Source organism: Flavobacterium sp. Root186, assembly GCF_001428525.1.
Taxonomy (GTDB): domain Bacteria; phylum Bacteroidota; class Bacteroidia; order Flavobacteriales; family Flavobacteriaceae; genus Flavobacterium.
In genome coordinates this window covers 115,343-173,013 of sequence record NZ_LMHW01000016.1, presented here as the reverse complement: position 1 = coordinate 173,013, position 57,671 = coordinate 115,343, and the positions used below count along the sequence as shown (strand labels likewise).

Annotated in this window: 58 protein-coding genes and 3 tRNA genes (2 of these 61 running past the window's edge); 34 read left to right on the top strand and 27 right to left on the bottom strand. The window is 33.6% G+C overall.

Annotation, left to right across the window (positions count from 1 at the left end; translation table 11 throughout):
• Positions 1-2,550: the 5' portion of a SusC/RagA family TonB-linked outer membrane protein gene (locus tag ASD98_RS21450; protein WP_056208611.1), read on the bottom strand. The gene continues 606 nt to the left of window position 1, outside the view; the window shows 2,550 of its 3,156 coding nt (coding positions 1-2,550); its start codon is at positions 2,548-2,550; its stop codon lies beyond the left edge, outside the window.
• A gap of 237 nt (positions 2,551-2,787) precedes the next feature.
• Here ASD98_RS21450 and ASD98_RS21440 point away from each other — a divergent pair, with 237 nt between their 5' ends.
• Complete coding sequence (locus tag ASD98_RS21440; protein ID WP_056208606.1) at positions 2,788-3,555, top strand: nitrilase family protein; 768 nt, start codon at positions 2,788-2,790, stop codon at positions 3,553-3,555.
• Here ASD98_RS21440 and ASD98_RS21435 read toward each other — a convergent pair.
• Positions 3,552-5,240, bottom strand: a complete 1,689-nt coding sequence (locus ASD98_RS21435) for an Ig-like domain-containing protein (RefSeq protein ID WP_056208603.1) — start codon at positions 5,238-5,240, stop codon at positions 3,552-3,554. The two genes, ASD98_RS21440 and ASD98_RS21435, sit on opposite strands and share 4 nt — an antisense overlap.
• Positions 5,241-5,430: 190 nt before the next feature.
• Between ASD98_RS21435 and ASD98_RS21430 the strand changes: the two genes are divergently transcribed.
• The 5 genes from ASD98_RS21430 (at position 5,431) to ASD98_RS21410 (ending at position 9,952) form a co-directional block, all read left to right on the top strand.
• Positions 5,431-6,417 (top strand): hypothetical protein, encoded by a 987-nt coding sequence (locus tag ASD98_RS21430; RefSeq protein WP_242412150.1) that lies wholly within the window; start codon positions 5,431-5,433, stop codon positions 6,415-6,417.
• Positions 6,377-8,734 (top strand): hypothetical protein, encoded by a 2,358-nt coding sequence (locus tag ASD98_RS21425; RefSeq protein WP_056208597.1) that lies wholly within the window; start codon positions 6,377-6,379, stop codon positions 8,732-8,734. The genes ASD98_RS21430 and ASD98_RS21425 overlap by 41 nt, the downstream gene beginning before the upstream one ends.
• Positions 8,735-8,743: 9 nt before the next feature.
• Positions 8,744-9,148: a methylmalonyl-CoA epimerase gene (mce, locus tag ASD98_RS21420; protein ID WP_056208595.1), complete on the top strand. Its 405-nt coding sequence runs from the start codon at positions 8,744-8,746 to the stop codon at positions 9,146-9,148.
• A gap of 146 nt (positions 9,149-9,294) precedes the next feature.
• Positions 9,295-9,368: transfer RNA gene (locus tag ASD98_RS21415), tRNA-Ile, on the top strand.
• 143 nt (positions 9,369-9,511) lie between these two features.
• Positions 9,512-9,952 carry a very short patch repair endonuclease gene (locus ASD98_RS21410; RefSeq protein ID WP_056208974.1) on the top strand — a complete coding sequence of 147 codons (441 nt, stop codon included), beginning with the start codon at positions 9,512-9,514 and terminating at the stop codon, positions 9,950-9,952.
• Between the two features lie 4 nt (positions 9,953-9,956).
• Here the strand turns inward: ASD98_RS21410 and dcm are convergent, their stop codons facing one another.
• A complete protein-coding gene (gene dcm / locus ASD98_RS21405) occupies positions 9,957-10,946 on the bottom strand; it encodes a DNA (cytosine-5-)-methyltransferase (protein WP_056208591.1) in 990 nt (329 codons plus the stop codon).
• A 559-nt stretch (positions 10,947-11,505) separates the two neighbouring features.
• Here dcm and ASD98_RS21400 point away from each other — a divergent pair.
• The gene (locus ASD98_RS21400; RefSeq protein ID WP_056208589.1) at positions 11,506-11,751 is read left to right on the top strand and encodes a hypothetical protein; all 246 of its coding nucleotides are present in this window, start codon (positions 11,506-11,508) and stop codon (positions 11,749-11,751) included.
• A 33-nt stretch (positions 11,752-11,784) separates the two neighbouring features.
• On the opposite strand, the gene ASD98_RS21395 is transcribed toward ASD98_RS21400, so the two are convergent.
• On the bottom strand, positions 11,785-12,375 hold the full coding sequence (locus ASD98_RS21395; RefSeq protein WP_056208587.1) for a riboflavin synthase: 591 nt from the start codon (positions 12,373-12,375) through the stop codon (positions 11,785-11,787).
• 57 nt (positions 12,376-12,432) lie between these two features.
• Here ASD98_RS21395 and pdxA point away from each other — a divergent pair, with 57 nt between their 5' ends.
• From pdxA to ASD98_RS21335, 12 genes are all read left to right on the top strand, one after another.
• Positions 12,433-13,482 carry a 4-hydroxythreonine-4-phosphate dehydrogenase PdxA gene (gene pdxA / locus ASD98_RS21390; protein ID WP_056208585.1) on the top strand — a complete coding sequence of 350 codons (1,050 nt, stop codon included), beginning with the start codon at positions 12,433-12,435 and terminating at the stop codon, positions 13,480-13,482.
• A gap of 105 nt (positions 13,483-13,587) precedes the next feature.
• Positions 13,588-14,130, top strand: a complete 543-nt coding sequence (locus ASD98_RS21385; RefSeq protein ID WP_056208581.1) for a DUF177 domain-containing protein — start codon at positions 13,588-13,590, stop codon at positions 14,128-14,130.
• 9 nt (positions 14,131-14,139) lie between these two features.
• Positions 14,140-14,334: a 50S ribosomal protein L32 gene (gene rpmF / locus ASD98_RS21380; RefSeq protein ID WP_008465217.1), complete on the top strand. Its 195-nt coding sequence runs from the start codon at positions 14,140-14,142 to the stop codon at positions 14,332-14,334.
• A 172-nt stretch (positions 14,335-14,506) separates the two neighbouring features.
• On the top strand, positions 14,507-15,505 hold the full coding sequence (locus ASD98_RS21375) for a beta-ketoacyl-ACP synthase III (protein ID WP_056208579.1): 999 nt from the start codon (positions 14,507-14,509) through the stop codon (positions 15,503-15,505).
• Positions 15,506-15,528: 23 nt separating this feature from the next.
• On the top strand, positions 15,529-16,017 hold the full coding sequence (accB, locus tag ASD98_RS21370; RefSeq protein ID WP_056208577.1) for an acetyl-CoA carboxylase biotin carboxyl carrier protein: 489 nt from the start codon (positions 15,529-15,531) through the stop codon (positions 16,015-16,017).
• Between the two features lie 104 nt (positions 16,018-16,121).
• Entirely contained in the window at positions 16,122-17,471 is a 1,350-nt protein-coding gene (gene accC / locus ASD98_RS21365) for an acetyl-CoA carboxylase biotin carboxylase subunit (protein ID WP_056208576.1), read from the top strand.
• 633 nt (positions 17,472-18,104) lie between these two features.
• Positions 18,105-18,401 carry a hypothetical protein gene (locus ASD98_RS21360; protein WP_056208574.1) on the top strand — a complete coding sequence of 99 codons (297 nt, stop codon included), beginning with the start codon at positions 18,105-18,107 and terminating at the stop codon, positions 18,399-18,401.
• 69 nt (positions 18,402-18,470) lie between these two features.
• A complete protein-coding gene (locus ASD98_RS21355; RefSeq protein WP_053473301.1) occupies positions 18,471-18,767 on the top strand; it encodes a hypothetical protein in 297 nt (98 codons plus the stop codon).
• Positions 18,768-18,793: 26 nt separating this feature from the next.
• Positions 18,794-19,084 (top strand): hypothetical protein, encoded by a 291-nt coding sequence (locus ASD98_RS21350; protein WP_056208572.1) that lies wholly within the window; start codon positions 18,794-18,796, stop codon positions 19,082-19,084.
• 19 nt (positions 19,085-19,103) lie between these two features.
• Positions 19,104-19,400 carry a hypothetical protein gene (locus ASD98_RS21345; RefSeq protein WP_056208569.1) on the top strand — a complete coding sequence of 99 codons (297 nt, stop codon included), beginning with the start codon at positions 19,104-19,106 and terminating at the stop codon, positions 19,398-19,400.
• 16 nt (positions 19,401-19,416) lie between these two features.
• The gene (locus tag ASD98_RS21340) at positions 19,417-19,713 is read left to right on the top strand and encodes a hypothetical protein (protein WP_053473298.1); all 297 of its coding nucleotides are present in this window, start codon (positions 19,417-19,419) and stop codon (positions 19,711-19,713) included.
• Positions 19,714-19,842: 129 nt separating this feature from the next.
• Positions 19,843-21,195 (top strand): sigma-54 dependent transcriptional regulator, encoded by a 1,353-nt coding sequence (locus tag ASD98_RS21335; protein ID WP_056208566.1) that lies wholly within the window; start codon positions 19,843-19,845, stop codon positions 21,193-21,195.
• Here ASD98_RS21335 and ASD98_RS21330 read toward each other — a convergent pair.
• Both ASD98_RS21330 and ASD98_RS21325 read right to left on the bottom strand, forming a co-directional pair.
• The gene (locus ASD98_RS21330; RefSeq protein WP_242412149.1) at positions 21,192-23,699 is read right to left on the bottom strand and encodes an ATP-binding protein; all 2,508 of its coding nucleotides are present in this window, start codon (positions 23,697-23,699) and stop codon (positions 21,192-21,194) included. The two genes, ASD98_RS21335 and ASD98_RS21330, sit on opposite strands and share 4 nt — an antisense overlap.
• 113 nt (positions 23,700-23,812) lie before the next feature.
• Entirely contained in the window at positions 23,813-25,714 is a 1,902-nt protein-coding gene (locus ASD98_RS21325; protein ID WP_056208969.1) for a S9 family peptidase, read from the bottom strand.
• Positions 25,715-26,012: 298 nt separating this feature from the next.
• Between ASD98_RS21325 and ASD98_RS21320 the strand changes: the two genes are divergently transcribed.
• From ASD98_RS21320 to ASD98_RS21305, 4 genes are read left to right on the top strand one after another with little or no spacing between them, the layout of a single operon-like run.
• Positions 26,013-27,125 carry an FAD-binding oxidoreductase gene (locus ASD98_RS21320; protein ID WP_056208563.1) on the top strand — a complete coding sequence of 371 codons (1,113 nt, stop codon included), beginning with the start codon at positions 26,013-26,015 and terminating at the stop codon, positions 27,123-27,125.
• Positions 27,125-27,910, top strand: a complete 786-nt coding sequence (gene mtgA / locus ASD98_RS21315; protein ID WP_056208560.1) for a monofunctional biosynthetic peptidoglycan transglycosylase — start codon at positions 27,125-27,127, stop codon at positions 27,908-27,910. Before ASD98_RS21320 ends, mtgA begins: the two co-directional genes overlap by 1 nt.
• Positions 27,900-28,856 carry a lipid A deacylase LpxR family protein gene (locus tag ASD98_RS21310; protein WP_056208558.1) on the top strand — a complete coding sequence of 319 codons (957 nt, stop codon included), beginning with the start codon at positions 27,900-27,902 and terminating at the stop codon, positions 28,854-28,856. The genes mtgA and ASD98_RS21310 overlap by 11 nt, the downstream gene beginning before the upstream one ends.
• 21 nt (positions 28,857-28,877) lie before the next feature.
• Positions 28,878-29,264, top strand: a complete 387-nt coding sequence (locus ASD98_RS21305) for a superinfection immunity protein (protein WP_056208556.1) — start codon at positions 28,878-28,880, stop codon at positions 29,262-29,264.
• Between the two features lie 532 nt (positions 29,265-29,796).
• Here ASD98_RS21305 and ASD98_RS21300 read toward each other — a convergent pair.
• Genes ASD98_RS21300 through ASD98_RS21285 form a run of 4 tightly spaced genes read right to left on the bottom strand, consistent with a single transcriptional unit; the run spans position 29,797 to position 32,666 of the window.
• Positions 29,797-30,567, bottom strand: a complete 771-nt coding sequence (locus ASD98_RS21300) for a DUF2185 domain-containing protein (protein WP_056208553.1) — start codon at positions 30,565-30,567, stop codon at positions 29,797-29,799.
• A gap of 56 nt (positions 30,568-30,623) precedes the next feature.
• Entirely contained in the window at positions 30,624-31,193 is a 570-nt protein-coding gene (locus ASD98_RS21295; protein ID WP_056208551.1) for a hypothetical protein, read from the bottom strand.
• A gap of 50 nt (positions 31,194-31,243) precedes the next feature.
• Positions 31,244-31,612: a VOC family protein gene (locus ASD98_RS21290; protein WP_056208549.1), complete on the bottom strand. Its 369-nt coding sequence runs from the start codon at positions 31,610-31,612 to the stop codon at positions 31,244-31,246.
• Positions 31,613-31,637: 25 nt separating this feature from the next.
• A complete protein-coding gene (locus ASD98_RS21285) occupies positions 31,638-32,666 on the bottom strand; it encodes a hypothetical protein (RefSeq protein ID WP_056208546.1) in 1,029 nt (342 codons plus the stop codon).
• A gap of 227 nt (positions 32,667-32,893) precedes the next feature.
• On the opposite strand from ASD98_RS21285, the gene ASD98_RS24165 reads away from it, so the two are divergent.
• Positions 32,894-33,070 (top strand): hypothetical protein, encoded by a 177-nt coding sequence (locus ASD98_RS24165; RefSeq protein ID WP_199866316.1) that lies wholly within the window; start codon positions 32,894-32,896, stop codon positions 33,068-33,070.
• Between the two features lie 53 nt (positions 33,071-33,123).
• On the opposite strand, the gene ASD98_RS24065 is transcribed toward ASD98_RS24165, so the two are convergent.
• The 3 genes from ASD98_RS24065 to ASD98_RS21275 all read right to left on the bottom strand — a co-directional run bounded on the left by ASD98_RS24065 (position 33,124) and on the right by ASD98_RS21275 (position 33,569).
• Positions 33,124-33,200 (bottom strand) — tRNA-OTHER (locus tag ASD98_RS24065).
• Positions 33,174-33,422, bottom strand: coding sequence for a GIY-YIG nuclease family protein (locus tag ASD98_RS21280; protein ID WP_056208543.1), 249 nt, complete (start codon positions 33,420-33,422; stop codon positions 33,174-33,176). The genes ASD98_RS24065 and ASD98_RS21280 overlap by 27 nt, the downstream gene beginning before the upstream one ends.
• Positions 33,423-33,495: 73 nt before the next feature.
• Positions 33,496-33,569, bottom strand: a tRNA-Ala gene (locus tag ASD98_RS21275).
• A 187-nt stretch (positions 33,570-33,756) separates the two neighbouring features.
• Between ASD98_RS21275 and ASD98_RS21270 the strand changes: the two genes are divergently transcribed.
• From ASD98_RS21270 to ASD98_RS21260, 4 genes are all read left to right on the top strand, one after another.
• Positions 33,757-34,521, top strand: a complete 765-nt coding sequence (locus ASD98_RS21270) for an enoyl-CoA hydratase/isomerase family protein (RefSeq protein ID WP_056208539.1) — start codon at positions 33,757-33,759, stop codon at positions 34,519-34,521.
• 90 nt (positions 34,522-34,611) lie between these two features.
• Positions 34,612-34,788 carry a hypothetical protein gene (locus ASD98_RS24160; protein WP_199866315.1) on the top strand — a complete coding sequence of 59 codons (177 nt, stop codon included), beginning with the start codon at positions 34,612-34,614 and terminating at the stop codon, positions 34,786-34,788.
• A 32-nt stretch (positions 34,789-34,820) separates the two neighbouring features.
• A complete protein-coding gene (locus ASD98_RS21265) occupies positions 34,821-35,273 on the top strand; it encodes a 6-carboxytetrahydropterin synthase (RefSeq protein WP_053473283.1) in 453 nt (150 codons plus the stop codon).
• A gap of 85 nt (positions 35,274-35,358) precedes the next feature.
• Positions 35,359-36,102, top strand: a complete 744-nt coding sequence (locus ASD98_RS21260; protein WP_056208536.1) for a UDP-2,3-diacylglucosamine diphosphatase — start codon at positions 35,359-35,361, stop codon at positions 36,100-36,102.
• On the opposite strand, the gene ASD98_RS21255 is transcribed toward ASD98_RS21260, so the two are convergent.
• From ASD98_RS21255 to ASD98_RS21210, 10 genes are all read right to left on the bottom strand, one after another.
• On the bottom strand, positions 36,103-37,314 hold the full coding sequence (locus ASD98_RS21255; RefSeq protein WP_056208534.1) for a cytochrome c3 family protein: 1,212 nt from the start codon (positions 37,312-37,314) through the stop codon (positions 36,103-36,105).
• 82 nt (positions 37,315-37,396) lie between these two features.
• A complete protein-coding gene (locus ASD98_RS21250; protein ID WP_056208531.1) occupies positions 37,397-37,753 on the bottom strand; it encodes a hypothetical protein in 357 nt (118 codons plus the stop codon).
• 79 nt (positions 37,754-37,832) lie between these two features.
• A complete protein-coding gene (locus ASD98_RS21245; RefSeq protein ID WP_056208528.1) occupies positions 37,833-38,696 on the bottom strand; it encodes a carboxypeptidase-like regulatory domain-containing protein in 864 nt (287 codons plus the stop codon).
• Positions 38,697-38,778: 82 nt separating this feature from the next.
• Positions 38,779-39,660, bottom strand: coding sequence for an alpha/beta fold hydrolase (locus tag ASD98_RS21240; RefSeq protein WP_242412148.1), 882 nt, complete (start codon positions 39,658-39,660; stop codon positions 38,779-38,781).
• On the bottom strand, positions 39,660-40,940 hold the full coding sequence (locus ASD98_RS21235; RefSeq protein WP_056208525.1) for an MFS transporter: 1,281 nt from the start codon (positions 40,938-40,940) through the stop codon (positions 39,660-39,662). The genes ASD98_RS21240 and ASD98_RS21235 overlap by 1 nt, the downstream gene beginning before the upstream one ends.
• Positions 40,930-42,630, bottom strand: coding sequence for a single-stranded-DNA-specific exonuclease RecJ (recJ, locus tag ASD98_RS21230; RefSeq protein WP_056208523.1), 1,701 nt, complete (start codon positions 42,628-42,630; stop codon positions 40,930-40,932). Before recJ ends, ASD98_RS21235 begins: the two co-directional genes overlap by 11 nt.
• A 16-nt stretch (positions 42,631-42,646) precedes the next feature.
• Complete coding sequence (locus ASD98_RS21225) at positions 42,647-43,141, bottom strand: hypothetical protein (RefSeq protein ID WP_056208520.1); 495 nt, start codon at positions 43,139-43,141, stop codon at positions 42,647-42,649.
• A 19-nt stretch (positions 43,142-43,160) separates the two neighbouring features.
• Positions 43,161-43,505: a HopJ type III effector protein gene (locus ASD98_RS21220; RefSeq protein ID WP_056208517.1), complete on the bottom strand. Its 345-nt coding sequence runs from the start codon at positions 43,503-43,505 to the stop codon at positions 43,161-43,163.
• A 113-nt stretch (positions 43,506-43,618) separates the two neighbouring features.
• Positions 43,619-44,338: a 16S rRNA (cytidine(1402)-2'-O)-methyltransferase gene (gene rsmI / locus ASD98_RS21215; RefSeq protein ID WP_056208513.1), complete on the bottom strand. Its 720-nt coding sequence runs from the start codon at positions 44,336-44,338 to the stop codon at positions 43,619-43,621.
• A gap of 140 nt (positions 44,339-44,478) precedes the next feature.
• Positions 44,479-45,483, bottom strand: a complete 1,005-nt coding sequence (locus ASD98_RS21210) for a hypothetical protein (RefSeq protein ID WP_056208509.1) — start codon at positions 45,481-45,483, stop codon at positions 44,479-44,481.
• 235 nt (positions 45,484-45,718) lie between these two features.
• On the opposite strand from ASD98_RS21210, the gene ASD98_RS21205 reads away from it, so the two are divergent.
• Both ASD98_RS21205 and ASD98_RS21200 read left to right on the top strand, forming a co-directional pair.
• Positions 45,719-46,309 (top strand): thymidine kinase, encoded by a 591-nt coding sequence (locus tag ASD98_RS21205; RefSeq protein WP_056208967.1) that lies wholly within the window; start codon positions 45,719-45,721, stop codon positions 46,307-46,309.
• Between the two features lie 48 nt (positions 46,310-46,357).
• Entirely contained in the window at positions 46,358-46,777 is a 420-nt protein-coding gene (locus tag ASD98_RS21200; protein WP_056208505.1) for a hypothetical protein, read from the top strand.
• A 400-nt stretch (positions 46,778-47,177) separates the two neighbouring features.
• Here the strand turns inward: ASD98_RS21200 and rpoN are convergent, their stop codons facing one another.
• The 4 genes from rpoN to ASD98_RS21180 all read right to left on the bottom strand — a co-directional run bounded on the left by rpoN (position 47,178) and on the right by ASD98_RS21180 (position 53,488).
• Positions 47,178-48,638, bottom strand: coding sequence for an RNA polymerase factor sigma-54 (gene rpoN, locus ASD98_RS21195; RefSeq protein WP_056208502.1), 1,461 nt, complete (start codon positions 48,636-48,638; stop codon positions 47,178-47,180).
• A 138-nt stretch (positions 48,639-48,776) separates the two neighbouring features.
• Complete coding sequence (asnS, locus tag ASD98_RS21190; protein ID WP_056208499.1) at positions 48,777-50,222, bottom strand: asparagine--tRNA ligase; 1,446 nt, start codon at positions 50,220-50,222, stop codon at positions 48,777-48,779.
• A 332-nt stretch (positions 50,223-50,554) separates the two neighbouring features.
• Positions 50,555-51,091, bottom strand: coding sequence for an STM3941 family protein (locus tag ASD98_RS21185; RefSeq protein ID WP_056208496.1), 537 nt, complete (start codon positions 51,089-51,091; stop codon positions 50,555-50,557).
• 33 nt (positions 51,092-51,124) lie between these two features.
• Entirely contained in the window at positions 51,125-53,488 is a 2,364-nt protein-coding gene (locus ASD98_RS21180; RefSeq protein WP_056208493.1) for an RND family transporter, read from the bottom strand.
• Positions 53,489-53,669: 181 nt separating this feature from the next.
• On the opposite strand from ASD98_RS21180, the gene ASD98_RS21175 reads away from it, so the two are divergent.
• From ASD98_RS21175 to ASD98_RS21160, 4 genes are all read left to right on the top strand, one after another.
• On the top strand, positions 53,670-53,999 hold the full coding sequence (locus tag ASD98_RS21175) for a multidrug efflux SMR transporter (protein ID WP_056208490.1): 330 nt from the start codon (positions 53,670-53,672) through the stop codon (positions 53,997-53,999).
• A gap of 57 nt (positions 54,000-54,056) precedes the next feature.
• Positions 54,057-54,818: a sensor histidine kinase gene (locus ASD98_RS21170; RefSeq protein WP_056208487.1), complete on the top strand. Its 762-nt coding sequence runs from the start codon at positions 54,057-54,059 to the stop codon at positions 54,816-54,818.
• Positions 54,781-55,500, top strand: a complete 720-nt coding sequence (locus ASD98_RS21165) for a LytTR family DNA-binding domain-containing protein (protein ID WP_056208484.1) — start codon at positions 54,781-54,783, stop codon at positions 55,498-55,500. The genes ASD98_RS21170 and ASD98_RS21165 overlap by 38 nt, the downstream gene beginning before the upstream one ends.
• 225 nt (positions 55,501-55,725) lie before the next feature.
• A protein-coding gene (locus tag ASD98_RS21160; RefSeq protein ID WP_056208481.1) for a cation:proton antiporter crosses the window boundary here: on the top strand, positions 55,726-57,671 show its 5' portion. The gene runs 325 nt beyond the window's last position; 1,946 of the gene's 2,271 nt are visible here — the first part of the coding sequence; the start codon lies at positions 55,726-55,728; the stop codon falls past the right edge of the window.

The window sequence follows — 57,671 nt, the reverse complement described above, 5'->3', positions numbered from 1 at the left end:
AGCATCTTTACGAGGTTTGTAACCTTTTATGATACTGTATGGACGTCCAACATCACTTGTAATGGTTACGTATCCGTTTACGGAAGTTGCCATTGTAATCGAGTTTAGCTGATCTGTAAGTGCTTCCACTTTGTTTTCGTTGTAAGATCCGTTGAAACTTGCATCCCAAGAAAAGTTATCAGAATTGATAATTTTACCGCTTAATAAAAACTCAACCCCTCGGTTTCTCATTTTTCCTAAATTCAATAAAGCAGTATTTGCTCCAGAAGCTGTTGAAATTGTAGTTTCAACAATATCATTTGTAGTGGCGCGGTTGTACCACGCAAAATCAAGATTTAAACGATTATTAAAAAACCCTAAATCTGTTCCAATCTCAAATGTTGTTGAAGTTAACGGGCTTAAAGTTGCATTTGGAACTCTTGAACTGGTTGGACCTTGTACTTGCTGACCGTTATGTCCGCCCTGAATCATTGAATAGGATTGGTTCAATGCATAAGGATCTGGCGTTGCGCCTCCCACTTGTGCCCATGAACTTCTTAGTTTAGCAAACGAAACAAATTCCGGTAGTTTTATAATATCCGAAACAATTATACTCGTTCCAACAGAAGGATAAAATACCGTATTGTTTTCTTTTGAAAGAGTAGAAAACCAATCCTGACGACCTGTTACATTTAAAAACACAATATTTTTATAATCAAAATCGGCAGCACCGTAAACCGAGTTGGTTTTCGTTTTTCCGTAAGGATAACTATAAGCCAAAGTTGATAAATTGCTTAAAGCATAAAAATTGTCTAATACGAAATTTGAACCTTCAACTCTGGTTTCATCTCTCAAAGTCGTACGAGAGTTTACCCCAACTAAAGCATTTAAAGAGAAATCATTGTAGATGTTTTTCTTGGTATAATTAAGAATTGCTTCTGAATTTATATTGGATAATTTCATTTTTGAACCTTGCGCATATCCAACCGGATTGTTTAAAGTTGTTTTTGGAATGTATCCGAAGAAATCATAATCCGTATAATCTTGTCCAACTCTACCTTGAAGGAATAATTCAGGAGTGAAATTTACTTTTACGTTCAACATCCCGATGAAACGATTTTTGGTGTCTTTGTTTTTAATTTTATTGACAACAAAATAAGGGTTTGTTGCTACAGCAACAGGATTCCATGCTTCTTCAACTCCGTTTTCATCATAACCTGGGGCAAGATTTCTAATATCAACTGTGTTGCCAATCATGTAAGTCCCCCAGTTTGGATTTGCCTCCGCATCAGAAACCGTTACTCTGTTGTTTGATTTTTCTAAATTATATTGTGCTACGACATCAAATTTTAACCAATTCGTTAAGTTCACATTACTCGCAATGTTGATGCTTTTTCGGTTAAAATCAGAATTTGGAACTACACTTTGGTTGTCCATATTTGAGAACGAAAGACGGCCTGTAGCTTTTTCATTTCCTCCGGATAAAGCAAGAGAGTTGATGAATGTAGTTCCTGTTTCGTAGAAATTTTTAATGTTATTTTTTTGCGCAACATAAGGTCTTGCAACACCATCAAATTGAATTACGTTGCTTCCGTCAATTTTAGCACCCCACGACCAGCGTCCGTCTGCGACAGCTTCTGCCTGCGTGGTTGGTTTTTTCCCGTTTGCTCCAGAACCGTATTCGTATTGCCAGTCTGGTATAATCGAAGGTGTTTCAAATGTAAAAGAAGAATTATATTCAACTCCAATTCCTTTTTGGGCAGAACCTCTTTTCGTTTGAATCAAAATTACACCGTTTGCAGCATTCGCACCATAAAGTGCCGCTGCTGTTCCACCTTTTAAAACCGTAATGGTTTTAATATCATCGGCATTTATAACAGAAGTTCCGTCGCCACGATCCACATTTATTCTTGTCGAACCGGCGCCATTTCCAATTCCCGGTAAATTAAGCTGTGTATTGTCAATTGGTAAATCGTTAACCACATACATGGGCTGGTTGTTTCCGTTTAAGGAACCATTTCCTCTAATGATCACACGGCTTGAACCATTTGCGCCGGTTGCGGTACTGCTTACGTTTACACCCGCAATTTTCCCAACTAATGCATTTGCAATATTGGTTTCTTTTGCTTTTGTAAATTCAGTTCCTTTTAATTCAGTAACGGCGTAGGCAACAGATTTACTGCTTTTTTTAACTCCCAAAGCGGTAACTAAAACTTGTTCCAGCACATTTTCGGCAGGTTTTAATCTGATAGTTAAATCTGAAGTTTTGATTAAGGCAAACGATAAAGTTTCATATCCCATGTAACTTACAATAATATGGACTTCATTTTCCGGAACCTTTAATTTGAATTTTCCGTTTTCGTCAGATATCGTTGCTATTTTATTATTGCTTTCGGCATAAATTGTAGCTCCGGCAATTGGCATTCCATCATCCTGACCTAATATCTGGCCCGAAATTTCAACTTGATTGCTTTGTTGTTCAAAAAGATGCTTTTTTATTGCAATCTCTTTGGCGTTTGTGGAGAAGATGATTCCTCCAATAAACACTAATGAAATAAGCTTTGTTTTCATAATAGTTTGGTTTTCATGTTTTTCTTTTGGTTTTTTATTGGCAAATCAAATATATAGATTAATTTCAAACATTTGCATTTTTTTTGCAATAACTGCATTTTTTTTGCAATAAAATTTATTCAAGTATTTTTTAAATCTTAAAAACATTTGATTTTTAAAGGTGTTTTGAGAAAATTTTGCAAAAAGCGCTTCTTTATAAAAAAATAAATTTTGGCTGAAAATTCGTATTTTTGAAAAATGAAAATCGCACTTATTCAATCAGAACTGGTTTGGGAAGAGACTTCTGCAAACAGAAAAAACTTTGAATCGAAAATAAAACAGCTTGATCAAGAGGTCAATTTGATCGTTTTGCCTGAGATGTTTTCGACAGGATTTACGATGAATCCATCGGCAGTTGCCGAAACGATGGAAGGGGAAACAATTTTGTGGATGAAAGCTGTTGCGAAAGAAAAAAATAGTGCCGTGACAGGAAGTTTGGTTATTACCGAAAATGGCAATTATTATAATAGAATGTTTTTTGTTTTTCCGTCGGGAGAAATTCAATATTATGACAAACGACATTTATTTTCATTAGCCGGTGAAGACAAATTCTACACCGCCGGAACTCAAAAAGTAATTGTTGATTATCTGTGCTGGAAAATTTGCCTGCAGGTTTGCTATGATTTACGTTTTCCGGTTTTTGTGCACAATGTCGAAAATTACGATTTACTCTTATATGTGGCCAATTGGCCAAAAGTACGTACCAACGCCTGGGACGCTTTGCTTAAAGCGCGTGCAATTGAAAACCTAAGTTATGTAGTGGGTGTAAACCGAATTGGTCTTGATGCCAATAACTACGAACATACAGGACACTCGCAGGTTGTTGACTTTTTAGGCAATTACATTTTAGAACCACAAGAAACAGAAGGTGTTTTTGTGGTTGGTTTAGATAAAAATGAAATGCTGGAAACTCGAAAAAAACTTGACTTTTTAAGTGATAAAGATGTTTTTAAAGTTAAAATCTAGAAAGCTTTTCGCTGCTTTTCCTCTTTTTTCTTCTTTTTTTCGTCTTCTTTTTTCTCTATTTCAGGACTAAACGGAATACTTAAATCTACGCTTTGATCGACATCCCAATTGCTGCGGACATCGACTTCCTGCTGATAATAGAAAACTTCTTCGGCGTATCGTTTGTCGAGAAAACTTCCGGCATCGTACATTTTGTTTTTATTATCGTCGTAAATAATTCTAACCGTGAATTGCGTCGGCACTAGTAAGTTAAATTCAATTTTAGTACTTCCTTCAGAATATTCGCTGGCCAAAACTTCGTCACCTTTTTTGTTTGTTATTTCAACAATAATTGGGAAACGTTTTACATTTTTCAAATTTAAAACTAGATTTCCATAATCGGCAACTTCTTTTGTAGTCAGTTTATAAGATAGCGTGTCGTTTGTTTTTTCATAGAAATCAGTCAGCGCGCCCGGGAAAAACGTAAAATTGTATTTTTCTAAAGGTTCTTTTTTGAAATCGACATACAGCTTCTGGTTAAATTCGTCGTATTCTGTAGTAAAATCAACGGCTGTCGAGTCTTTGTTAACTAATTTAATTTTTGTTTTATCAAATTTAACCAAAGGTGTTTCGGTTTCTAAAGTAAATCTTTCTCTAAAATTAATTATGCCGTTTTGAACAGCTCTAATACTCATCGTATCCTTTTTCTGGTCTTTTACTTTAAAAGTAAATCTCTTTTTATACGTATCACGACTAACTTCTAAAGATAAAGAATCGGCTTTTAAAGGTTTATACCAAACCTGAAGCGAATCTTTTTTAGGAAACTGCGTTACAATGGTTTCAAGAATTTGCTCATTGTTTTTCAGTACAATTGTTGGTTTGTTGATTTTGAAATTTTGTTTTCCTTCATAAGGCAGAAGCAGTCTGTTTCCTGATGCCTGAATTGGTTTTACCGCTTTTAACGGAAGTGTTTCCTTAAATAATTCCAAATCAAAAACAGTGTCATTTGGCACCGTAATAAAATGTTTGACAAACCCAATTTTATCATCTTTAGGGTTGTATTTATTATTGCTTGATTTATCTTTTAAAGCCACCAAAAGATACTTTCCGGCCTTTAAGTTTTCAAATTGAAAAGTTCTTAAACTATCTAAAGTATTGGTAACATAACGCGGAAAATCTTTGTAAATAACAGAATCTTTGTATTTATCATTTGCCTCATATAACATTACAGAAACAAAATTATCTACCTTTTTTTCATACGCATCCTTAATACGTCCGCTAAGTTTCAGCGAATCGATATAAGGTCCAGTTGAAAAAACATATTTAAATTGGTTTATGGCATTTCCTTCATTATTATCGGCTATACTTTGTCCAAAATTAAAACTATAGGTTGTGTTGGGCTGTAAAGTGTCTTTAATTTTTATGTTTAAAAATTTACTAACACCAGTTGGGTAAATCAACGGCTCATTTTTCATTGGAGGCGAAATAATAAGCTGTTTGTTGAGGTTTTTCAGCTTAACATATTCATCAAAAACCAATGTGATTTCATCTCCTTTAAAATCAGTGCTGAAATTTTTAGGAACACTCGAAACCAAAACAGGAGCCAAAGTATCTTTTAATCCGCCAGTTATACTGCCTCTTTTGGCGCAGCTCATCATTAATAATACCAATAAAAATGAAATGTATTTGAGTTTGCTTTTAAACATAGCGGTTTTTAAATTTGATTGCACAAAATAACAATTATATTTGCTTTAATTGAAATTTTTTGGCCATTTATTAGGATTTACAGCTTTTAGATTTTCTTCTTTTTTCTAAGCTTCAAAGAAACGATAGGTTATAATTTCTTACTTTTGAGTTCAAATATAATTTCATCCGGTTTTGATAAAAAGATTTTTTTTGGTTTTAATAGTTGTTTTGTTTTCTGCCTGCAGTAAAAATGACAAACCTGTAATTGCTTTTTATTATTGGAAAACTAACTTAAAGTTTTCTCAAACTGAAAAAGAAGTTTTAAAAGATAATGACGTTCATAAACTCTATGTTCGTTATTTTGACATCGGACTTCATCCTGAAACGCAATCTCCAATTCCGATAAGTCCAGTTCATTTTCAGGAAAATACCCAGAATTTTGAAATTGTTCCAGTGGTTTTTATTCAGAATAAAGTAATGCTGAAAACCAATCTTGATATTGAAGGTCTGGCTAAAAAGACCATTCATTTAATTGACGAAATCAATACCAAAAACGGAATCAAATATTCAGAAATTCAAATCGACTGCGATTGGACATTAAACAGTAAAGACCATTATCTTAAATTTATTGAGAAGGTTAAGAAGCTTTCGCAGAAAAAACTCTCGGCTACAATCAGGCTTCATCAGGTTAAATATTTCAGGAAAACGAAAATCCCAAATGTAGATCATGGGGTTTTAATGTTTTACAATATGGGAACTATTGAGCCGGATTCTTTGAATTCTATTTACAGCCAAAAAATTGCCACCAATTATTTGAAGAGTTTAAAGAAATATCCGCTTCATCTGGATTATGCATTGCCAATATATTCATGGGCAGTTCATATCAGGAATCAAAAAGTAGTTGGTCTTCGTTCGAAACTGAATTTAAGCGAACTCAAAAAGGATAAAAACTTCGTTCAGATCAATTCCATTTTTTTTAAAGCCAGACAATCAAATTATAAAAATGGTGTTTATTATGAAGAAAATGATCTTCTTAAAATAGAATCAATTTCTGCCGAAGATTTAAAAGAAATGGCCGAAGATTTAAGCGAAAACTCGCCGAAAGCCCCAAAAGAAATTATATTTTACGATTTAGACGAATTCAATTTAAAAAGTTATGAAAAGAATATTTTTGAGCAAGTTGTTTCTTGTTTCTAGTGTCACGATACTTTCGGTTTACGGAATTATTTATGCCTGCGGCGGCGGTGATGATTGGGATTTTTTCGGATACAATTCTAATTTCACACCCGAAACTTTTGCCGATAAATCGTATTCTCCATTGTTTTTGGCCGGAGATATTTTTTACGGAGTTGGTTTTGATACCAAACACAATTCACGTTTCAACGAAAACATAAAATCAGATTGGGGAACTTATCTAAAAGGTGTTGTTGATACTACGACTATAAATTATTTTTTAATTGGAGATGATAAGCCGAGATATTATTCGGATGAAAAAAATACCATTAAAAACAAAGAAGAAATTACAGATCTTCATGTGTATTATAAAAACAAAAAGCAAAATGCGTCATCTACAAAATGGGGTAAAAAAATGCCGCTGAAAGAAGCAAAAGTGAAAAGTTTTGTAGAGTTTTTGTATTTGGCACAAAAAATAGAAACGGTTTCTATTGGCGAAGATTATTGGAGTTACGATCCTGTTGTGGCCAAAACTTTTAATGATTTGCAAATGATTCAGTCGATCGAAAATGTTTACAATACAACTGCAGATCCATTTTTGAAAAACAGATATTGGTTTCTAACAATGAAAGCTCGTTTTTACAGTAACAGTAAACAAAAAGCAATTGATTTTTTTAATAAAACCGAGAGTTCGGTGCCTAAAAATGTATTGTATTATCGCGCACTTTCGTATGTTGCCGGAATTAATTACCAGCAGAAAAAATATGCAGTTTCTAATTATTTATACGCTCAGGTTTTTGACAAATGCCCGGAATTGAGAATTGTAACAGCTTATAGTTTTCATCCAAAAAATGAAGCTGACTGGACAAAATCGCTGGCAATGACAAAAAATAATAAAGAGAAAGCGGCGCTTTGGGCCATTCACGGATTTTATAAAGATGAAAAACAGGCGATTGAAAAAATTTATGAATTAGATCCAAAAAGTGAACACTTAAATTATCTGGCAACACGATTGGTAAACAAACAGGAACAGACGCTTAATAATTCATTTCAGCAAAAGGCAGAAGAAAATCAGCCGGTAAAAAACCAAACGGTTGCCGAAAATAAAACCGAAAACCAGTCTAAAATAGATAAAAGTGCTTTTGATTTAATTGCAAAAATTTCAGCAGCAGATAATACGGCAAGACCTTATTTATGGGATTTGTCTTTAGGCTATCTGCAGACTTTAAAAGGTGATTATGCAAATGCTGATAAAAGTTTTGATAAAGCGGTAAAAACACTTCCGAAAACAGAATTGGCGGGAATGCAGCTTCGTTTGTTACGCTTTGTAAATAATTTGAATAAAATTGATAAGCTGACGGATAAAAACGAGAAAACAATTCTGGCCGATTTAAACTGGCTGTATTATGAGCTTCCAAAAACATATAAAGGAGGGGAGTTTCGTTATCAAAATGCTTCTTCTTGGAGCAGAAGTTATCTTTCTGCGCTTTATAAAGGAAAATCAGATCCGGTAATGGCGGAGATTTTTGGTGAATCGCGCTATAGTTATTGGAATGACGGAAATGCATTTTATGACAATGAAAAAAACCTGCTGGATATAAAAACATTTTTGGCAAAGCAAAATAAAACCGAAATCGAAAAAATTGGAGCGGGAATTTATAGTTTGAAATTAAAGGATATCAGCAATTTTCAGGCAGTTCAGGCGACTTTTAAAAATAAAATTCCCGAAGCTATTGCTTTTATGCAGGAAACAGATTCTGTTCAATATTATAAATTTTTAGGAAATCCGTTTAACGGAAGTATCAAAGACTGCCACGATTGCGATCATGCGGCGTATCAAAAAAGAAAATATACTTTTATTGATTTTCTGAATACGGTAAAAGAAATGCAGGATAAACTGGCTCAAAAAGAAGATGTTTACACAAATAATTTATTGCTGGGGAATGCGTTTTACAATATTTCGCATTTTGGAAACGGAAGAACTTTTTATGAAATTAGCATTGTCGGTTACGGTTCAAGTCCGTATTCGTTTAGAGATTCCATGAAAAAAATGATTACGAATTGTGATGTTTCTAAAACGTATTACCAAAAAGCACTGCTGGCTGCAACTACAAAAGAACAAAAAGCAAAATGTGTTTATTTGATTTCGAAATGTGAGCGAAACGAATATTACAATAATAAATACAATAATGTTACAAATTGGTGGAGTATTGAAGACGATAAAATTAATTTTATTGCCTGGAACGGTTTTAAAACTTTGAAAAAAGATTATTCAGACACGCAATACTATAAAGACGTTATTGCTGAATGCGGTTATTTTAATACTTACATTAATCAATAATAGAAAGTCATGGTTAATAAAATAGAACACATCGGAATCGCGGTAAAAAATATGGATGATGCCAATATATTGTTCGAAAAAATGCTTGGCGTTCCCTCTTATAAAATGGAAGCGGTAGAAAGCGAAGGCGTTTTGACTTCGTTTTTTCAAACAGGAAATAACAAGATTGAACTTTTAGTGGCGACAAATCCGGAAAGCCCAATTGCAAAGTTTTTAGAAAAGAAAGGAGAGGGAATTCATCACATCGCTTTTGATGTCGATGATATTCATGCCGAAATTTCTCGTTTAAAAAGTGAAGGTTTTGTGCTGATAAATGAAGTTCCGAAGAAAGGCGCCGACAATAAATTGGTAGTTTTCCTGCATCCAAAGAATACAAATGGCGTTTTGGTGGAGCTTTGTCAGGAAATTAAATAAAAAATATCACTTTTTGTTTTTAAATAAGGTCTTGAAAATCAATCTTGTTTTGAATACTGGGACTTTGAATTGAAATTAAATGCAAATCATGTCTTAAAATATTTGGAGTGAACGAAAAATAGTAGTAATATTGCATCCTCTAAACCGGTCCTATAGCTCAGCTGGTTAGAGCACCTGACTCATAATCAGGTGGTCCCTGGTTCGAGCCCAGGTGGGACCACTCATTTAGAAATAAAAAGCCTTTACAGAAATGTAGAGGTTTTTTTGTTTTTAGATGTCTCAGTTTTAATAAGATCAAATAGTGTTCAAAAGAAAAATAAAGTAACTTTATGTTTCAAAGACAATTTTAATCTTCACAAAACGATGGATAATTTAACTCCCGAACAAAGGAGAAAAAATATGCAGGCCATAAAAAGCACAGCAACTACGCAGGAAGTCAGGCTTGCAAAAGCTTTGTGGGAATTGGGTTATCGCTATCGGAAGAATAATAAAAAAATATTCGGTAAACCGGATTTGACTTTTGCCAAGTATAAAATCGCCATTTTTATAGATAGTGAATTTTTTCACGGCAAAGATTGGGAAACGCAGCAATTGCGAATTAAATCAAATCGGGAATATTGGATTCCGAAAATCGAACGCAATAGGAAACGTGATATTGAAGTCAACGCTTTTTTGATTTCAAAAAAATGGAAAGTAATTCGGTTTTGGAGTAAAGAAGTTCAAAAAGAATTGAATACTTGTATAGCAAAAATCCAGGAAGAAATTGAATCTTCAAAAATAAAAACAGAAGAAAAAAAGAGTTGAAATTTTATACTTTTTCTTTCTTCTTTTCTTTTGCTTCGACTTTTTCGATAACCTTAAAAATTTCAGCAGCCAATCTTTGAATAACCGGCATGCTAACCGAATTTCCAGCTTGCTTATATAAACTTGAATTTGAAATTGCAGGCAGTTTATAATCATCAGGAAAACCCTGAAGTCTAAAACATTCTCTTGGAGTCAGTTTTCTAAAACCAAAATCGGTTGTAATGATCGGAACGTTATGTCCGCCCGTTCCCATATTGGCCGTTAGAGTAGGGCATAAGCCCGATTTGTTTTCTCTAACGTATTGTCTTCTAAATTGATAGATGTGATTCTTGTTTACAACAGCTTCCTTCAATTTATTGTACATGTACTTCTCCTCACCATAATAAAATTTATCAGAAACTTTTTCTGTAATAATTAAATCTTCAATAGACTTCGTTAATTGTTCCTTTTCGGGGAATTTAAACTTGAAACTTTTATTATTTAGGAACTCTTTGTCGAAAGCGATCATGAAAAGTCTTTCTCTGTTATGCGGAGTGTTTCCAAAATCTTTAGTATTTAAAATAGAACTGTCAAAAGTATAGTTGCGTTTTTTTATTTCACTCTTTATAACTTTTAATGTGTTCCCTTTATCGTGACCCCTTAGATTTTTAACGTTTTCAAGAAAAACCACTTTGGGTCTAATTTCGTCAATGAAATCCAGAATTTTAAAAAAATGATTTCCTCTTCGGTCGTCAAAACCTTTTCGGTGACCAGCCAGTGAAAAAGGCTGGCATGGAAAACCGGCTGTTAAAATATCTACTTGTTCGAGAGTTCTCACATCAAGATCCATCACATCACCTTCTATAAGATTATGTTTGAAATTGTTTCTATAGGTTACACAGGCTTTTTTGTCAAATTCATTGGCCCATTTCAAATTAAAACCAGCTTTTTCAAAACCTAAACATATACCGCCTACGCCTGCATACAAACTACCAACTGTATATTTATTTTTCATTTATTATAGCTGTTTTTGACTCAAAAAAAAGTCTTAAGATCTTTTGTTATGGATTTATTGAATGCAAATATATTAATTCAGAAATATTTGATTGTTCTTCAGATTTGAAAAAGGAAGAATTTGATGTTTTTTCAGCGTTTTAAATTACAGTTCTTTCTGACTTATTGAAATTTAGCCTGATTTTTCTAAAAAAAATATCGTACTGTGGTTTTTGAGAAATTTAAAAGCCTGATTTGAAACTCAGTTTGAATTTAATATTTGATTTCTGTGCAATAAATATCTGGAATTCAGAGTTTAATATGTGTCATGTGAGTGATAACAATAAAGAAAATAAATAGAAGTTTTAATGTTTTTTATCTGAATTTTGTTATTTTTAGATCTGAATCTCTTTCTATTACGTATATTATTTTTACATCACTTAATTGATTTTAAAGTTGTTTTTTTGTAAAAATCGTATACTTTTGCCAAAGAATTTCCGTGTAGATAACATTTTTGTGATGTATCTCTATAAAAATATTTGCCCCTAGTATTATTTATTGAATTTCAGCACGTTTAACCTATGAAGATAATAAGGATTTTATTAGCACTTTTTTTAATTGTATCGAGTGTGTCGGTTAGTTTAGCCAGCACGCCGCCGCCGCCATCTCCAACGGCTAAATCTGCATCAATGACAGCAGAAGAAGATGATGAAATACCGCCTCCGGGACTGCCAATTAATGATCATATACCCTATTTGCTGGCAGGAGGGTTTATTTTAGGAATGACAATTATATACCGAAACAAAATAAAAAAAGCTTCAATTTAAATTGAAGCTTTTTTTATGCGATAACTTTTCGGATTATTTATTTATAGAATAAAGTCTTGAAATGTATTTTCCAACGACATCAAATTCTAAATTTATTTTAGTGCCCACTTTGAAATCTTTAAAATTGGTGTTTTCAAAAGTATAAGGAATTATCGAAACGCTAAATTCGTTTGTTTTAGAGTTTACAACAGTTAAACTGACTCCGTTTACAGTAATCGATCCTTTTTCAATTGTAATATTGTTTAGGTTTTGATCGTATTCAAAAGTATAATTCCAGCTTCCGTTTGCTTCTTCAATTTTTGTACATGTTCCCGTTTGGTCTACGTGACCCTGAACAATATGTCCGTCAAGGCGGTCGCCAAGTTTCATTCCTCTTTCCAGATTTACGATATCATTGGCTTTCCAGTCACCAATATTGGTTTTTAAAATCGTTTCTTCAATAGCAGTAACGGTATAAAATGAATCCTTTATAGCAACAACCGTAAGACATATTCCATTATGAGAAACGCTTTGGTCAATTTTTAATTCGTTAGTGATCGATGACTCAACAGTAACATGAAGATTGTTTTTGTCTTTTTGTATTTCGTGGATTCTTCCAAGGGTTTCAATAATTCCTGTAAACATTGTAGTTTTATTTTACTAAATTTGCACATCAAAATTAGTAATAAATAAGCTGAGCTCATGAATAAAAAAGCAGAAAATATAATTGTTGGAATTTCAGTTGGAGATTTAAACGGTATTGGAAGCGAAGTTATACTAAAAACATTCGAAGATTCCCGAATGTTAGAATTGTGTACACCTGTTATTTTTGCAAATGCTAAAATCCTTTCTTTCGTTAAAAAAAGTTTTACTTCAACCGTGCAGTTTCATGGTGTTGATAAATTAGATCAGGTAATTCCGGGAAAAGTAAATGTTTTGAATCTTTGGAGAGAAGGTGTAGATATTAATTTAGGTAGTAATGACGAAAAAATTGGTGAGTATGCAATAAAATCTTTTGTAGCAGCAACTAAGGCTTTAAAAGAAGGTTTTATTGATGTTTTGGTTACAGCGCCAATTAATAAATATAATATTCAGTCAGAAGATTTTAAATTTCCTGGACATACAGATTATCTGGATCAGGAATTAGAAGGAAATGCACTGATGATGATGGTACAGGATAGTTTAAGAGTTGGTTTGTTAACAGACCACGTGCCGTTAAATGAAGTTTCATCTCATTTAACAGAAGAATTAATTACCAGAAAAATCGAAACAATCAGAAAATCTCTTATTCAGGATTTTAGTATAGTAAAACCAAAAATTGCAGTTTTAGGGTTAAATCCTCATAGCGGCGACGGCGGTGTTATTGGAAAAGAAGAAGATTTGATCTTAAAGCCCGTTTTGAAGAAAATATTTGACAGCGGTACCATGGTTTTTGGGCCGTTTTCTGCTGATGGATTTTTTGGAAGCGGTCAATATGAGAAATATGATGCTATCGTAGCAACGTATCACGATCAGGGATTGATTCCGTTTAAAACGCTTTCATTTGGAAAAGGAGTTAATTATACTGCCGGATTAAATAAGGTCAGAACTTCGCCAGATCACGGCACAGCATACGATATTGCTGGAAAAGATATGGCAGATTTTAATTCGTTTAAAGAGGCCGTTTACCTTGCGCTTGATATTTTTCGCTCGCGTAATCAGTATGAGGAGATTAGCGAAAAACCTCTTAAAATAAAAGAAAAACAGTTATAAACAAAAAAAGGTGAATAAGATTATTAGATTTATAATAATTTTATATCTTTGCACCCCAATTCAGATATGTAGTTTTGTATTTGAATTAAACAAATTGATGTTGAAATGAGCAAATCAAAAGAATTTTTAATTCCTTTTATAGGGTTAAAACTGGGAAAACACCATTTTGAGTATCAAATAAATAACACGTTCTTTAAGGACTTTGACTATGAAGAGTTTCAAAGTTCAGATATCAAAGTGAACTTGGTTTTCGATAAGAAGAGCACCATGTTAGAGTTAGAATTCAAACACAAAGGAACAGTAAATGTGCCTTGTGATTTAACCGGCGAAGATTTTGACTTGCCTATTAAAGGGAAAATGAAGTTAATTGTTCGTTTTGGAGATGAATTCAATAATGATAATGAAGAATTGTTGATTTTGCCACATGGAGAACATGAATTAGATGTGTCACAATACATTTATGAAATGATTGCACTTTCGGTGCCTCAAAAAAGAATTCATCCTGGCGTTAAAGACGGAACATTACAAACCGAAGCTTTGACAAAATTGAATGAATTAAGTGTAAAAGAACAGAAGGAAGAGAGTAATAAAGAAGAAGATATTGACCCGCGTTGGGAAAAATTAAAGAAACTATTAACGGATAAATAATATAGTAAAATGGCACATCCTAAGAGAAAAACCTCGAAAACAAGAAGAGATAAGAGAAGAACACATTATAAAGCTACTGTAGCTCAAATCGCTACATGTCCTATTACAGGTGAGGCACATTTATACCACAGAGCTTACTGGCATGAAGGTAAAATGTACTACAGAGGGCAAGTTGTTATCGATAAATCTGAAGCGGTTGCTTAATACGTTTTTGTAAATTATACTGGAACTCTCACATAGTGAGAGTTTTTTTTGTTGGTTATAATTTTCGTTTTTTAAGAAAATACAGGCAAATTCGCTTCGTTTTTTTTTGTAATTTTCAAGTCTTTTAAAAATTTTTCAAATAATAATATTTGAAAGGAAATAATAGAATATAATGAATACAATCACAGCCGCAATTACCGCTGTTGGAGGCTACGTTCCAGACTTTGTACTTTCTAACAAAGTATTGGAAACAATGGTAGATACCAATGACGAATGGATTACCACTCGTACAGGAATTAAAGAAAGAAGAATTCTTAAAGATGCTGACAAAGGAACGTCGTACCTTGCCATACAAGCAGCAAAGGATTTAATAGCAAAAGCCAATATTGATCCTTTAGAAATTGATATGGTTATCATGGCAACAGCAACACCAGATATGATGGTAGCTTCTACGGGAGTTTATGTTGCAACAGAAATTGGAGCTACAAATGCATTCGCATACGATTTACAGGCAGCTTGTTCAAGTTTCTTATACGGAATGTCTACTGCTGCAGCTTATGTACAATCTGGAAGATATAAAAAAGTATTATTAATTGGTGCCGATAAAATGTCATCAATTGTAGATTATACAGACAGAGCAACTTGTATTATTTTTGGTGATGGAGCAGGAGCAGTATTGTTTGAGCCAAATTACGAAGGTTTAGGTTTACAGGATGAATATTTAAGAAGTGATGGTGTAGGACGCGATTTTCTTAAAATACCTGCAGGAGGTTCTTTGATTCCGCCTACAGAAGAGACTGTAAAAAACAGACAGCACAATATTATGCAAGACGGAAAAACTGTTTTCAAATATGCTGTTACTAATATGGCTGATGCAAGCGAATTGATTTTGCAAAGAAATAATTTAACAAATCAGGATGTTGATTGGTTAGTGCCACATCAGGCTAATAAGCGTATTATTGATGCTACAGCCGGAAGATTAGAATTGGAAGATTCTAAAGTACTAGTTAATATTGAAAGATATGGAAATACTACTTCTGGAACTTTACCATTAGTATTAGCTGACTTTGAAGATAAGCTTAAAAAAGGAGATAATGTTATTTTTGCTGCATTTGGTGGTGGATTCACTTGGGGATCTATTTACTTAAAATGGGCTTACGATAAAAAATAAATTAAAACTAAAAACGAATCATTATGGATTTAAAAGAAATTCAAAACCTAATCAAATTTGTAGCAAATTCGGGAGTTGCGGAAGTAAAGTTAGAAATGGATGATGTAAAAATCACTATTAGAACAACTTTAGAAGGGAACGTTACAGAGACTACTTATGTACAGCAATTACCAGCTCAGGCTGCATTGCCGCAAGCTGCACCGCAAGTTACAGCTCCAATAGTTGTAAATACTGCTGCTGAAACACAAGCTCCTGCTGCTGCAGATTCTAAATATGTTACTATAAAATCTCCAATCATTGGAACATTCTATAGAAAACCATCTCCAGATAAGCCAGTTTTCACAGAAGTGGGAAGTACTATTGCAAAAGGTGATGTTCTTTGTGTAATTGAAGCAATGAAATTATTCAACGAAATCGAATCAGAAATTTCAGGTAAAATTGTAAAAATTCTTGTTGACGATATGTCTCCAGTTGAATTTGATCAACCTTTATTCTTAGTGGATCCATCATAAATAAATTTAGATTTTAGATTTTAGATTTTAGAATGATGCAAAATTTTGTTAATCATCTAAAATTATCTAATTATCAAATTGTCTAATTATCTAATTAAAATAAGATGTTTAAAAAAATATTAATTGCGAATAGAGGAGAAATTGCACTTCGTGTAATTCGTACGTGCAAGGAAATGGGAATTAAAACTGTAGCAGTTTATTCTACAGCCGATGCAGAAAGTTTGCATGTTAAATTTGCTGACGAAGCGGTTTGTATTGGGCCTCCTCCAAGTAACTTATCGTATTTAAAAATGTCAAATATTATTGCTGCTGCAGAAATTACAAATGCAGATGCAATACACCCGGGATACGGTTTCCTTTCAGAGAATGCTAAATTCTCAAAAATTTGTCAAGAGCACGGAATCAAATTTATTGGTGCGGCTCCTGAAATGATCGACAGAATGGGAGATAAAGCTTCTGCAAAAGCTACAATGAAAGCTGCAGGAGTACCTTGTGTACCAGGTTCAGACGGATTACTTGATTCTTACGAACATGCACAAAAAACAGCAGCAGAAATCGGTTATCCGGTTATGATGAAAGCTACTGCAGGTGGTGGTGGAAAAGGAATGCGTGCAATCTGGAAAGAAGATGAGCTTTTAAAAGCTTGGGAAAGTGCACGTCAGGAAGCTGCTGCCGCTTTTGGAAATGACGGAATGTACATGGAGAAACTTATTGAAGAACCACGTCATATCGAAATTCAGGTTGTTGGAGATTCTTATGGAAAAGCGTGTCACCTTTCTGAAAGAGATTGCTCTGTTCAGCGTCGTCACCAAAAACTTACTGAAGAAACACCTTCGCCTTTCATGACAGATGACTTGCGTACAAGAATGGGAGAAGCTGCTGTAAAAGCTGCTGAATTCATTAAATACGAAGGAGCTGGAACGGTAGAATTTCTTGTGGACAAACACAGAAATTTCTATTTCATGGAAATGAATACCCGTATTCAGGTTGAGCACCCAATTACTGAACAGGTAATTGATTACGATTTAATTCGTGAGCAAATTATGGTTGCTGCCGGAATTCCAATTTCAGGAAAAAATTATTTACCAGAATTACACGCTATCGAATGTCGTATTAATGCTGAAGATCCTTATAATGATTTTCGCCCTTCACCAGGAAAAATTACTACGCTTCATATGCCTGGAGGACACGGAGTTCGTTTAGATACTCACGTTTACTCAGGATACAGCATTCCGCCAAATTACGATTCAATGATTGCCAAGTTAATTACAACAGCGCAGTCTCGTGAAGAAGCCATCAGCAAAATGCGCAGAGCTCTTGACGAATTTGTAATCGAAGGTGTAAAAACTACAATACCTTTCCATAGACAATTAATGGATGATCCAAAATATATTGCAGGAGATTATACAACTGCATTTATGGATACTTTCAAAATGAAACCTATTGAAGAATAATAAATAAGTAAAGCTGTCGAAAAATCGACAGCTTTTTTTTATAATTATAGAAAACCCGACAACTTTTAAAAGTTGTCGGGTTTTGTTTTTATACCTAATACATTAAACCGGATTAAAATCCGGCCTACAATATAAGCCGAAGGCTCTTTCAAAGTTCCGAAGGAACATATTATATTGTAGGGCTGGACTTCAGTCCAGTTTAAACCAAAAGGATAGTATTTGTTATTCCGTAGGAAAATTTGATCGGTAGAAAAAAATAGTAATGTATTTGCATTGTGTTCTGTAAGGAGACCCATTATTATGGAATTAACACGGAATTTATTATTCGATAACCAAACGTTCCGTAGGAACGTATACCTATCGAAACAAAATTAAATTCTACCAATGACACATTCCTATGAAATAAATAACTTCTTGTTTAAAATAGCTAAGTATACACAATAAGTGTATACTTTTTACACACTTATACTGCAAAGTACACACTTTTATACTATTTCAATTTTTGGCATATTTTAAGTAATCCCTTTAATGACGGGCTTTTATAGGTATTTGAGTAGAATTTTTCCTTTTCGGCATAATTGTTTCTTTATCTAAAGTGTAAAACAAACTATTAACTATTAAAATATACACATTATGAAAAATTTATTTTTATCAGCCGCGATTGTTTTAGGAGGTTTAACATCATTTGCTTCGACTTCTCCAATAACAAATTCTATTGTAAAAGTAATTTCGGTTTCAGATGATTACGTTGAAATTAAATTAGAAGAATTACCAGCTCCAATTACTGAAGCTTTGAAAAAAGCTTATCCTGACGCAGTAATTACTAAAGCTTACAAAAATGAAAAGTCAGAATATAAATTGGATGTAACAGTGGGCGATAAAGTAGGAAATCTTTTTGCTAATGCTGACGGAACCTGGATTAAAAAATAATCCTCTGTACCGTGAAAATCCAAATTAAAAATACTAAGATTAAATTACGAATATTAAAAAATAATTATCATGAAAAATTTATTTTTATCAGCCGCAATCGTTTTGGGAGGTTTAACATCATTTGCTTCAACTTCGCCAATTACAAATACTATCGTAGAAGCAGTATCATTTCAAGATGATTACACTGAAGTTAAATTAACAGAAGTACCGGCAGCGGTAACAGATGCGCTTAAAAAAGCATATCCGGACGCAGTTCTTAATAAAGCATATAAAAACAGTGCTTCTCAATACAAATTAGAAGTAACAGTTGGGGACAAAGTAGGTTCTCTTTATGCTAATGCCGATGGATCTTGGGTAAAAAAATAAAAAACTAACCCTAAAAAACTATTATTATGAAAAAGCTAATATTATCGGCAGCAATTCTTTTAGGAGGACTGTCAATGCAAGCAGAAAATACTGTTTTAACCACCACAACAGTAAATACAATAAACTATCAAGATGATTATAAAGAAGTCGACGCTGTTCCAGCTGCGATTAAAAAATCTCTTGATGAAGCTTATCCAGGTGTAAAACTAGACAAAGCTTATGTTAATTCAAAAAAAGAGTATAAAATTGAGGTTACAGTAAGAGGCGAAAAATCAATCGTTTATACTGATGCCGCAGGAACTATTCTTAAAAAATAACTCTAAATCTTAAAGCATTATGAAAAAGTTAATCTTATCAGCAGCGATTATTTTAGGAGGTTTGTCTCTTCAGGCAGCAACTCCATCAGAATCAAATTCAGTAGTGAAATCAGTAAATATTCAGGATGAATATACTGAAGTTGCTCCAGATGCCGTACCGGCAGCTGTAAAATCTACAATTGAAAAATCGTTTGTAGGTTCTAAACTGGAAAAAGCATGGAAAAATGCTAAGGACGAGTACAAACTTGAAATTTCAAAAGAAGGTAAGAAATATACTTTTTTTACAGATGCTTTAGGAAATATCATTAAAAAATAATTAAACACAGAGCAATATGAAAAAGTTAGCCATCTCAGCAGCTATTCTTTTAGGATGCTTATCAATTCCCGCCATAGCGGAGATAACTCCAAATAAAGTAAAAACAACAGTTTCTGTTCAGACAGAATATACTGAAATTAGCACAGATGTTGTTCCGGCAGCTGTAAAGACTGCTCTGCAAACAGCTTATCCAAATGCAAAACTGGAAAAAGCTTATGTTAATGATAAAAAAGAATACAAATTAGAAATATCGGTTGGTGACCAAAAGGCTACTGTGTATTCAGATGTCAATGGCAACTGGTTGAAAATATAATTAGGTGAAATTAGATTTATGTTTTTGGTGAAAAAGAGATTGCATTGTGCAATCTCTTTTTTTTTCGCATAATTTTAAGAAATTATAACTTTAATAGTATTATTTTAGCAAAAAAGTCCCTCCAGTCAAATGTCAAAGATATTAGTAATAGAAGATGATATTTCGTTTTGTAAATTATTAGAAAAATTTCTAGTAAAAAACCAATACGAAGTAAGTATCGCTTTTTCTGCTTCAGAAGCGAGATCGGCAATCAAAAATGAATCTTTCGATTTGATTTTGACAGATCTTCGTCTGCCTGATTCTGATGGAATTGTGCTTATGTCTGAAATTAAGAATTCACATCCTGAAATTCCGGTAATCTTAATGACGGGATATTCTGATGTTAATACTGCTGTAAAAGCAATTAAAAATGGTGCAGCCGATTATATTTCAAAACCTTTCAATCCAGATGAGGTTTTATTGGTAATTACAAATGCATTGCAGACTCCAGAAGCTGAAGAAGAAAATGAAACTCCGGTTAAACAAAAAAAATCGGTAAAGAAACCGGTTTCTGCAGAAAATGAATTTGTTCGGGGAATTTCTGTCGCTTCAAAAAAACTTTTAGATCATATTCAATTGGTAAGTCCAACAGATATGTCGGTTTTAATCATCGGCGAAAGCGGAACAGGAAAAGAAATTATTGCCAAAAGTATTCACCAGCAAAGTCATAGAAAAAATAACAATTTTATTGCCGTCGATTGCGGGGCGATTCCAAAAGAATTGGCAGCAAGCGAATTTTTCGGGCATTTAAAAGGATCTTTCACCGGAGCAATCAGCGACAAAATGGGATATTTTGAAGCAGCAAACGGCGGAACTCTTTTTCTGGATGAAATAGGAAATCTTTCATATGAAAATCAAATTCAGTTATTGCGTGCACTCCAGGAAAGAAAAATTAAACCCGTTGGAAGCAATAAAGAAATAAACGTCGATATCCGCATTATTACCGCTACAAACGAAGATTTACGTGAGGCAGTAAAAAACGGCGATTTTAGAGAAGATTTATACCATAGAATCAACGAATTCTCTATTCAGTCTCCGTCATTAAAAGACCGAGATGAAGATTTAATGGTTTTTGCGGATTATTTTCTTGAAAAAGCCAATCAGCAATTAAATAAAGATATCATTGGGTTTTCGCCAGAAGTTGTTTCAATTTTTCAAAATTACAGTTGGCCGGGAAATTTGCGTGAATTACAAAACTGCGTAAAACGTGCTACACTTTTAACGCAAGGCGATTTTATAGAAAGCGATGTTTTGCCAATTGAATTTTTCCAATCTCAGAAACAAGCAGGTTTTAGCGGTAGTTTTTCTCTATCAGATAATGAAAAAGAAGCTATTATTCAAGCGTTGAACAGAACACATAATAATAAATCTGAAGCAGCTAAATTGCTTAAGATTACCAGAAAAACGCTTTACAATAAATTAAAGCACTACAATATCGATTAAACAATTTCTTGTTCTAAAAGGGCAAAAAGTTTGTTTGTTTTTGCTTTAAGAGCCTCAAAAATATCTTTCAAGTCTGCAATTTCAAGATTATTTTGTTCCAGCGTTTTTAACAGGATGCCAATATCGCGCGCTTCTATTTGCCTAAACATTGGTGCAATACGATGTGCTATTGAATTTATTTCAGGAACATTTTTTTCATGAATAGCATTTTCGAGCAGTTCTAAATTTTCATTACTGCTTATTATAAAAGCTTTCAATACCTCGTGTAAAGCGTTTTTGTCGTTGCCTAAAAATTCTTTTAAAGTATCTAAAGTATACAATTGAGAAGAAACGGTTTCTTCAACTTCATTTATTTCAACTTTAGGGAGTGTATCATTATCCAGAATATGCTGAATTGTTTCCAACAATATTTTAGGAGAATACGGTTTATTTACAACGGTCGTAAAACCTGCTTCAGTATAAACAGAAGGATCTAAATCTGTTCTTCCGGTTAAGGCAATTACAGGCTGGTTTTTATAAATACCTTTTTCAGAATTTCGAAGATTTTTCAAAAACATAAAACCGTCCATTTCCGGCATTTGAATATCAGTAATCACAAAATCAAAATTAGTGTTCCGGATAGCTTCTAACGCTTTTACAGCACTATTAAAAGATAGAACCTGATGTTCTTCCTGTCGCAAAACTCCGCTGGTTAAATTCAGCAGATTGATATCATCATCAATTACAACGAAAGTTTGTTTTTTCGTATTTCGTGCAATATTTCTTTTTATTTCTTCAACTGTGATTTCGCTTTGATCAAAAATTAAAGGAATTTTAATCTCAAATGTGCTTCCTTTTCCAAACGTACTTTCCAAACTTATTCTTCCGCCCATAAACGAAATTATCTTTTGGCAGATTGAAAGCCCTAAACCAGTGCCGCCATATTTTTTTTCGATATTTTCATTGGCCTGAGCAAACTCTTCAAAAACTAATTTTTGATTTCCTTTTTCAATTCCAATTCCGGTATCTTCTATCGTAATAATAAAGAAATTTTCATTTTCGGTAACATACGAGCTGATTTTGATATGACCTTCTTCTGTAAATTTATAAGCGTTCCCGATAATATTGGTCAAAATCTGCTTCAGTCGAAACGGATCGCCAACAACTCTTGTCTGAAGTTTTTCATCAACATTAATAATTAAATCAATGTTTTTTTGTTTGTAAACTGTCTGGATATTTCTCGCGGTATCTTCTATAACTTCGGGAAGATAAAACGGAACTTTTTCAATAGTAATTTTTCCTGCTTCAATTCTCGAAAAATCTAATAAATCCTGAACAAGCTGCGTGATATATTCAGATGAATTTTTAATGTTTTTAATGAAATACGACTGTTTCGTATTAATATCAGAATTACCTAAAAGTTCAGAATAACCTACAATTGTGCTCAAAGGCGTTTTTAGATCGTGGCTTACTGTTGAGATTAACTGCTCGCGGCTTTTTAATAAATTTTTGGTTTTGAAATTCGCTATTTCAAGCTGTTTCTTGTAAACTTGTGATTTTGAATAATCACTCACAATTAGAATAGAAAAAAAGATTGTCAATATCAAACCAATAATCGCCGAAGCGGTTACAATTTCATTGACTTTTTTAAGTGATTTTTCTTTTAAGGAATTATTTTTTATCGAATTGATTATGATTTCTCTTTCGATAATTCGAAGTACTTTTCGAAGCTGTTCTGAGATTGCAATTTCATTTTTCAGTAATTTGTTTTCCTCAAAATTCAGCGTTTCTTTTTTCTTTTCTGCTTTTTCTTTTACGTTACTAAGCAGTTTTTTAGAATTGGCCAAAATTGAATCCGAAGCTTTTTTACTCAACGTGTTTGTGCTGTCATCCGGAATATTTTGGTTCAAATAATCCACATATTTCTGTAGTACATTTCGCTGGTAACTTCCAAGTTCATTGGGGTTTTTGGTAAAATCCTGAAGCTCCAGTTTTCGAAGATTAAACTCCATTTTGGTAATTTCGTCAATAGCATTATTGACAGAAACTTCGTCTTCGGCTTTGTTTTTTATGGTTTTTAATTGCCTGATATTTTCTGTTTTTTCAGATAACAAATAGGTCACACTATCCAATAAAACTTTCTGATATTCTGTCGTAACGATTTGTTTTAAAGTGTCGATTCTTGCTTTTAAAGAATCGGTTTCAATAAGATAACTTTTAAAATCAGTTTCAGAATTGGTTTGAATTGTTTTTCTCGCTAAACTTTCTGTTTTATAGACATTCGAAAACAATTTACTTACGCGGAGAATTTTGGTTTTTTCCTGAGCAATTTTATCTTCGAGCTTATTGTAAACCACATTTTCAGAATATAAAAACCACCCCACAGTAACCACCAAAGCAAGTAATGCAACATAGCTGAATAAAACCTTAAGTGCTGTATAACTTTTTTTGCTTTCCATAGTGTTTTTGGCGTTTACGAAGTTTTCTAAAATTACAATTCCCTGCAATTTATTTAAAATTTCCATTTAAGAAAAGTAAATGCAAATCAAATATTTACATAATTCAAAGGTTTTAAAAATAAAATAACCGCAGATTATATAAATAATACTGCGGTTAAAGTTTGTTTTAATTTTATGATTTAAAGCGTTTCGTTCAGCCATTTGAAGAATTCTCCCTGCCAAACCTGAGCATTTTGTGGTTTTAAAACCCAGTGATTTTCATCTGGAAAATACACAAAACGGCTTTTGATTCCTCTTAACTGCGCAGCCTGAAAAGCTTCTTGTCCTTGCCCAATCGGTACACGGAAATCTTTTCCTCCCTGAAAAATTAAAATTGGTTTATTCCAATTTTGAACCAAAGTTGCAGGGTTAAAAGTAGTGTAAGCTTTTTGAGCCACAGCATTATCTTTTTCCCAATATGGTCCGCCAAAATCCCAGTTGTTAAAGAAAACTTCTTCAGTAGTTCCTAACATACTTACCGTATTGAAAACACCATCGTGAGCGATGAAAGTTTTAAAACGGTTTTTATGAATTCCTGCTAAATAAAATACAGAATATCCTCCGTAGCTTGCTCCAACACATCCTAAACGACTTTTGTCAACGTAGCTTTCTTTGGCAACATCATCAATTGCAGAAAGATAATCGTCCATAACTTGTCCACCCCAGTCTTTACTGATTTGTTCGTTCCACTCAACACCGTGTCCCGGCATACCGCGACGGTTTGGTGCCACAACCACATAACCTTTTGCAGCCATTAAAGAGAAATTCCAACGGAAAGAATACGATTGTGTCAAGGCACTTTGAGGTCCGCCCTGGCAGAACAATAAAGTTGGATATTTTTTAGAAGCATCAAAGTTTGGAGGTAAAATAACCCAAACCAGCATTTTTTTACCATCGGTTGTCGTAACGTAACGTTTTTCAGTTTTGCTTAATGCTAAAGTTTTATAAGTATCAGTATTTACATTTGATAATTGTTTCCAGGTATTTTTCTTCAAATTAAAAGAAAAAATTTCTCCCGCATGATTCATGTCTGTTCTCGTTACGATGATATCATCTCCAGAAAAACCAACTAAATCATTTACATCAAAATCTCCAGTTGTTAACTGACGAACTTGAATCGCGATTTTAGTTAAACCTGGGAAATTAACAGAAAAAAGTTGCTTTGTCCCGTCAATTGGTGCAACAAAAAACACTGTTTTCCCGTCTTTGCTCCAGATAAAATTATCTACAGTTCCGTTCCAATTTGCCGTTAAGTTAGTTTTGATACCTTTAAACTCAACAATAATATCGTTTTTGTCAGACTCATAACCGTCACGTTTCATTTGTAACCAAGATAAATTTCCTGTTGGAGAAAATTGCGGCGCTGTATCGTAACCTAAATTATCTTCGGTTTTATTTGTTGTTTTTTGAGTCTCTAAATTGTACTCATAAATATTAGTGTTTGTAGAAATTGCATAAGCCGTTCCTGCTTTTTTCTTGCACACATAAAAAATACTTTTGCTGTCTGGCGACCAGATATAATCTTCGTCACCTCCAAAAGGTTTCTGCGGAGAATCAAAAGTTTCACCTTTCAGGATGTCAATTCCTTTTACGCCGTCTTTGTTTTCTTTATAAAAAACGTGATTAAATTTTCCTTCGTTCCAGGTGTCCCAATGACGATAATCTAAACCATCATAAATTTGAGCATCAGATTTGTCTAATTTTGGATAAAAATCTTTACCTAAAACATTCTCGATTTTTACTTCTTCATTATAAACTAAATATTTTCCGTCAGACGAAACATTTTTGTCAGCCAAAACCTCTTTTGTGTCTTTAATTTCAGTTGCATTTCCTCCGTTTACCGGAATGGTGTAAAATTTAGAATGCGATTTGTTTTCTTCTACAGAAGGCGTAGAAACTTTAAAAACCACATTTTTTGCATCTTTAGAAATTCCAAGCGGAGTTACTCTCCCTAATTTCCATAACAATTCCGGCGACATAACATTCTGCCCGATAGCGTTTAAACTCATCATTATTAAGGTTGTTAATAATACTTTTTTCATAATAAAAATTCTATTTTTTTGTGCGCTAAAAATACAACATTTAAATCCCAAATAGTTAAATTCTAAATTCCAATTTATTGTTAAAATTCCAAATTCCAAAAATGTTACCTTAAATTTTATTCGCCACGAATTCACGAATTATTTTAATAATCTTTAAGAATAAAAATTCCTGCTATTAAAAAATCAACAGCAAGTTTGCAATTTGAATTTTTAAAAATTGAAATCTATCTATGTTTAAAATTTATTTCCTAAATTGGAATTTGGAATTTAAAAGATTGGAATTTATATAAATACAGAAATGGAATTTAGCTATTGGGAACTAAAAAACTGGTTCACAGATATTGATTATACAATTGTGGGCAGCGGAATCGTTGGCCTCCATACAGCTTTGCGCTTACGCGAAAGATTTCCTGCTGCAAAAATTTTAGTTCTCGAAAGAGGAATGCTGCCACAAGGCGCGAGCACAAAAAATGCCGGCTTTGCCTGTTTCGGAAGTCTTTCTGAAATTTTAGATGATTTAAAAACGCATTCTGAAGAAAATGTTGTGGCGCTTATCGAAAAACGCTGGAAAGGCTTGCAGTTACTTCGAAAAAGGCTTGGCGATTCGGCAATCGATTTTAAACCTTACGGCGGATATGAATTGTTTTTGAAAGAAGATGAATTTGGGTTTAGTGAATGTATTTCGAAACTGTCCTTTATAAACGAAATTTTAAAACCGCTTTTTAAGGCCGAAGTTTTTTCTAAAGAAACGGACCGTTTTGGATTTGGAAATATTCAGGATTATTTAATTTTTAATCCGTTTGAAGCACAGATCGATACCGGAAATATGATGCAGGAATTGTTGAAGCAAGCCGTATCCGCAGATATTTTAATCCTGAATCAGCAAACTGTAACTTCTTATTGTGATGCCGGACACCATGTTGAAGTTGTGCTGAACGATTTTAGTTTTAAATCAAAAAAAATACTTTTTGCGACAAACGGTTTTGCAAATACTTTGACAAACGGAGCGGTAAAACCGGCAAGAGCACAAGTCTTGATTACGGAACCTATTAAAAATCTGGATATAAAAGGAACTTTTCATCTGGACCGCGGTTATTATTATTTTAGAAATATTGGTGATCGAATTCTTTTAGGCGGAGGCCGGAATCTAGATTTTGAAATGGAAACGACAACCGAATTTGGCCAGACGAAAATTGTTCAAAATAAATTGGAAGAGTTGTTGAAAAATGTAATTTTACCAAATCAGGATTTCCAGATTGCGCACCGTTGGAGCGGCATTATGGGAATTGGAAATAGTAAAAGCCCTGTTGTTTCTCAATTGTCTGAAAACGTGTTTTGTGGAGTACGTTTAGGCGGGATGGGAGTGGCAATAGGCAGTTTAGTAGGAACAGAATTAGCAGATTTAATATAATGGCAGCACCCAAAAAACCAGCACCAAAAAAAACAACAACCGCAAGTAAACCAAAACCTAAAACGTCTGCAAAGAAATCAAATCGTTCTTTTAGCGAAAAAGTAAAATGGTTTTTGATTAAAACAATGTTGTGGTTTTTTGGAATTTCGATAGGATCGGTTATACTTTTTAAATACGTACCGGTTCCTTTTACTCCTTTAATGATTATTCGGGCAATCGAAAATAAGTTAGGAGGAAAAGAAGTTTATTTTGATCACGATTGGGAGCCAATTGATAAAATCTCCATGAATTTACAAAAAGCCGTAATCGCGAGTGAAGACGGAACTTTTTTAACGCATAACGGTTTTGATTTTAAAGCACTTCAGAAAGCCTATAAAAGCAATGAACGCGGACGCAGAATTCGAGGCGGAAGCACAATTTCGCAGCAAACGGCAAAAAACGTCTTTTTATGGCAGGGAAAAAGTTATTTCCGTAAAGGCCTTGAAGCTTATTTTACCGTTTTAATTGAAATTATTTGGGGCAAAGAACGTATTATGGAAGTTTACCTAAACAGTATCGAAATGGGCGACGGAGTTTACGGTGCCTATGCGGCGACAGAACATTGGTATCGCCGGGATGCTTCGAGTTTAACACCAATGCAGGCGGCAGGAATTGCGGCAATTTTGCCAAATCCGAGAAAATTTAAAGCTACGGGCTCGTCAAGTTATATCAACAGAAGAAAAGAAAGAATTGTTCGCGAAATGCGTTACGTTGGAAAAATCAATTATAGCGGAGATGGGAAGTAAAAAAGCACTTTTTGCTTTTCTGATTTTGACAGCAACGTTAACTTTTGGACAAGGAAAAACTAAGGAAATAGGTTTTATAACCGACAATGATTTGTACACTTCGTCTAAAAACGACATGTATTATACCAATGGTTTAGAGATTTTTTATCGTTTTTTATCGAAAAACAACAACGAAAAAATCAATAAAAAAATAACCGAATTTAGAGCCGGGCAATATATTTATAATCCGAGATTTATTAATAAAGAAGCTGTTGATGTAAACGACCGTCCTTTTACGGGTTATCTTTTTGCAGAAGCCGGCAGAAGCTTTTTTTATCAAAGCGAATCGGTTTTAAAAGCTAATTTTCAATTAGGATATATGGGGCCAAATGCTTTTGGAGAAGAAACGCAGGAAGGTTTTCATAAACTTATTGGATATAAAACAGTTTACGGCTGGGACAATCAGCTGCATAATGCTTTGGCGGTTCAGGCGCATGTTATGTATTCGAAGAAATTATTTCCATCGAAACATAACGATTTTATAGATCTTCATTTTCAGTCGGAAGCTAATTTGGGAACTATTTTTACAGGAGTTTCAACAGGATTTTTAACCCGAATTGGCTTTAAGAGACTAACTCCAATTTATGATTCAAATCTTCATGATGCTTCGGTAAATGCGAATGCACAGCCAAATATCAGAGAATTTTATTTCTACGCCATGCCAAGTGTAAATTATCAGTTTTATGATGCAACGATCGAAGGCAGTATGTTTAACGATACAAGTCCGATAACTTTCGATTTGGTCCCGCTTCGTTTCAATGCCGAGTTTGGTTTGAAATATCGTCACAATAACTTCAATATGTCTTATTCTTTTATTTATCGTGGAAGAGAATTAGAAGGCGATGTTAATGATACGAATACGGGTTATTTTTTTGGGTCGATTCGAATGGGGTTTTTGTTGAGGTAATACTTGTAACTTAAAAAGTAAATGAAGAGAAATAATATTTTTATTGTTACAGCTTTAATTTCTACCATTTTTGTTCATGGTATGCAAATTGGTGAAAGCAGTCTTCCGTTCGAAAACAACGACATAACAGTTGGAAAATTAATGGCTGGTATGGTTATGCTGTTTGTTTATTTTATACCAACAATAATCTGCTGGAAAAAAAGAAATAGTAAATATCTCTTAATCATAAATATACTTACCGCTTGGACAATATTGGGCTGGTTCATATGCTTTATTTTGGCTTTTAATATCAATAGGAAGCATGCAAGAATTATCGTGGAAACGAAAAGAAAAATGAAAGAAGAAAAAAAGAAAATGAAGGAGGCGAAAAAGATCGCGGAATTTAGCCCTGACAAAGTAGATGTGTAAATGTTTCTCGAATTAATCTAAAATAATGAATCGTTTCATATATAAAATATTGTCTTTAATTTTTGCTCTTTTTTTTGTTTATTGTATGGTACAGTTTATTAGTACCGATGCCTTTAGAATTAGAATTTTCAGAGGTTACATAGATGTAAAACTTGTTGCAATGAGAGTGTTGATTCTTCTAGTCAGTTTATTTGGAGCGTCAGTTTTTTTCTTTATTGATAGACAAAAAAATAAATAATATTTTTTGTATTTAGTTTTCGGCTGTGGATTACAGATCCGTGCAGTCGAGATATAAAGTCCCTATGGTACAAATTGTTTTTGTGTGTAATGTTTTTTCTACCGATATGTAACTCCTAACGGAGTTTTTAAATTAGATTTGAATAAACAGATATCATACACAAAATTCAATAGATATTTTCTACCGATATTTAATTAGTGCGAAATACTCCGTTAGGAGTTACATATCGGTAGATATATATAAAAACACAGCCCAATAAATATCCCGTAGGGATTATATTTACAGTTTAAAATGTTACAATGTTTGTAATTTTATATTTTTCCATGTATTGATTGCCCAATCGAAATCTTCTTCCTCATCAAAATAAAAAGCGGTTTGAAGTACTTCTTTATCAATTATAGTAAAACCAAAAAGTACATTATATATTTTTTCTTCGTCATTTTCTTGTATCAGATATCCTATTCTTGAAACTTGGCTATCGGAAAATTCAAATTGATCTAATGTTTTAGAAAAAGTTTCATCTCGATTAGTAATATCATGTTTGCATTCCTCATAAAGTTCGTCTTTGTTTTTTTGTAAATTCCATATAGTTAACCTAATAGATTTATCTCCTGTTGTATAATATAAAGTTCCATCTTCTTCAATTGTTCTTTCAAAGAGGTTGTTGATTTCAATTGTCCATTCTTCTGTTAATTTGTGAGTAGTCATATAATCATCTTCCAAATCAAAATCAGTGACTTTATACCATCCAGAATCATCACTTAATCTTTCATAAACAGAACCAATTCCTTTTAATAAGATATCTTTAAGCGAAGGGTCAATCTTTAAAATGGTAGAAGGATTATATATGCCGCTGTTGTCAGGATTGTCAGTGTATTCTTCTGATTCAAATCCTGTAAAAACTCTCCAGCCGCTGTCTTCGGGACGTGTTCTTTTTTCACGATACAAAAATCGAGGTTTCATATTTTTGTCTAGAACCATTTTAGAAACCATAAGTCCTCCGATTGGAGGAAAGTCATCAAAATTATTCTCATTTTGAATTGATTTCTTTTTGAAAAATTTCATTTGATTATGTTTGAAGTATATAATAATAACTTAATTTAACGAAATACATAAATGCATTAATCCAAATTATCTAAATCCATTTCTTCCGCCAGCTGATCCCATTTTTTATTGAGAAAATCTTTTGTCTGTTCCACAAACTTCGGCTCAATATCTTTTAAAGTCTGCGCTTTCGGGCTCAATATCGCTTTTCCATCTTCAAAATAAATATAAGCATGAACGGCATCATCTCCCCAAAAGAAAGGAAAAACGATAGCTTTATTTTCTGTGCTTTCAATTACGTATTTTTCCATGCTGATGATAAAGGCGAACATGGGTATCATTTCTGTGAAATTCTGACTGAAAAACATCATTCCCCAATGCCATTCTTCGGCAGCTTCATCATAATCTGAAAAAGCCATTGCTTCGGGATAATTGATCCAGCCGTCAATAACTTCTTCATTAGTATCGTCGTTATAGGTACGCAGTAATTCTGGAGCCAGTTCCATTTTTGAATACATTTTGCGGCTGTTCCACCAGTCGAGCCAGTTTTTATTTAATTCCGGTTCTTCAAGCGGACTATTTAAAAACTTTTCCAGCTGCGGTTTTGTGATTTTTACTTTACAATATAATGAGCTTAATTCAGACATGGTTTAAGATTTTATTTTGTATAATATTTATCATGATATTTTGATATCCATTACCATTCTATAAAAAATAAAGAATGATTATCGGGATCTTTTAAAAACAATGCCAGTCCGCCGGGATATTCCCACGGACCGGAAAATGTGCCGCACTCCATTTTCTCCGGATCAGACTCGGAGGTTTCAGGAAGCTGGTTTTTAAGGAATCTGTCGTAGGCTTCTTTTATATCGGCTTCATTTATTTCGATAGTTCCATCATCCTGAGGCTTTTTTGAACTGCTTATTTTTAATTCGAAATCACTGCCAATGGGTACCAAAAAACCTTTTGACTTACTTAAATCTTCGTTTTCGAGATTAAAAACTTTTTGATAAAAATCAAATGATGACTGGAGATTGGAACAATAAAGCCCAAAAGAAATTTTCATAAGCTGCTTTTTTTAAATCATTTTATTAATGACGATTGTCACACTGAAGATAAATTTCTTCATTTGATTTATCAATAATTGAGATTCCCGGACATCCAAATGATTCATACAAAAAACCAAAAACAACTTGCGGTTTGTCTTTAAAAAGTTTTCCTGTCCATTGGTTTGCATCGGGTCCATCTTCGTAATTAAGCGGAGCAGGAGAGGTGCCTTCGCTTTGGCTGTAAAGTTTTTCAATTATGATAGCTGCAGTTTTAGAATCGGCAACTAAAAGACGTCTGGCATAAATTATTTTGTGATCATCAAGATAGTCTTGTAGAAAATAATTATAACTATCTGTTTTAAATAAATAGGTATTGCCTGCTACTGTGTTCTTTAGCAAAACACGGTCTTCATTTTTCATTGTTTTAGACGGATAGTCTTTTTTTGCAATTTTTTTCCATGCAATTGGCTTTAAACGTTCTTTTGAAAACGGATTTTCTTTGCCAACATATACCAAAGCATCTCTATAATATTCGCTGAAACCATTTAAAAATTTTTTATTGATTTCGAAGCCAATCATGTAATCAAAGTTGTGGTAAGGTATGTCATCTGAAGAAGAATAACCATTTAACATCGCAGCGGTTTTTAGATTTTTTACTGCAAAAGAAGCCAGTTTGTTTTTAGCATAATCTAATATGAAAACAGAATCGTTTTCGGAGATATTGGTTTTTGATAAAAATCTTTTTCTGTAGATTTTATCAAACGTAAAATACTCAGCATCGTTTTTCTCTAATTTTTCAAGATTGGGTAAAGCAAGCGTATCTTTTTCGTCACCTATTGGGTATATGTCCGAAAGCGAAACAAAAGCAATATCACTGCTGTCTTTTTGCATAACCGTAAATAAATTGATACTTTCTTTTCTGGGAGCTGATTCTTCTTCGATTGTATCATTTTCTACTGCTGCAGTTTTGTCTACTGCTGGGGTTTCTTGGGTTTCGATGGTTTTTTTATCGTTACAAGCAAAAAATAAGAAGGCTGTCGCGGCGAGTAATGTTTGTAATTTAATATTCATAAACGTGGTATTTAAATGTGCTTTTTAAGTTTATAATTGATTGTGATTACCGATTATAAATGTAAAAAAAGTTTTCACAAAATAAAAAGCATTCTTTTCTGACCTCAATAGAAAAGGTATCTTTTTCTAGCTTACGGGTTTAAAATGAAGTTCAAAAAATAATGCTTAACATTTTGATAATATGGACTGTAGTTTTAAATTTTTACTTTTAATTAAAATTTAAGATTATGGAAATTAATTGGGTTGTAATAGGAGTAGTAGCCGTTTTGATTGTTATTTTGGTTGTATTAACAATTAGAAAAAATCAAAAGGAAAAAAAGAAACTTACCGATTTGCTGAATAATGATTTCAAAAAAGCAGAAAAAGACAGAGTTGATGCTGAGGATTCGGCAAACGAAAAGTAGATAATGAAATCAATAAAAAAACCGTATTACCATTAAGTAATACGGTTTTTTCGTGGAGAATACCGGATTCGAACCGGTCACCCTCCCGATGCATCGGGATACTCTAGCCTTTTGTTTCTATTAAGCTTTCAATGTATTTACTGCTCTTCATTTTTTTTATTTGCAACTCTCTTTTCATCGCATCACTTCGGGTTTCAAAAGTTTCGTAATATTTCAATTCCCAATCTTTTACAACCTTAGTAAATTTACTTCGACTATTTAAATGGTCTTGCAAACGTTTCTGAATATCTTGACAAGAACCAATATAATATTTGTTAAGAGTAGCTGAATAAAGAATATAAGTATAAAACATAATGGCTATAAATGAAAATACCCGAACGTTTTTGTTCGGGTATTTTTGTTGTGATAAAATTGTAAAAAAATTGTGGAGAATATCGGATTCGAACCGATCACCTCTTGCCTGCCAGGCAAGCGCTCTAGCCAAATGAGCTAATCCCCCTTGTTTTGTGAAGAACACCGAATTCGAACTGTCACCATCCCGATTTTCCATCGGGACGCTCTAGCCAAATGAGCTAATCCCCCAAAGCGTTAACAAATAAAGTCAAATATTTATCAAAAAACAAATTTCGGAACCTATCAGACAAAATATTTTTCAAAACCGTAACTTTACATTTAAAAATATTTTTATGAGTTCAGAAAACACAAAAGGATCTTTAGAGACTTCTTTTCAAGATACAATTGCCACAGTACAATTTGGGCATCCTGCAAGTAATTCTTTTCCGCGTGCATTACTAGATCAATTAACAACAGAAATTAATGAATTGAGCCGAAACGAGAATGTTTCGGTTATCATTTTAAAAAGTCAGGGCGCAAAAGCTTTTTGTTCCGGCGCATCGTTTGATGAACTTTTGCAAGTCGAAAATGAAGAGCAGGGTACAGAATTTTTTTCTGGTTTTGCACATTTGCTAAATGCAATGCGCAATTGCAATAAATTGATTATTGGCCGCGTTCAGGGAAAAGCTGTTGGCGGAGGAGTGGGAATTATTGCAACCTGCGATTATGTTTTTGCAGCTCCGGAAAGTGATGTGAAATTGTCTGAGTTAGCAATCGGAATTGGACCTTTTGTAATCGAACCGGCTGTTTCTCGTAAAATAGGAAAAACCGCAATGGCCGAAATGACTCTGGCGGCGCACGAATGGAAATCGGCAGACTGGGCTTTTCAAAAAGGACTTTATTCTGTTTTATCCAATTCAGAAAATTTGGATAACGATGTTCAGAATTTTGCCCAAAAATTAAGTTCCTATAATCCGGAAGCACTTCAGGAAATGAAAAAGATTATTTGGGAAGGAACAGAACAATGGGAATCGATACTAATTGAACGAGCTTCAATTACAGGAAAATTGGTTTTGTCTGATTTTAGCAGAAATGCGTTGAGACAATTTAAAAAGTAAATTTTTGCCACAGATTCATAAGATTATTTAAATCCATTTAATCTGTGAAATCTGTGGCAAAATAAAAATAACAATTAGAACAATCTTAAAATGAAACTGATTTCATTATTTCAAAATGTCGATGTTGCAGAGAAAATTAAAAACGCTCCAGACAGTGGTTATCAAATTGGAGTTTTGATTGGATCTTTTATTCCGTTCCTGTTTTTGATAGGAATTGCTTACTGGATGTATATCAGAGCCAAAAAAAGAGACAAAAACGGTTATTAATTTGTAAATTTGCAACCTTAAATTAAAAATCGATGAGTAATATCAGAATTACAAAACAATTTAGTTTCGAAACCGGGCATGCACTGTACGGTTACGACGGAAAATGCAAGAACGTTCACGGGCACAGTTATAAATTGTCGGTAACCGTTATTGGCTCGCCAATTACTGACAGGTCTAATGTGAAATTCGGAATGGTGATTGATTTTTCTGACCTAAAGAAAATTGTAAAAGAAGAAATCGTCGATCAATTCGATCATGCAACTGTATTTAACCAAACAACGCCGCATGTCGAATTAGCAAATGAATTAAAAAATCGTGGACATCATGTAATCTTGGTTGATTATCAGCCAACAAGTGAAAACATGGTAGTTGATTTTGCAGAAAGAATTATCGCAAGACTTCCATCTGGAATTTCTCTTTTTTCACTTAAACTTCAGGAAACAGAATCTTCATTTGCAGAATGGTATGCAAGTGATAATTTGTAAAAAAGTCAAAAGTCAAAAGTCAAAAGTCAAAAGTTTCTAAATTATAATCTAAGAAGTCTAAGACTCTAACTATCTAATAATCTAAATGAAAAAAATATATTTTGCTTCAGATCAACATTTTGGTGCGCCAACTCCTGAGTTGAGCCTGCCGCGCGAGCAAAAATTTGTGGCTTGGCTTGATAAAGTAAAAGAAGATGCCGAAGCTATTTTTTTATTAGGTGATTTATTTGATTTTTGGTTCGAATACAAAACAGTTGTTCCAAAAGGCTTTGTACGTGTTTTAGGAAAACTGGCTGAAATTCGCGACAGCGGCATTCCGATTTATTTTTTCGTTGGAAATCATGATTTATGGATGAATGATTATTTTCAAACTGAATTAAATATTCCAGTTTATCACGACAATAAAGAATTTACTTTTAACGGAAAAACTTTTTTAATTGGCCACGGTGACGGAAAAGGACCTGGCGATAAAGGTTATAAAAGAATGAAAAAGGTATTTACAAATCCGTTTTCAAAATGGCTGTTTCGCTGGCTTCATCCAGACGTTGGCGTAAGTTTAGCCCAATATTTATCAGTAAAAAACAAACTGATTTCCGGAGATGAAGATGTAAAATTTTTGGGAGAAGAAAACGAATGGCTGGTTTTGTACGCAAAGCGTAAATTAGAAACCAAACATTACAATTATTTCATTTTCGGCCATCGTCATTTACCTATGATAATTTCGGTAGGTGAGGATTCAAACTACGTAAATCTGGGTGACTGGATTGGGTATTTTACTTACGGTGTTTTTGATGGCGAAACTTTCGAGCTTCAAAAATTCGAATCGTAACTACTTTTTATTCGCCGGATAAATTCCAATTTTGTGTGTTCTTAGAATATAATTCGAAAGCTGTTTGCTGTTTGAAAGCTGAAAACTAATCGCATTCGACGATTTTTTCGGCATATGACATTCTACACAATTATCGGCCAACAATTTCTCAGGCATTATTTTCAGTGTTTTTTCATTGTGTTTTAAACCTTGATGGCAGCTCATGCAAATTTTAGAATATGAGGCCATGTTTTTCGAAGCATTTTCATGCGGATTATGACACGTAATACAATCCATTTTGTCGCTGTTTATAAAACACTTGCTTTGTGCCATTAAACGAAACTGATTCCCGTGAACATCAAATTGAGCAGTATCAGTTATGCTTCTGGTATTTCTGTAAAAATCAGATAAATTATCTCCCGGTTTAAATTCAAAACGCGATTTCATTTTCATACCGTCATTTCCGGCATGACAAAGTGCACAGGCATCCAGTTTTTGCTGTCTGTTTAAAGCTTTAAAACGGGTAATGCTATTTGCTGTTTTTACATTCGGATTTTTTAAATGAAAATCAACATGTTTTTTTGCAGGGCCGTGACAGCGTTCGCAATCAATTCCGTAAACAATGGTTCTTTTATCGATAATATCTTCAACATCCATAGATAGAAAATTGCGGTCTTCAGAACTTTGATTTACACTTCTGCTGCTGGCATTGGAAGCGTGGCACGCATAACAATCCTTAACCACCATTCGGTCAAAATATGGTTTGTCTGCAGGGAATCCCGGACTTGTAGCCCAATTATGGATAGAATTGTAATACGAAACGGGTAATTCGTAAGTGTTATTATGACGCCAGTAAACAGATGTCTGTGCATGTTTAACCCCAAAAACAATTTCAAATCGATGCGCTTCTACTTCTTTTCCGTTTTTATATAAAACCTGATAAAGACTATCGTTGCGTTTTTCCATGACTAATTTGGTGTTTTTGTCATAAATAAAAATATGGTTGCCTTCGTCAAAATCGCCTAAAACATTTTCTGAAATTGCGGGAGCAGTAGCTTTAAAGTGTGAACTCTGCAACGCCATGTTGTATTGAACCTGATGACATTGAATACAGCTTTCAGAGCCGGCATAGTCAGTTCCGCGCGGATCAATATATTCATCAGATTTGTTGCTGCAGCTGGTAAAGAAAACTGATAAAACAACAAGGGTAAAAAGAATGCCAATTTTTTTCATTGTTGTAAATATACTTTATTTTGAATACAATCAAAATATATTTCAATAATGAAAAAATGTTGTTAAAATATTTAGAATGTTTTTAGTTTAGGCCGGCTCCGTAAACATATTCATCTAGTTCGATTTTGAATAAGGAACCTTCAACCAAATCTTTAATTGATTTTAATTCAGTCATAGAAACGGCAAGGTCTATTGAATTGCAGGGCGTTTTCAATAAAAATTTATGGCAGGAATATTTCATTTCGCAAGCTTCACAGCAAGCATTTTCCATCATACTGTCCTCGATTAAATCGCAAAACTGATTCAATTCGGATACACTAAAATAAAAGCCTGTTTCTTTAAAAACCAATTGTACTTTGTCAAGAATGGTTTGGTTATTTTGTTTCCAGTAAAAGGCTATTCCAAAATTGTTATGATATATCTGTTCTATTTCTCTCATCGTAAATCCTTTTATTTGAACAAATATAAATATTATTTATATTAATTCTAAATAAAAAAATCATAAAAATGATAAAAAATTATTGACACATTGTGTTGAGGTAAAAAGTCAAATTCTGACCGGTTTTAGACCAGCTGCTCATGTTTCTTTCTCTATAAAAACTATTTTCGGTAACGGATACGGCTGTAGAGATAGAAAAAAATCTACTTTTTTCATCGGTTTTAATGCTTTCGATCCATTGAATGGTAACCGCAATATCTCCCATTTCTTTATCGAGATAAATATCGTAGGGTTTTAAATCAACTGTAAACAATCCGAGTTTGTTATCTTTTACCTCAAAAATGATATCTTTTTCAATTAAGATTTTTGAAGGCAGATCATTTTCAACTTTATAGAAATTAAGTCTGAATTTAACCGATTTAAAATCATTTGAAGTAATGTTGAAATTAAAGTCATTCACTTTGCAATCTTTTTTAATTCGAAATTCCATTCCTCTTTCGCGACTTAAATAATCATCAACAGTTTTGTCAAAAGCATAGAAGAAATTAGAATGCATAAGTGAGAGACCTTTTGTGCTTCTTCCAAATTGTTTTGATTTAGGCTTTTTGAAAGATACCACAACCTCTTTTAAAATGTTTTCAGATGGTATCATTGCAACAATATTATGGCTCGATTTTAGTTGACTGACAAGTACTTTTTTTGGTTCAAAACCAATGTGAGAAAAAACAATTGTATCGTTTAAGCTAACTTTTTCATTAAGCTTTAAAGTGAAATTTCCTTTTGCATTCGAAACTGTACCGACATTTCTGTTTGCAATTCCGATATTTACATATTCTAAATTAAGGCCATTTTGAGAATTTTTAATTTCACCGGAAATGTTGTTTTCCTGCGCGTAAATTCCAAAAGATAAAAACACAAAAAGTAGAGTAGTGGTATATTTCATTTGCTTAGTTTTTTAAATAAAGAAATGAAATAAGATTAAAACGGAATGTTACTTTATCCAATTTTTAACATTTGAAAGAAATTTATTTTTGCTGATCTACAAATAAATAATGAGAGCAGTTGTCTAAGAAAACAAAATGATTTTCCCCTACAATCTCTTTAAGTGAAGCAATTTGCGCTGATGAGAAAATGCCGTCTTCTTTTCCGTAAATGGCAAAAATTGGAACTCCTTTGGCTTTAATTTTCTTTAAAAAAGGCCTGCTGTCGATGTTATTTTGTTTTTCGTTTTGATAAAAAAGCAAAGGCGCATTTTTGTTCCTAATGTTGGTTTTAAAAAATTCTCCAGCTTCATAATCGGCATATAATTTTTTAGATGCTGCAGTTGGGTTTGGCATTTTAAAAAAGTCATTTTCACTTGCAAGATCAAAACAGCCTTTTCGATATTCGGCTGAATTTTTGTTTAAATTTTCTACAGTACTTATTTTCTTTAATTGTTCAGAATCAGTGCTGTATTTTTTCTTCAACGTATTTAAAATATGATCGTAAGTTTCCTGTTGCGAAAACAAGGCTCCGGCTAAAACCAAAGCCTTAACATTCTGAGGATATTTATTAGTATAAAGTGTAGCAACCAAACCGCCAAAACTATGACTAAGTAAGACTGCCTTTTTTAAATGATATTTTTTATAGATTAAATTTAAATCCTGAAAAGCTTCTTCATAAGTAAATTTCGCATCAGGATCTGCAGATCTTCCTTCACCTCTTCGATCGTATGCAATTACATAAAAACCTTGATCAGCAAGATTTTGAGCTGTTGTCCCTTCAAATAAAGTTGCGTTGCCGCTTGGGCCGCCGTGTATGAAGATTAAAGGTTTATTCTTTTCGTTTCCGTATGTTTTGATATAGAGATTTTGACCGTTTGCGTAAAAGGAGATTGTTAAAACGAAAACAAGAAGAAGTGTTCTCATTATTCTGATTTCTGATGATCTTCCATATCTTTATTAAGATCTAAATTTCTAAAGGTCGGTGATTTTAACGCTGTTACGATAACGGTCAAAAGTGTAATGCTCCCTCCAAAAACAACCGAAGTAACAGTTCCCATTAATTTAGCAGTTGCGCCACTTTCAAAAGCACCTAATTCATTAGAAGATCCAACAAAAATAGAATTTACAGCACCAACACGTCCGCGCATATGATCGGGAGTTTTAAGCTGTAAAATGGTTTGGCGAATCACTACAGAAATTCCATCGGCAAGTCCGCTCAAAAATAAAGCAAAAACAGAAAGCCAGAATGACGTAGAAAGACCAAATAAGATGATAGATAACCCAAAAACAAATATGGCAGCTAAAAGTTTCTTTCCTGCATTTTTATATAAAGGCACATACGCAGAAACAAGCATCGTAATGAAAGCTCCCACCGCAGGAGCAGCTCTTAATATTCCGAAACCTTCAGCACCCACTTTTAAGATATCCTGCGCAAAAACAGGCAATAATGCTACTGCGCCTCCAAAAAGTACAGCAATCATGTCAAGTGATAAAGCACCTAAAACAATTTGATTTTTAAATACAAAAGTTAAACCTTCTGTAAGACTGTCTTTTATCGATTCTCCAATCTTTGGATTTACGATTGGTTTTGTACTAATCTGTGATAAAGCAACTAATGAAAGAAGAGAGAACCCGAAAACCAGACACATTGACCAGTGCACGCCAATCCAGTTAATGGAGAATCCAGCCAGTGCAGGGCCCATCACAGCTCCGATCTGCCAAACCGAACTACTCCAGGTCGCAGCATTTGGATATGCTTTTTTAGGAATAATAAGTGATAATAGAGAGAAAATAGTTGGACCCAAAAAAGCTCTAACTAATCCGCCTAAAAAAACTAAAGTATAAATGGAGTATAAAATAACAGTTGGGGACCAATCGCCAACAACTTTTGGCCAGGTCAATAAAAACAATCCAAAACTAATTACCGAAAATCCCAGAATACATTTTACCAGTAATCCTTTCTTTTCTTTTTGATCTACAATATGTCCCGCAAACAATGCCATACCAACGGCTGGAATAACTTCCATTAAACCAATAATTCCCAGCGAAAGCGGATTTTTAGTTAAACTGTAAACTTCCCATTCTATCACGATAAACTGCATGGCCCAGGCAAAAACCATTGCAAAACGCAATAATAAAAATACGTTGAATTCTCTGTAACGAAGCGCCTGATACGGATCTGGCTTGTTTGATTTAGTTGTCATTTGTTCTAATGTCTTTCAGCATAAGCTGTGTTGAAATAGTTCCGTTCCATTCATTTTCGGCAATTGTATACGCCAATTGAAACAGATTTTGATTTTGTGCTATATTGAGTTTTTTTCCGAGTCCGAAGCCAATTGCAGCAATTCCGTCGGAGTTAGATTGTTTAGCGAAAAGTCGTAAATGCTCGTCTTCAGAACCTAATGTTTTGGCATAACCGGTATCTTTTACATCCGAAGTCATAAAAACAGGCGTCATATTCTGCGGACCAAAAGGCTCAAATTGTTTTAAAATCCGAATGAGTTTTGGTGTAATATCTGAGAAATTTATTTCGGCATCAATTTCGATTTCCGGAGTTCGCATTTCCGGTAAAATAGTTGCTGAAACCTGTTTTTCAAAAGCTGCTTTAAAAGTTTGATAATTCTCTGCTTTCAAAGTCATTCCGGCTGCGTACATGTGCCCTCCAAATTGTTCCAGATGTTCTGCGCAGGCATCGAGTGCATTATAAACATCAAATCCTTTTACAGATCGGGCAGAGGCCGCGTATTTGTCTCCGCTTTTAGTAAAAACCAAAGTCGGGCGATAATAGGTTTCAATTAATCTTGAAGCCACAATCCCGATAACGCCTTTATGCCAGTCTTCCTGAAAAACCACAGTAGAAAAACGTTCTTCTTCCTGATTTTCTAAAATTTGCTGGAACGCTTCTTTGGTAATTTTTTTATCTAAATCTTTTCGGTCTGCATTGTATTGTTCAATTTCTGAGGCGAATTGTTGTGCTTGCTCAAAATCAAATTCAGTTAATAATTCAACTGCATGATTTCCGTGTTTGATTCTTCCGGCAGCATTAATTCGGGGAGAAATAATAAAAACAACATCCGTAATGTCTAAAACTTTCTTTTTTACCTGATGCACCAAAGCCTTGATTCCCGGTCTTGGCTCCCTATTAATTACCTTCAAACCAAAATAAGCCAGAACACGATTTTCACCCGTTATCGGAACAATATCTGCAGCAATTGCCGTAGCAACCAAATCCAGATAGGGAACTAAATCTTCAATAGTTTCATTTCGATTTTGACCCAAAGCCTGAATTAATTTAAAACCAACTCCGCAGCCGCATAATTCGTCATAAGGATAATTGCAGTCTTCTCTTTTTGGATCTAAAATTGCAACCGCATCTGGAAGAAATTCCCCAGGTCTATGGTGATCACAAATAATAAAATCTATGTTTTTTTCTTTTGCGTACGCGATATGATCGATTGATTTTATTCCGCAGTCGAGTGCGATAATTAATGAAATTCCGTTGTCGTCTGCAAAGTCAATTCCTTTAAAAGAAATTCCATAACCTTCGTCATAGCGATCCGGAATATAAGTGGCGATATTTGGATAATGCGATTTTAAATAAGAGGAAACCAGAGAAACGGCCGTTGTTCCGTCAACATCATAATCACCAAAAACTAATATGTTTTCTTGATTCTGAATTGCTTGTTCTATTCGTGTAACGGCTTTGTCCATATCTTTCATTAAATATGGATCGTGAAGATGTTCTAAAGAGGGACGAAAGAAATTTTTGGCATCTTCAAAAGTATCAATGCCACGCTGAATCAAAAGTGTTGCTACAAAATCTTCTACATTTAAGGCTTGCGCCAAATGTTTGATTTTATCTTCAGAAGGTTTTGGTTTTAAGGTCCAACGCATTTTTTAATTATAGATTTTAGACTTCAGATTTCAGATTCTCAAAACTAGTGTTTATTAAAACTATTAAATCTTCAGGATTTTTATTTTGACTTTTGAAATTGTAAAATTCATTATTTATTGATTCATCCACTGCTTTTCCATTGCTAATTTTGATTAGATATGGAAATCCTTTTCGTTTAGAAACGTTTCGTAACATATGTGAAATATATTCCCGATTATCTTCATTTCTAATGCGTTTACCTTCAAGAAAAACAGGTTCAATATCATCTCTAAGATTTGGAATAATATTTTTTTCGATATAATGATGATTGTTTTTTCGATTGTTGTAACAGAAGAATTTTTTTCCTTCAATCGATACTAAATAATCACTATATCTTTTTTTGAATCGTTTTTTTTGAAAAAACTCAAATATCAAATAAACTAGAATTATAGGAAGAAATAATATAGACAAAGCAATTCCAACTATAATCAGAAATATTATAATTGGGATTTCTTTTAGTCTTTCCTTCATTTTAAAAAGGTATTAGTATTTATTTAAGCTCTAAAGCATTTCCTTCAAACTGGATTCCGTCCCAGCCTAAGTTGATGAAGTTTCTAATGTTTTGGTGATTTGTTCCGTTTGGATCTCCTAAAACTTCTTCAAAATAGAAAGCGCCAAAACACGCTAAAGTTTCTTCTTTGTTTAAGTTTTGCAATTTTGCGAAAGAAAATAATTTACAAGAACCTGAATTTTCTCCGGCTGCATTATGCTGTGTTCCGTTTTGAAAAGCAGTTGGAGTAAAATTGTAATTTTCCTCAATTACTGCGATTGTTTCAGGAAATGTGATTTGGGTTGGGGCTTGTTTTACTTTTTCTAAAAAGACTTGTATGCTCATGATTATAGTTTAATTTTTTGCCACGAATTTACTTCGTCTGTCGCTGTCGCTCGAGTCACGAATTTCCACTAATTAAATTCGTGATAATTGGTGTAATTCGTGGCGAATATTTTTTATTCTTCTTCGTCCTTAGAAAATTTACTTTTCTTAGCTTCTTTTATTATTGTTTTTCCGGCAACGACAACGACTATTTCGCCGCGCGGTGCTGTTTTTTCGAAATGTGCCAGAACTTCTTTTGCCGTTCCGCGTACATTTTCTTCGTGTAATTTTGATAATTCTCTCGAAACACAAACTTGTCTGTCTTCTCCAAAATACTGAATAAATTCAGCTAAAGTTTTAACTAGTTTATGTGGAGAAACGTATAAAATCATCGTTCTGGTTTCTTCGGCTAAAGCCAAAAAACGAGTCTGACGTCCTTTCTTATCAGGGAGGAAACCTTCAAAAACAAATTTATCATTTGGCAGTCCGCTGTTTACTAAAGCCGGAACAAAAGCCGTTGCGCCTGGTAAACATTCCACTTCAATTTTATTTTCGACACAAGCACGCGTCAATAAAAATCCGGGATCAGAAATTGCCGGAGTTCCTGCATCTGAAATTAAAGCGATGGTTTCACCAGCTTTCAAACGTGCAATTAAATTTTCGGTTGTTTTATGCTCGTTATGCATATGATGGCTGTGCATGTGCGTGCCAATTTCAAAATGCTTCAGGAGTTTTCCACTTGTTCGGGTGTCCTCAGCCAAAATCAAATCGACTTCTTTCAAAACCCGAATGGCTCTAAAAGTCATGTCTTCAAGATTGCCAATTGGCGTTGGAACGATATATAATTTTGACATATTTTATTTTAATAATTTAAACACGACCCGAGCGATAGCGAACAGGCGTAGCAATTTCACGAATTGGCACAGATTACAAATGCTAATAAAATTTCACAAAGAAAAAATTCTTGTTAATTCGTGTAATTTGTGTTTGTTTTTTAAGCGAATTTTTTCTCAATAATTCCAAGGTAACGTTCTGCGTAATCGTCTTTTCCTTCCCAATTATTATAATCAGGCTTTACCATGTTTTCGATGAAATCTTTAGCTTCTGCATAAGAATCAAAAGTTAATAATTGGTTTAAAACACGGCTGTAATCTTCTGTACTGTTTCCAAAAAGATTTTTTGTAAAAGCGATTCTGTCATTCAAATCAATATGGAAACCTTTTGCTAGTTTTTCGTTTAAAGAAACTGATTTTGGTTCTTTTGGAGTTTCTAAAACAGGAATTTCGATATTTTTTTTCTCTTTTAAATCATTGTTTGAAGAAGAAACAGATTCGAAACTATCCACTTTCACAAATTGCGCATCGGCATAATTGATTCCGAAATCCTCAAATGCAATTGGAATTGGTGTTGCTTTTGATTCTGTTTTAGGCTCTTCTTTAATTTCCTCTTTTATTTCTTCTGTATCTAACTCAAAAGCAGGTTTAAAATCCGGAATTGGTTTTAATTCATTTACAGTTGTGAAAGAAAGTTCTTCGATATTACTTTCAGGTTCTGTTGCCTTTTCAATTTCTTCAATAACTTCGGGTTCTGCAATAGTTTCTTCGATTGTCTCTTCTTCAAGGTCAGAATCTGAAGTTGTTTCTTCTGCAATAATTTCAGAAGGAATAGTTTCTGCAGGAACTTCGGCTGTTATTTCTTCGATGACTGCAGGTTCAGGAGTTTCTTCCGCTTTAGCTTCTTCTTCCACAGTTGGCGTTTCTACTATAGTTTCTGTCTGAACTTCTTCTTTTTCAAAAATAGTTTCAATTTCAGAACTGATTTCGCTATGGTTGATTGTTGGTTTTACCTCGTCGAAATTTTCATCTACAAATTTTAAAATCGCTAATTTCTCATATAATTTCTGAGTTTCAAGATATAATTGATTGATATCGGATTTATTTTTGAGTTTTAAAATTCGATGTGCAATGCTGATTAAATCGGCTTCCAATTTTTTTTTCATAACTGTTGAAATTATAGTGAATAAGGTATTTTAGTGTATTTGATGTCTGAATGTCTTTATTCTTAAGGAAATCTGATAGATATTTTTTTATTTCTGTTAATAAGCGTCTGCCAATCTCCGATTTGATAAAAATTTTCTACTTTTGAAAAAATGTAAAACAACACATTTTTACGTCGATTTATTACCAGTACAAAGTAATAAAAACTATTCATTTTTAAAGGCAGAAAAATACAAAATGTTTCTCGAAAATACAGTAAATCACAAAGAACAATTTGGTTGGATTGAAGTTATTTGTGGATCAATGTTTTCGGGTAAAACCGAGGAATTAATCCGCAGATTAAAACGCGCCCAGTTTGCCAAACAAAGAGTCGAAATCTTTAAACCCGCTATTGATACCCGTTATCATGACGAAATGGTGGTATCACACGATGCCAACGAAATTCGGTCGACGCCCGTTCCGGCTGCAGCCAATATTGCTATTTTGGCACAAGGCTGTGACGTGATTGGTATTGACGAAGCTCAGTTTTTTGATGATGAAATTGTTACTATTTGTAATGATCTTGCCAATCAGGGAATTCGAGTGATAGTTGCAGGTCTTGATATGGATTTTAAAGGAAATCCGTTTGGGCCAATGCCGGCACTTATGGCTACTGCCGAATATGTAACCAAAGTTCACGCTGTTTGCACCAGAACCGGAAATCTTGCTAATTACAGTTTTCGTAAAACGGATAATGATAAATTGGTCATGCTTGGTGAAACTGAAGAATATGAGCCGCTGAGTCGTGCTGCCTATTTTAAAGCAATGAAAAAAAATCAGGAAAAATAAATCTAAATTCGATTTAACTTTTTATAACCAATACAGGAAAAGCAAAGTATGAGAAAACAAAATATCTTACTATTAGTTGTGATTGGAATTGCGGTGGCTTTAGCTGTTTTTTTTCAATTTTTTCTTTCTGAAAAAGCAGATGAAGTAAACACTGAAATAACAGAATTAGTTGAGAAATATAATAAAAGCTGTCCATTAAAAATTCAGGAAGGCATTCGTTTAGACAGTGTTAGTTTACATGAAGAAAGAGTTGTACAGTATAATTTGACATTGCTAAATGTAGAAAAAGATGTTGCTGAAGTTAATGTTATACAAGATGAAATCCAGAAAAGTCTTTTAAGTACTGCAAAAGCAAATCCGGGACTTCAGGTTTTTAGAGACAATGATTATACTTTGATTTATAGTTATAGTGATAAAAAGAAAGGATTCTTATTTACGGTGAAAATATTACCGGATCAGTATAAATAATTTAATGGTTATAGATATTTAAACAACAAACCCGACAGGTTTAAAGCCTGTCGGGTTTGTTGTTTTTAAAAGAAGTTATTCATTCCATAGGAATGGTTCATTGGTAGAAAAATATTTGGTTTGTGAGATATAAGTTCCGTTGGAACATTTGATTAATCGAATGATGAATAATCTCAATTGATGTAAACTGGACTGAAGTCCAGCTCTACAAAATAATTCGTTCCTTCGGAACTTTGAAAGAGCCTTCGGCTCGAACTATATTGTAGGGCCGGATTTTAATCCGGTTTAATAACAAATATGGTTTGGAAAGCAAAAAATAAAAAGCCCAATAAACTAAAGTTTATCGAGCCTTTTATTTAAAATGAACTTACATTTCTTATATGGTTTAAAAAAGAAAAACCTAAATTTTCTTTCTCATTCTCGCAACCGGAATATCAAGTTGTTCACGATATTTTGCAATAGTTCTTCTTGCAATTGGATACCCTTTTTCTTTTAAGATTTCGGCCAATTGATCGTCTGGAAGTGGTTTCTTTTTGTCTTCTTCTTCAATTGTATTCTTAAGAATTTTTTTGATTTCTAAAGTCGAAACATCTTCACCCTGATCATTTTTCATGGCTTCAGAGAAAAATTCTTTGATAAGTTTCGTTCCATATGGGGTTTCCACATATTTACTGTTAGCAACACGCGAAATTGTCGAAATATCCAAGCCAACCATATCCGCAATATCTTTTAAGATCATGGGTTTTAATTTGGTTTCGTCGCCGTCTAAGAAAAATTCTTCCTGATAATGCATAATCGCATTCATCGTTACAAAAAGAGTTTCCTGACGTTGTCTAATCGCATCGATAAACCATTTAGCCGAATCCAGTTTTTGTTTGATAAACTGAACTGCGTCTTTCTGTGCTGTCGATTTATCACGAGAATCTTTATACGTCTGCATCATTTCCTGATAATCTTTAGAAACGTGCAACGATGGAGCATTTCGTCCGTTTAAAGTCAATTCCAGTTCGCCATCCACAATTCTGATCGCAAAATCAGGGACAACATTTTCAGTAACTTTGTTATTTCCGGTAAAAGAACCGCCCGGTTTTGGGTTTAATCTTTCAATTTCGTGAATTGCTTTTTTAAGCTGTTCGTTCGAAACGCTGTATTTCTGTAATAATTTGTCGTAATGTTTCTTTGTAAAAGCATCAAACTGATTTTCGATAATATCGATTGCCAAGTCAACATATTCAGTTGGCGTTTTATGCTTTAATTGTAACAATAAACATTCCTGTAAATCACGCGCTCCAACTCCCGAAGGTTCAAGTTCATGAATGACATGCAGCATTTTTTCGACCATTGCTTCATCAGTATAAATTCCCTGAGTAAAAGCCATATCGTCTACAATATCCGGAACGCTTCTGCGGATATAACCCATATCATCAATACTTCCAACAAGGAATTCGGCGATTTCGCGTTCTTCATCGTTCAAAATAAAAGTATTCAGCTGATTGATTAAATCCTGATGAAAACTAATTGGCGAAGCAAAAGGCGTTTCGCGTTCTTCATCATCACTATAATTATTAACCTGAGTTTTGTAATCAGGAGTATCGTCGTCGCTTAAGTATTCGTCAATATTAATGTCGTCTGCTTCAATTCTGTCAGATTCTGCATCATCATAATCGTCGTAGTCTTCATTGGCAAATTCATCTGCTTCGTATTCATCTTCTTTACCAGCTTCCAGAGCCGGATTTTCGTTCATTTCTTCTAATAAACGTTGCTCAAAAGCTTGCGTAGGCAATTGAATTAACTTCATCAGCTGTATTTGCTGTGGAGATAATTTTTGTGATAATTTTAAATTTAAAAATTGCTTTAGCATTTGTTTTTGTTAAAAGTTTCAAGTTTCAAGTTTCAAGTTTTCCAACTTAACGGATAAACTTAAAACCTGAAACTTGAAAACAAATTTTATAATTTTAGTTCAAGTTCCAACAACCTGAAACTTGAAACCTGAAACTTTTTAAAACTCCGCACTTCCAGGAGTTCTTGGGAAAGGAATTACGTCTCTAATGTTTGTCATTCCAGTAACAAACAATACCAAACGCTCAAATCCTAAACCGAAACCTGCGTGAGTTGCTGATCCAAATCTTCTGGTGTCTAAATACCAGTATAATTCTTCTTCGTCGATTTCTAAAGCTTTCATTTTTTCAACCAAAACATCGTAACGTTCCTCTCTTTCAGAACCTCCAACGATTTCTCCAATTCCAGGGAAAAGGATGTCCATTGCACGAACCGTTTCTCTTCCTGGTTCTGTGTTGTCGTTCAAACGCATGTAAAATGCCTTAATGTTTGCTGGGTAATCAAATAAAATTACCGGACATTTAAAGTGTTTTTCAACCAAATAACGTTCGTGTTCTGACTGTAAATCAGCTCCCCATTCGTTGATGATATATTGGAATTTTTTCTTCTTATTTGGAGTTGAATCTCTTAAAATGTCAATTGCTTCTGTATAAGAAACACGTTTGAAATTATTCTCCAAAACGAAGTTCAGTTTCTCTAACAAAGCCATTTCGCTTCTGTCTGCCTGTGGTTTTGATTTTTCTTCTTCTAAAAGTCTTCCTTCCAAGAATTTCAAATCATCCTGACAATTGTCTAAAGCATATTTAATGACGTACTGAATAAAATCTTCAGCCAAATCCATGTTGTCATCTAGATCGTTGAAAGCAACTTCCGGCTCGATCATCCAAAATTCTGCCAAGTGACGAGAAGTATTTGAATTCTCAGCTCTAAAAGTCGGTCCAAAAGTATAAATCTGACCCAAAGCCATGGCGAAAGTTTCACCTTCTAACTGTCCAGAAACCGTTAAGTTGGTATGTTTTCCAAAAAAATCTTTTTTGAAGTCAATGTTTCCTTCTTCATTTTTTGGAAGATTATCCAAAGGCAGTGAAGTTACCTGAAACATTTCTCCAGCACCTTCAGCGTCAGCTCCCGTAATAATTGGCGTATTTACGTAAACAAAACCTTTTTCCTGAAAATATTTATGAACGGCAAATGAAAGTACCGAACGCACACGCATAATAGCACCAAAAGCATTTGTACGTACACGCAAGTGAGCGTTTTCACGTAAAAACTCTAAAGAGTGTTTTTTAGGCTGCATTGGGAATTTCTCCGCATCAGAATCTCCAAGGATTTCTAATTTAGAAACCTGAATTTCATATTTCTGACCTGCACCTTTACTTTCAACTAAAGTTCCAATTACAGAAACCGCAGCTCCAGTCGTGATTCTTTTTAAAGTCTCTTCCGGCGTATTTTCAAAATCAACAACACATTGTATATTATTAATTGTAGAACCGTCATTAAGCGCGATGAACTGATTATTTCTAAAAGTTCTCACCCATCCTTTTGCATTCACTTCCTGTAGCGTCGTCGTACTGTTTAATAAGTCTTTAACCTTTGTGTGTTTCATTTTTATTTTAGATTTATAGATTGCTGATTTTAGTTTAAAATAAAACCAGTGTTTTTTATATCGAATTGCAAATATAAACGATAATAATTAATTTTTGAAGCTGTTTCCTGCTATCCGCTGTATCTTTCTATTTTTAAAGAAAAAATAGAAAGGATGCCGCTTCGATCAGGGCTAGGGCACTCGTTTTCAGGAGAACCAATTGTTTTTTCTTTTTTGTCATTCCGAGGAACGAGGAATCTCCGCGAGTAGCTCTACAAAGATTGGCAATCCTTGGAGCAGAGTTTCTTGCGGAGATTCCTCGTTCCTCGGAATGACAAACTATGTGTTAATCCCTATGCGAATTTTTTATATTTCTCATGATTCTCATTTAATATCTTCAAAAGTTCAATGTAATTTATTTGCATTGAAACCGCAGAAACCACAAATGGAGAACCATAATTAGAGAAATTATATTCTATTGCCTTTTTTCTTAAGTAATTTTTTTCTTTGTTAATCCAAAAATCTGGATTGTTCACTTCAATAATTACCATTTTTTGGCTCTGTATTTTTAGCTCAGAAAATCCTTCAATATTCTTCCATTCAATATTTTGAGTAGACATTTTTTTAGGATTAAGGTTAATTCCATTCTCATCAATAAGAAGAAGTAATTGATTTTTTACTAGTTGTTTTATTGATATGTAAATGGCTATTCCGGAAAATAAAATTGAAATAATTCCAATTGTTTTTATTAAAATTGGGCTTCTATATTTGAAATTTGCTAAATTTTCAGCATCAAAAAAAAACCAGATACCTCCGGCAAGAAAAAGAAGTGAGCCAATTAACAACAAAAAAGATTTTTTCTTACTTGAAAATAGTTCTATTTTTTCCATTTATTAATTCGTGAATTCGTGGCTAACTTTTTATTATTGTAAATTCTCCAATTCCTCTTTCTTAGTCTTTTTCTTCTCAAAAGTTAAAACCAGCGAAGGCAGTACAACCAAATTCGCAAACATCGCAAAAGCCAAAGTACAAGAAATTAATCCTCCAAGTGCAATCGTTCCGCTAAAGCTTGATAATGTGAAAGTAGCAAAACCTAAAATCAAAACTACTGATGTATAAAAAGTACTGATTCCTGTTTCTCTCAACGCACTGAAAACCGATTTTTTTACTTTTCCGTTGCTCTGGATTAGATCGTGTTTGTATTTTGCCATAAACTGAATCGCATTATCAACCGAGATTCCAAACGCAATACTGAATACTAAAATGGTTGAAGGTTTTAACGGAATTCCGAAATAACCCATTAATCCTGATGTAATACAAAGCGGTAAAATATTTGTAATTACAGATGCCATTACCATTTTGAAAGAGCGGAATAAATACAACATTAATATCGCAATAACGGCAATTGCAAAAATCAGCGATTCGATTAAGTTGTCAACCAAGTAGGATGTTCCTTTTTGGAAAACTAATGCTTTTCCGGTAACGGTAACTTCATAACGATCTTTCGGGAAAATTTCGGCAATTTTAGAGTTTAATTTTTTCTCCACTTTTGCCATTTCATCCGTTCCAATATCTTTCATGAAAGTCGTGATTCGGGCATATTGTCCAGTCGAATCAACGTAAGCTTTCATTAAATTTTCTTTACTGTTTTTGGTTGCATTTTTAGCGTAACTCAAAATAAAAGTCTGCTCCTGCGAAGTTGGTAATTGGTAATATTCCGGGTTTCCGTTATAGAAAGCCTGTTTAGAATATTTAACCAAATTTACAATCGAAACCGGTTTTGCCAATTCTGGAATTTCAGCAATTGTATTTTGCAGTTCATCCATTTTACGGATAGTCGAAGCCTTCATAACACCTTTTTTCTTTTTGGTGTCAATCATGATTTCTAACGGCATTACTCCGTTAAATTCTTTTTCGTAAAATAAAATATCTTTAAAAAAAGAAGCACTTTTTGGCATTTCACCAATTAAACTTCCTGAAACCTTCATTTGCGAAACTCCAATTACGCTGAAAACTAGAAGCAAACCGTAAACGATGTAAACGAACCTGCGTTTTGTTTTAACTAAATTTTCAACAACATTTAATAAAGTCGAAATGTAAGTTTTAGTCAAATGATACAAATGTTTTTCTTTTGGCAACGGCATAAAACTATATACAATCGGCACAATTAAAAGCGTCAATAGATACACTGAAATTACGTTGATTGAAGTTACCAGACCAAATTCAAAAAGAAGATCATTTCGGGTAATCATAAACGTTGCAAAACCAATCGCAGTCGTTAAATTCGTCATTAAAGTCGAAACTCCAATTTTAGAAATAATACGTTGTAAAGCCTTTGCCTGATTATTATGGAGTTTAATTTCCTGCTGGTATTTATTGATCAGGAAAATACAGTTCGTAATCCCTATTACAATAATTAATGGCGGAATAATCGCCGTTAAAATCGTGATTTTATAATGAAATAATCCTAAAGTTCCGAATGACCAGATTACACCGACAATTAAAATACAAATCGAAATAAATGTGGCACGAAACGAACGGAAAAAGAAAAAGAAAATTAAGGATACAGTAAAAAGGGCAGCGCCAATAAACAGTGCAATTTCCCCTTTCATATTGTCTGCATTAATAGTTCTGATGTACGGCATTCCGGAAACGCGCAGGTCAATGCCAGTTGTTTTTTCGAATTTATCGATTTTCGGAACTAAATTTTCAAGTATAAAAGTTTTCCTTTCGGCCGTATTTACAAGTGCTTTGTTAATATATATCGCAGATCGAATACTGCCGCTTTGTTTGTTAAACAATAAACCTTCGTAAAAAGGAAGATTGTGAAATAAATCGTATTGAATCTTTTTTAGGTATTCAGGATCAACAGCTTTGCTTTGATCGATAAAAGGCGAAAGAACAAATTTTTCGTTTACGGTATCTTTTTCTAATTTTTTCAAATCATTTAAAGAAACAACCAAATCAACTTCTTTAGATTTTTTTAAACCCGTCATTAATTCATTCCACGCTGCATAGTTTTTTGGAGTAAAAAACTTTGGATCTTTAAAACCAATCACGACAAGATTTCCTTCCTCACCAAATTTATCTAAGAATTTTTGGTATTCCTTGTTTGCTATATGATCTTTAGGAAGTAAATTAGCTTCAGAATATGTCATGGCAAGGTTTTTCCATTGGTAACCAAGGAAAATTGTTAAGGCCGCAACAACAACCAAAATCGTAATTCTGTTTTTAAGTATGATTCGGGCTAATTTCTCCCAGAACCCAACTTTAATAGCGTTTTTCATAAAATCTTTAAAAATGGTTGCAAATGTAGTGAAAACTGCTCAAAATCATAAACAATCGATTGTATTTTACTTAATGTTAACACAAATCAGCAGGTGATTTTTTTGTGATAAATTTCCTTCTTTTTACTGTTTAGTCGTTAGCTTTTCTCATATTTGCAATTAATTTAAATAGGAAAAGAAAATGAATTGGATTTTATTGATTATTGCCGGACTTTTTGAAGTTGGATTTGCATCATGTCTAGGAAAAGCAAAAGAAACAACAGGAATCACATCAACGTATTGGATGGTTGGTTTTTTTGTATGTCTTTCAATCAGTATGATTTTATTATATAAAGCAACACAAACTTTACCAATTGGAACCGCTTATGCTGTTTGGACAGGAATTGGTGCAGTTGGAACTGTTTTAGTTGGAATTTTTATTTTTAAAGAACCGGCGGCTTTCTGGAGAATATTTTTCCTTACAACATTAATTGCTTCAATTATTGGGTTGAAATTCGTTTCAAGTCACTAAATCAGTGGGCAAAAAATATTTAGCTTACTTTTACAAAACATTTTAAAACAAGCTTAAATGCAGGAAAACAATACCACAACTTTTATTTTTTTAGCGATTCTTTTACTGCTGATTGTCATAATTTGTTTTATGATATACCAATTAATGCAGGCAAAAAAAGCAAAAGATGATGCTGAGAAAAGTTTTTATGCACTTGAAGTAAAAGTAAATGACCTGCAGTTAGAAAATTTAGAGTCAAAACTAAATCCGCATTTGTTTAAGAATATTTTGAATTCTATTCAGTCGCACGCTTATCAAACTTATTTTGCTCTGGATAAACTGGCCAATGTTCTGGATTATATTTTATACGAAAGCAAAAAGAAATTCGTAACCGCAAAAGAAGAAATAAACTTTGCACTGAATTTAATCGAAATAAATAAAATTAAAATTAGTCCGCTTTTTGAATTGAAAATCAAAACCAATATCAACGAAGACGATAAATTGTACGATCAGCCTTTGCTGGCGCCTTTGATTTCGATTGATTTAATCGAAAATGCATTTAAACATGCCGATCTTCAAAGTGCCGATGCTTTTATTTCGGTAGTTTTTGAATTTAGGGATAATGCTTTTTCTATGACCGTTTCGAATAAAATTTCAGATAAAAAAGTATTGAAAAAGGAGCGAAGCGGTTTTGGTCACGCGACTTTAGAACATCGTCTGCGCATTATTTACAAGAATAATTTTAAACTCGATAAGTTTGTAGAAAATGATGTTTATATTGCTCATTTAAAAATAGATTTACTTGAATACAAAACTGAAATGCTTGCTTCTGGACGATGAGCTTCCAGGATTAACGTACTTAAAAATGCTTTGCGAACAAATTCCTGAACTGGAAATCGTAAAAACGTTTAATAATCCGCAGAAACTTTTATCTGATATTCCTGGTCTCGAATTTGATTTATTAATTTCAGATATCGAAATGCCGGGAATGGACGGACTTCATCTGGCCGAAATGCTTATAGGTAAATTAGTAATTTTTTGTACGGCTTATAAAGAATATGCCGCCGATGCTTTTAATATCGATGCGGTAGATTATATAACAAAACCTGTAAAACTGGAGCGTTTGCAAAAAGCGGTCTCAAAAGCTTTAGAACGTTTTGAAAAACCTGATGCAGCTAAAAAATACATTCAGTTAAATACCGATAAAGGAAAAACGCTGCTTTATTTTAATCAGATTCAATACATCAAAACGGCTGTAAGTGACAGCCGTGACAAAACGGTTTTACTTGTCGATGGAAGTTTTTTGAACCTGAAAAATGTAAAATTCGATACGCTTTTAAAAGAATTGCCCGAAGCGAATTTCTGCCGAATTAACAAAAAAGAAATCATTGCCGTAAAAGCGATAAAATTCTTCAATCACAACGAAATTATACTTCATCATATTGAAGAAAACAATAAAAATACAACCTTACTTTTAAGTGAAACTTACCGTTCTGATTTTTTGAAAAAAGTAAAATTATAAGATTATTTCATAGCTTAATATTATGTTATCCTGAGCGAAGTCGAAGCCATTTTTAGGAAAAAAAACCTTCGATTTGGTTCAGGATGACAGTAGCTTTTGATGTGTGTTATTAACTTATTACAAACTTTTTCAGTCTTGTTACATACATTGAAAATTAGCTGTAAATTTACTTTTCCACTTGAACCTCACTTCTGATATTTGCGGCAATAATTAAAAGAACGAGTTATGAATAACATTAAGAACTCCTTATTCTATGTAACCATTATTGGAGGTTTTACCGCTCTGATATATTGGGTAATTTCAAAAGGCGCTGCATTAGAAGTAGGCCGTAATATCATTAAGAAAAAAATAGAAAGTAACCATTGGAATGATTTTCTGCATTCAATGGTCGAAAATTTACAGCATCCATTAGCTATTTTATTAGCGCAGATTGTGACTATTATTTTAGTAGCACGTTTATTTGGATGGTTTTTTAGAAAAATTGGGCAGCCATCTGTAATTGGTGAAATGATCGCCGGAATTGTTTTAGGACCCTCTTTGGTCGGGATGTATTTCCCTGAATTTTCTGCTGCTTTATTTCCAAAAGAATCTTTAGGAAACCTGCAGTTTTTAAGTCAGATTGGTTTAATTCTTTTCATGTTCGTTATCGGAATGGAATTGGATTTGAAAGTGCTGAAAAATAAAGCGCATGATGCCGTTGTTATTAGTCACGCCAGTATTGTAATCCCGTTTGCTTTAGGATTAAGTTTAGCGTATTATATATATCATACTTTTGCGCCGGTTGGTGTGGAGTTTGCTTCCTTCGGATTGTTTATGGGAATCGCGATGAGTATTACTGCATTTCCGGTTCTTGCCAGAATTGTGCAGGAAAGAGGTATGCAGAAAACCAAACTCGGAACCATTGCCATAACGTGTGCAGCTGCAGACGACATTACGGCCTGGTGTATCCTGGCCGTTGTAATTGCTATTGTAAAAGCAGGTTCTTTCACCAGCGCATTGTATGTGATTGGTTTAGCAATTTTGTATGTAATTATAATGTTGAAAATCGTTCGCCCGTTCCTAAAACGTGTTGGAGATTTAAATTCAACAAGAGAAAGTTTAAACAAACCAGTTGTTGCGATTTTTTTCATCACACTTTTAATTTCTGCATATGCTGCTGAATTAATTGGAATTCATGCTTTATTCGGAGCTTTCTTAGCGGGAGCAATCATGCCGGAAAACAATAAATTTAGAAATATATTTATTGAGAAAGTTGAAGATGTTGCGATAATTGTATTGCTGCCATTATTCTTCGTGTTTACAGGTTTACGTACACAAATAGGTTTGCTTAATGATCCGGAATTATGGAAAATTACCGGATTAATTATAGCGGTTGCCGTGGCCGGAAAATTCTTTGGCAGCGCATTGGCTGCAAAATTTGTGGGTCAAAACTGGAAGGATAGCCTGGCCATTGGAGCCTTGATGAACACAAGGGGTTTAATGGAACTGGTTGTTTTAAATATTGGATATGACCTTGGTGTTTTATCTACAGAGATTTTTACCATGATGGTCATTATGGCTTTGGTAACCACTTTTATGACAGGTCCGGCTTTAGATTTTATCGGATTTGTTTTTAAAGATAAAATTACGGCTATTCCGCAGGAAATTGGAAATAAAAGTAAATACAAAATACTGCTTTCATTTGGAACTCCCGAAAGAGGAAAAAAGCTTTTACAAATTGCCAATAGTTTAGTTAAAAAGCAGCAGGATAACTCGATCGTAACGGCGATGCATTTGTCTTTAAGTACAGAGATACATTCGTTTGATGTAAAAGAACACGAACGTAAAATGTTAGTTCCGGTTATTGATGAATCTCATAAACTGAATCAAAATATGGTAAGCTTGTTTAAAGTTTCTAATGATATTGATACCGATATTATTGACGCGGCAAACCAAGGTGAATACGACTTATTACTGGTTGGTTTAGGACAGTCTATTTTTGACGGAACCTTACTTGGAAAAATCCTTGGTTTTACAACCCGAATTGTAAATCCGGATCGTTTAATTGATAAGTTTACAGGGAAAGAAGGTTTGTTTGAAAATAATCCTTTTGATGAAAGAACACGTCATATTATTGCAAAAACCAAAATGCCGGTTGGTATTTTTATCGATAAAGATCTTGATGAAGTAAA

Coding starts and splice junctions, on each gene's coding strand:
- ASD98_RS21440 (WP_056208606.1), top strand. CDS start 2,788: ATGAAAATCGCACTTATTCAATCAGAACTGGTTTGGGAAGAGACTTCT.
- ASD98_RS21435 (WP_056208603.1), bottom strand. CDS start 5,240: ATGTTTAAAAGCAAACTCAAATACATTTCATTTTTATTGGTATTATTA.
- ASD98_RS21425 (WP_056208597.1), top strand. CDS start 6,377: ATGAAAAGAATATTTTTGAGCAAGTTGTTTCTTGTTTCTAGTGTCACG.
- mce (WP_056208595.1), top strand. CDS start 8,744: ATGGTTAATAAAATAGAACACATCGGAATCGCGGTAAAAAATATGGAT.
- ASD98_RS21410 (WP_056208974.1), top strand. CDS start 9,512: ATGGATAATTTAACTCCCGAACAAAGGAGAAAAAATATGCAGGCCATA.
- dcm (WP_056208591.1), bottom strand. CDS start 10,946: ATGAAAAATAAATATACAGTTGGTAGTTTGTATGCAGGCGTAGGCGGT.
- ASD98_RS21400 (WP_056208589.1), top strand. CDS start 11,506: ATGAAGATAATAAGGATTTTATTAGCACTTTTTTTAATTGTATCGAGT.
- ASD98_RS21395 (WP_056208587.1), bottom strand. CDS start 12,375: ATGTTTACAGGAATTATTGAAACCCTTGGAAGAATCCACGAAATACAA.
- pdxA (WP_056208585.1), top strand. CDS start 12,433: ATGAATAAAAAAGCAGAAAATATAATTGTTGGAATTTCAGTTGGAGAT.
- ASD98_RS21385 (WP_056208581.1), top strand. CDS start 13,588: ATGAGCAAATCAAAAGAATTTTTAATTCCTTTTATAGGGTTAAAACTG.
- rpmF (WP_008465217.1), top strand. CDS start 14,140: ATGGCACATCCTAAGAGAAAAACCTCGAAAACAAGAAGAGATAAGAGA.
- ASD98_RS21375 (WP_056208579.1), top strand. CDS start 14,507: ATGAATACAATCACAGCCGCAATTACCGCTGTTGGAGGCTACGTTCCA.
- accB (WP_056208577.1), top strand. CDS start 15,529: ATGGATTTAAAAGAAATTCAAAACCTAATCAAATTTGTAGCAAATTCG.
- accC (WP_056208576.1), top strand. CDS start 16,122: ATGTTTAAAAAAATATTAATTGCGAATAGAGGAGAAATTGCACTTCGT.
- ASD98_RS21360 (WP_056208574.1), top strand. CDS start 18,105: ATGAAAAATTTATTTTTATCAGCCGCGATTGTTTTAGGAGGTTTAACA.
- ASD98_RS21355 (WP_053473301.1), top strand. CDS start 18,471: ATGAAAAATTTATTTTTATCAGCCGCAATCGTTTTGGGAGGTTTAACA.
- ASD98_RS21350 (WP_056208572.1), top strand. CDS start 18,794: ATGAAAAAGCTAATATTATCGGCAGCAATTCTTTTAGGAGGACTGTCA.
- ASD98_RS21345 (WP_056208569.1), top strand. CDS start 19,104: ATGAAAAAGTTAATCTTATCAGCAGCGATTATTTTAGGAGGTTTGTCT.
- ASD98_RS21340 (WP_053473298.1), top strand. CDS start 19,417: ATGAAAAAGTTAGCCATCTCAGCAGCTATTCTTTTAGGATGCTTATCA.
- ASD98_RS21335 (WP_056208566.1), top strand. CDS start 19,843: ATGTCAAAGATATTAGTAATAGAAGATGATATTTCGTTTTGTAAATTA.
- ASD98_RS21330 (WP_242412149.1), bottom strand. CDS start 23,699: ATGGAAATTTTAAATAAATTGCAGGGAATTGTAATTTTAGAAAACTTC.
- ASD98_RS21325 (WP_056208969.1), bottom strand. CDS start 25,714: ATGAAAAAAGTATTATTAACAACCTTAATAATGATGAGTTTAAACGCT.
- ASD98_RS21320 (WP_056208563.1), top strand. CDS start 26,013: ATGGAATTTAGCTATTGGGAACTAAAAAACTGGTTCACAGATATTGAT.
- mtgA (WP_056208560.1), top strand. CDS start 27,125: ATGGCAGCACCCAAAAAACCAGCACCAAAAAAAACAACAACCGCAAGT.
- ASD98_RS21310 (WP_056208558.1), top strand. CDS start 27,900: ATGGGAAGTAAAAAAGCACTTTTTGCTTTTCTGATTTTGACAGCAACG.
- ASD98_RS21305 (WP_056208556.1), top strand. CDS start 28,878: ATGAAGAGAAATAATATTTTTATTGTTACAGCTTTAATTTCTACCATT.
- ASD98_RS21300 (WP_056208553.1), bottom strand. CDS start 30,567: ATGAAATTTTTCAAAAAGAAATCAATTCAAAATGAGAATAATTTTGAT.
- ASD98_RS21295 (WP_056208551.1), bottom strand. CDS start 31,193: ATGTCTGAATTAAGCTCATTATATTGTAAAGTAAAAATCACAAAACCG.
- ASD98_RS21290 (WP_056208549.1), bottom strand. CDS start 31,612: ATGAAAATTTCTTTTGGGCTTTATTGTTCCAATCTCCAGTCATCATTT.
- ASD98_RS21285 (WP_056208546.1), bottom strand. CDS start 32,666: ATGAATATTAAATTACAAACATTACTCGCCGCGACAGCCTTCTTATTT.
- ASD98_RS24165 (WP_199866316.1), top strand. CDS start 32,894: ATGGAAATTAATTGGGTTGTAATAGGAGTAGTAGCCGTTTTGATTGTT.
- ASD98_RS21280 (WP_056208543.1), bottom strand. CDS start 33,422: ATGTTTTATACTTATATTCTTTATTCAGCTACTCTTAACAAATATTAT.
- ASD98_RS21270 (WP_056208539.1), top strand. CDS start 33,757: ATGAGTTCAGAAAACACAAAAGGATCTTTAGAGACTTCTTTTCAAGAT.
- ASD98_RS24160 (WP_199866315.1), top strand. CDS start 34,612: ATGAAACTGATTTCATTATTTCAAAATGTCGATGTTGCAGAGAAAATT.
- ASD98_RS21265 (WP_053473283.1), top strand. CDS start 34,821: ATGAGTAATATCAGAATTACAAAACAATTTAGTTTCGAAACCGGGCAT.
- ASD98_RS21260 (WP_056208536.1), top strand. CDS start 35,359: ATGAAAAAAATATATTTTGCTTCAGATCAACATTTTGGTGCGCCAACT.
- ASD98_RS21255 (WP_056208534.1), bottom strand. CDS start 37,314: ATGAAAAAAATTGGCATTCTTTTTACCCTTGTTGTTTTATCAGTTTTC.
- ASD98_RS21250 (WP_056208531.1), bottom strand. CDS start 37,753: ATGAGAGAAATAGAACAGATATATCATAACAATTTTGGAATAGCCTTT.
- ASD98_RS21245 (WP_056208528.1), bottom strand. CDS start 38,696: ATGAAATATACCACTACTCTACTTTTTGTGTTTTTATCTTTTGGAATT.
- ASD98_RS21240 (WP_242412148.1), bottom strand. CDS start 39,660: ATGAGAACACTTCTTCTTGTTTTCGTTTTAACAATCTCCTTTTACGCA.
- ASD98_RS21235 (WP_056208525.1), bottom strand. CDS start 40,940: ATGACAACTAAATCAAACAAGCCAGATCCGTATCAGGCGCTTCGTTAC.
- recJ (WP_056208523.1), bottom strand. CDS start 42,630: ATGCGTTGGACCTTAAAACCAAAACCTTCTGAAGATAAAATCAAACAT.
- ASD98_RS21225 (WP_056208520.1), bottom strand. CDS start 43,141: ATGAAGGAAAGACTAAAAGAAATCCCAATTATAATATTTCTGATTATA.
- ASD98_RS21220 (WP_056208517.1), bottom strand. CDS start 43,505: ATGAGCATACAAGTCTTTTTAGAAAAAGTAAAACAAGCCCCAACCCAA.
- rsmI (WP_056208513.1), bottom strand. CDS start 44,338: ATGTCAAAATTATATATCGTTCCAACGCCAATTGGCAATCTTGAAGAC.
- ASD98_RS21210 (WP_056208509.1), bottom strand. CDS start 45,483: ATGAAAAAAAAATTGGAAGCCGATTTAATCAGCATTGCACATCGAATT.
- ASD98_RS21205 (WP_056208967.1), top strand. CDS start 45,719: ATGTTTCTCGAAAATACAGTAAATCACAAAGAACAATTTGGTTGGATT.
- ASD98_RS21200 (WP_056208505.1), top strand. CDS start 46,358: ATGAGAAAACAAAATATCTTACTATTAGTTGTGATTGGAATTGCGGTG.
- rpoN (WP_056208502.1), bottom strand. CDS start 48,638: ATGCTAAAGCAATTTTTAAATTTAAAATTATCACAAAAATTATCTCCA.
- asnS (WP_056208499.1), bottom strand. CDS start 50,222: ATGAAACACACAAAGGTTAAAGACTTATTAAACAGTACGACGACGCTA.
- ASD98_RS21185 (WP_056208496.1), bottom strand. CDS start 51,091: ATGGAAAAAATAGAACTATTTTCAAGTAAGAAAAAATCTTTTTTGTTG.
- ASD98_RS21180 (WP_056208493.1), bottom strand. CDS start 53,488: ATGAAAAACGCTATTAAAGTTGGGTTCTGGGAGAAATTAGCCCGAATC.
- ASD98_RS21175 (WP_056208490.1), top strand. CDS start 53,670: ATGAATTGGATTTTATTGATTATTGCCGGACTTTTTGAAGTTGGATTT.
- ASD98_RS21170 (WP_056208487.1), top strand. CDS start 54,057: ATGCAGGAAAACAATACCACAACTTTTATTTTTTTAGCGATTCTTTTA.